The following is a 56,988-nucleotide window of genomic DNA, read 5'->3' as shown; positions in this document are numbered from 1 at the left end:
TGCCTATAGCAAATATCCAACGGGCAATCGATCGGGTAGCCGATAAAAGTGCCGCACAGCTCGAGGAAGTGGCTTATGAGGCATACGGCCCTGGAGGGGTGGCGTTTATTATTGAAACTGCAACCGACAACAAGAATCGTACGTATCCAGAAGTGCGTACCGCTGTGACGAAAAATGGTGGAACAATGGCCGACGCTGGAAGTGTCATGTTTCAGTTTACTCGTAAGGGTGTGATACGGGTGTCAGCAAGCGGAGAAGATGCGCTTCTGACTGTGCTTGACGCTGGTGCCGAGGATGCGAGTGAGTCAGATGGTGAGCTGCTGGTCTACACCGAGATGAAGGATCTGGCAAAGGTGCGAACGGCAATTGTCGAGGCTGGCTTATCGGTTGCTGAAGCTGAACTGCAATATGTAGCCAATAATGAGGTTCCGGTTGAGGATACTGAGACGGCACGCAAGGTGATGAAAGTGTATGACGCACTTGAAGATCTGGATGATGTAACGGGTGTGTATACGAACGCTGACATCAAAGTCGATATCGATCAGTAAGTTATAATTGATGTATTTTTTACAAAACTCCTGTGCTTATGTTTGCACAGGAGTTGTTTGGCGTGTATATCTGGGGGTAATCAACAGCTTGAAATAGGGTGATATAGACATGAGGCGGGCATGGAAGGGTGCTTTGTGGATTTTGGTAATTATGATATTTGTGCCACGGCACATGGAGGCGGTCGCACTCGCCGTGCCGTCGTCGAGGACGCCAAATTATCACTGGCAACAAGCACCAGATATCGAGATTTCTGCTTATAAAAACGTAAACGACCAAAGCTCGCTTGAGGTGATAGAAGTGTTTAACAGGGGGTCGACATTGGTTGATTTAACGCAGTGGCGTCTTGCGGTTTGTGATGCTAATTGTATAAATTCGGTAGAAAGTCAGTTGATCGGACGGGCAAGTGGTCTTACAGGCATGCTTGAGCCGTATCGTCATGCGTTGATATCGATCGGCGCGCAAGTAGCGATCGATGGGTATTCGTATCGAACTAATTGGTCGAAAGAACCTGATTTCACTCAGGTAAAAACGGTCCGACTAGTTCCGCCGAACAAATCAATCAGTACCGAAGCGTACATGTACAAAGATCTAAAGGCGCAAACGCTATCGGGTGGGTCGGTCTGGAGACGCAACACTGGGCGTGGGTCGGGTTATGTAGGGTCGACGTTTTATGAGACAAGGCTCAAAGAGCCTGGCGGATCGGTCAATCTGTATGATGATGGTCTATATACTCCTCCGGCTACTTATTCTGGTGCTCTTGAGATCGTAGAGGTTTATCCTTACGCGGTTGACTGCTCACCACAAGAGAAAATTTCCAATACGTACTGCCATGATTTTGTAAAGATTTATAACAATAGTAATCAGCCAATTCGTCTTTATGATTACGCTTTGAGAAATGATGGGTCGGGTGGGCGTCGTACAGAGGCTAGCACGTATTTGTTCGGCGAGCAGACGGTTATTCAACCGCGTAGCTATGAAATAGTTGACTTAAACGGGGCAGGTGAACCGCTCAATCTAGCTAATGGTGGTGGTTATGTCTGGTTTGAGCCAAGGTGGGGTGGTAATGGGTTTGGGGTTGTTCGGTATGAGGGTGCAGGCGCTACCAAGCAGGGGTATTCGTGGATGAAGCTGCCTCAAGGTGTATGGGATTGGACGACGACAGTTTCTGTTGCTGGCCCGAGTCCATACACGCCGATTTCTAAACCGCACGATACCGAAGATTGTCCAGCTGGCAAGTATAGAAACCCGGAGACGGGGCGGTGTCGAAACATCGGTGAGGCGATTAGCGCGCTTGCGGCCTGTGATGAGGGCTATGAACGTAATCCGCTAACCAATCGCTGTAGAAAGATCGTGACTAAATCAGTGCCCAGCTTGGCGCCGTGTAAGGAGGGGCAAGAACGTAACCCTCTAACTAATCGCTGTCGTAGTATTGCGAGCGCAGTGGCTGAGCTACTACCCTGCGACGAGGGCTATGAACGTAATCCCGTAACCCATCGTTGTCGCAAGGTGGCGTCGTCTAGTATGCCAAAGGCGTCGCACCCAGTAATTCCCTATAAGCAGTCGTCTCAGCAGTCCTTGATGAGTTGGTTGGTGGGCGGCGGAATTGGTCTGGCGGTAGTCGGATATGGTGTGTGGGAGTGGCGTCGCGAGATCGGCGGAGCGCTACGGCGTATTGTGACGTTTGGGCGTCGATAAACTATACTATAGGTATGAGTGAATTGCCTAGACAGACAGTATTTCAGCTAGTTGATCGAGCAGAGCAACACTACAGTAATGAGATGCCGTATCATAATTGGTCGCACGCTCTAGATGTCATCGGTCATGCGGACGAGATTGCGGATATGGCTGAAAGTGCGGGTAATGCGCTGGATAGGGACGCGCTTCTTTTGGGGGCTGCGTGGCATGATGCTGATTATCATCTACCGCTTGAGGTGGGGCGTTCGCGCGAGGAGCGGTCGGCTTTGTTGGCTAGGCTATGTATTCGGCAGTATGACACTTATTTAGCAGATCGTGTCGCGAGCGCTATCATTGACACGACGGTTGATAAACGTCCAAAGTCAAGCATGCTTGGGGCGGCTTTGCATTACGCGGATGTTGGATATTTAGCAAGCTCAGCTTATGGGCGGTTTTTTCGTCGACTTGATTATATGCGCATAGAAAAAGGGGTGAGCGATGACGAGTGGCGGGTGTTTGCGGATAAAACGCGTCGTTTTGGCCGGCTTGTAATCGATCATGCTCAGGAAGAGCTTTCGCAAATTATCGGTCAAGATGGGGTGCAGGTTTGGGCAGGCAGGATAACAGATAATCTCGATAAGCTTGATGACTGGGTAAGTCGCCAATGAGGATTATTGGGATTGATCCGGGGACGGGAATCCTCGGTTTTGGGGTGATCGACGTAGCTCATGGCAAAACGACACTTGTTACAGCGGGGGTGATTCGGACGCCTGCTCATACGCCGTTGCCAGAGAGGCTAGAGGAAATATATGAGGGCATCACAGATATTATTGCCGAAACAAAACCAACAGTTATGGCAATTGAGAAGCTGTTTTTTAGTCGTAATATCACAACAGCAATCAGTGTCGCGCAGGCGCGCGGTGTTGCGATGTTGACTGGTCGCCAGGCCAAGCTTCGGATCGAGGAATATACACCAAACGAGATAAAGCAAGCGGTGGCGGGCTACGGGGCGGCAAAAAAGGCGCAAGTACAGGAGATGGTGCGGATTCAGCTTGGACTATCGGAAGTGCCGAAGCCAGATGACTGCGCTGACGCGCTTGCGGCGGCGATTATGTGTGCGTTTGCTTTGCGCGGACAATAACAAAAATAGCGTTATAATGATAAACGTATGGTAAAAAAGAATACCCAGCCGGCTCGCATGGATCGTTATGCAAATATTGCTCGCATATCACGATCAACTCCGCGTAGCCGCCCTATGAAAACTGGTAAATTTGCTTGGTTTAGAAATCTATCAAGAAAGAAAAAGATCGCGATAATTGCTACACCGATTCTGGCGTTTTTGATTCTGACTCCGCTGATTACCTATTTTATGCTTGTTAACGATATTCGAGACCCCGAACGGTTGATGAACCGTAATAATACGGGTATTGCCCTAACGGACGTCAACGACAAACCTTATTATTCAATTGGTCGGGCCGAGCATCGCAAGCGCGTACCGCTTGATCAGATCTCTGACTATGCGAAAAAAGCTTTGATTGCTGGTGAGGATAAGGATTTTTATAAACACGGCGGATTTAATTTGATCAGTATCGCACGGGCGTTGGTGACCAGGACCGGCGGTGGGTCGACATTGACCCAGCAGTTGGTCAAAAATACGCTACTTACTGACGAACAGAGTTATTTGCGCAAATACCAAGAGTTATTTATGGCGATCGCGGTGGAGCAGAATTACTCAAAGGACGATATTCTGGGTATGTACCTAAACTCGGTTTATTTCGGCGAGAATGCTTTTGGGATAGAGGATGCGGCTAGGGCGTACTTCAACAAAGCGCCAAAGGATTTGACGCTGGCTGAAAGTGCAATGCTGATCGGTGTCCTGCCAGCTCCAAGCGCCTACTCGCCGATTAGTGGCAACATGGAGTATGCAAAGAAGCGTCAAAATACCGTGCTGACACGAATGGTCAATAATGGGTATATTACCGAAGCTGAAAAAACTGCTGCGTATAATGAAGCGCTTAAATATGGCACTGGAGCATCAAAAGAAAATAAGACTGCGCCACATTTTGTTGAGATGGTGATCAACGAGCTGAGCAAAAAATATGGCTACGAAAAAGTGATGCGATCTGGTTATCGTGTCAAAACTACACTTGATCTCGATATACAGAGCAAGCTCGAGGATAGTGTCACCAAGGGCATGAAGCACATCAACGCGATGGGCGGTAGTAATGCGAGCGGTATCGTACTTGACCCAAAGACGGGTGATGTTAAGGCCCTAGTTGGTAGTGCAGACTACAATAATGAGCAGTGGGGTAAGGTAAATATGGCCACGACGGCGCGTCAGCCTGGATCAAGTTTTAAGCCGATTTACTATTCATATGCGCTAGCCGATGGGGTGATCACCCCGGCAACTAGGCTCGATGATAAGGTGAAGGATTTTGGCGGTGGCTATATACCGCGTGACGCTGATCGTCGCGAAGCTAGTCGTGGAGGGCAAGTGACGGTACGTCAGTCGCTTAGCTGGTCACTTAACATCCCAAGTCTACATCTGATTCAAAAGTATGGAATCAAAAAGACGGTTACGGCTGCAAATAATCTCGGTATTGGTCTAGATTCTTCTAAAGATTACGACCTGACGTTAGCCCTTGGGTCGAGCGAGGTTCCGCTTCAGAAAATGGTTAATGCATATGCCGCATTTGCTAATGAAGGTCGGCAGTATGATGTTGGTTTGGTGAAGCAAATTAAAGATAAGTTTGACAAAAACATCTTCACAGCCACTCACAATAGCCGTCAAGCGATCAGCAAAGAGGGGGCGTACTTGATCTCTAATATCTTGAGTGATAATGCAACCCGAAGCCGAGTGTTTGGTTCGAGCCTAAATGTTTCAGGACGTACAGTTGCCGTGAAAACGGGTACGACAAATGACAGCCGAGATGCGTGGACGATCGGCTACAACCCAGAGTATGTTATTGGGGTTTGGGTTGGAAACAATGACAATACCGCCATGAAGAGTGGGGGTAGCGATATGGCGGGTCCAATTTGGCGCAATACGATGACGAAGCTTTTGCAGGGGCGAAAAAATGTTCAATTCTCGATGCCGAGTAGCATCGTGCAGAAGGCGGTCTGTACGACAAATGGTGGCCTCGCAAGTAAATCAGGTCCAAATACATATAACGAGTTCTTTATGACGGGCGCTTTCCCGACCAATAGTTGTGAGGCCGAGCCGACGATGATTAGTGTCTGTGATATTGAAAAGGGTGAGGTGATTTCGATAGACGAGGCGAAATTTGATAGTACAACTCAGAGCAAGGACACGGCAAACTGTAAACCACCAACCCAGCAGGTGTGTGAGCTGTCAACGGGTAAAATCATCACAATCAATAAGCCAGACTTCAATAGTACTAAGCATTCAACTGATACCGAAAACTGTCAGCCACCGTCAACAGGAAGTCAGGTGCAAGCTTGCGATACGACGACTGGGCAAATAGTGATGGTTGCGGCGTCGCAAATAGACGGGGTTCGATACACAAAAAATATTACAAACTGCGAAAAATCTGCGACAAATCCATAACCTGGGCTGATATATGAGATAATAGAGATATGATTGCACATATCTCTGGAACGGTGGCGGAAAAATTTGGCGGAGCAGTGATTGTCGACGTGATGGGTATTGGCTACGAAATCAATACGACAGCGGGTGATTTTGACGTAGTTAAATTGGGTGATGAGGTTAAGTTTTACACTTATCACCATATTCGTGAGCAGTCCCAGGAGCTGTTTGGTTTTTCTAGTTTGGCGGCAAAGAAACTATTTGAAATGTTGATAACTGTGCAGGGGGTGGGACCAAAAGCGGCGCTGGCGATCTTGAGTTTGGGTGAAGCAGAACATGTACGTAACGCAATTGCAAACTCTGACAGCGCGTACCTCGCAAAAGCTTCGGGAGTCGGCAAGAAGACAGCTGAGCGTGTAGTGGTTGATTTGTCAGACAAGGTTGGGATGCCAATTGTATATCGTCGTGAGAGTGACGGTGTACAGACCGAGCTTAATGTTAGTGATGAGGCGCTTGAAGCGCTGATTGCTCTCGGATATACCCTAAACGATGCAACAAAAGCCCTAGCGCATGTTGATCCAAGATTGTCAACGAGTGAGCGTGTACGTGAGGCCCTAAAAGCGAGGTAATGTGATAAATCCTGAGTGTAGTATCTGTAATATTATCAATCAACCCGATAACGATGACGTGACTCTGTTTGACAACGAGACGGTAGGCACGGGTTGGCGAATTGCATTGATGAATGATCAGGGGGCGTTCGACGCTAGAGCTTATTCAGGAGCGTCTCGAGGGATAGATAATTCATTCCTGATACAATATAGCTATGGCAATTGAACGGATCGTAGATACTAGTGCCCATGATGACGATAGCGAAGAGCAGCGAATTGAAGTTAGTTTGCGTCCGCAAAATTTCCAAGACTATGTTGGTCAGGAACGGCTCAAGAGGAATCTCAAGCTAAGTATCGATGCGGCAAAAAAACGCGGTGAGCCGATTGACCATGTTTTATTATATGGGCCACCAGGTCTAGGCAAGACGACTATGGCGAGTGTGATCGCTAATGAGATGGGGGCGGGGCTTCGGATTACGGCGGGGCCTGCGATTGAGCGAGCTGGTGATCTAGCTAGTATTCTCACAAACCTACAGGATGGGGATGTACTATTTATCGATGAGATTCATAGATTAAGCCGTGCTGTCGAGGAAGTACTTTATTCGGCGATGGAGGATTTCAAGCTAGACATCGTAATTGGTAAAGGTCCAGCGGCACGAAGTGTGCGACTTGATCTTCCGAAATTTACAGTGATTGGTGCGACGACTAGAACAGGTAGTTTAGCGGCGCCTTTGAGGGATCGCTTTGGGCATATCTATCGCCTAGAATTTTATACGCCCGAAGAAATTGCTCGTATCGTGACGCGCTCAGCTAATATCCTGGACAGCAAAATTGATGATAAGGCCGCCGAATTGCTCAGCACGCGAGCCCGACTGACGCCACGTATCGCTAATCGTTTACTAAAACGTGTGCGTGATTATGCGGATGTTAATGGAGACGGCATCATTGATTCGACAACGACAATCAGCGCGCTTAAAATGCTCGAGGTTGACGATTTGGGGCTTGATCCAGCTGACCGCCATCTGTTAAATCGCATAATCGAGTCTTATGGTGATAGGCCGGTTGGTCTTACGACGATTGCGGCGTTAACTGGTGATGAAACGGCTACTATCGAGGATTTCTACGAACCCTATCTGATGCAAATCGGCTTTATTGAGCGGACGCCAAGGGGTAGGGTCATTACGCCAAAAGCTTATAAGCACCTAGGCAAGTCGCAATCTAAATAGTTTCGTCGTATAATACAAGGTATGGTGCTGCCATTACTGAAAAAATGGGAACACAGAGTAAGGTCAATAATTGACGCACGCATGCGATATGCGAGCAAAAAGGAGAGCGAGCGACTCGCGGGCAATACGATGAACAATGATCAGCCAACGATAGAACCCCAACAGCCAGTAGCATATGATGCAAATGGTCGGCCGTTATATGCATCTCCGACAGATCAGGTTACACCAGCTGTTAACAATCCCGCTGGAGCAGGGGCACCCTCTCAGGTGGTCCATGTTGCTCGGGCGACTGAGCCAGTGCCGATAGAGGTGTCTGATGAGGCTCGGGCTCGACACGAAGACTCAAAGCGTCAGTTTCCTTGGCTCAACCTCAGTGAGCATGAATATGTTATTAGCGCGGTGCCACGACACGGTATCGGCATGATGCCGCCGCTCGTGATTACTACTCTTGCCGTTTCGCTTGTTTTGATTGGTATTTTTATGTATCCAGATGTCGCAACGATATTCAATTTGCCATCTGATTCGTTTAAGTGGATGGTGATTCTGGGTGTAGCACTTATTGTCGGGTTTGTTATTGCTGGCTACCTCGCAATTTGGGTGTATGTAAGCAACCGATTTTTCCTGACGAACGAAAGCGTTATTCAGGAGATCCAGATGAGCATCTTTTCTAAACGTGAGCAGACGGTCAGTCTAATGAATATTGAGGATGCTAGCTTTTCGCAACGAGGACCGCTGCAACATCTGTTAAACTATGGTTCTATTAGGCTAAGCACTGAGGGCGAGGAGACGACCTATCGGTTTGATTATGTCGCAAATCCTAGGAAAGAAATCGCGATACTGAATAACGCTGTTGAAGCGTTCAAAAATGGTCGTCCAGTTGAAGGGCCGTCAACAACAGTTCAAGATGACTAGCTAGTGACTACGGTTTGTTTTTGTGTAGTCAGCTTCACGCTCCATACTACTTCTTAAGGTATAGCCAGTACATTTGCCATCTGTTCCACATCCAGTTGGGTCATAGTGGTAGTTAGAGGATGATTCTCCGAGTTTGACGTTGTTTGGATCTGTAAACAAGGCTGGGTCCATTGCGCGTAATACTTTGCTGTCGATCGATGATGGATAGTAGTTATTTTTGGTATAAAATACCTCTTCGAGGTTGTAGTACATGGCGTTTATAGCGGTCTTGCGCTGACCGTCTCGTTGCATCGCGTCTATACGGGCTTTTTCACTGAAAAAAAGCCAGCCACCAACACCTAGAATAACGATTACAATCAGTAGCTCGACGACGGTAAATCCTTTATGCTTCATCTTGTTTATCATTATACCAAACTATAAAGGACTGAGGTATAATAAGGGTAATTAAACGAGAGAGGGAGCGATATGGCAAAAAAGTCTGACACTAAAGCATTGGCCGATAAACCGACTGTCGACGAAGGGAAGCTCAAGGCATTGGGTCTGGCTATGGACCAGATCACAAAGCAGTTTGGTGATGGGTCTATTATGAAACTCGGTGAAGCAAAAAAGGTGGACGTAGAGTTGCTTCCGTCGGGTAGTCTGAGTCTCGATATAGCTTTGGGTGGAGGTTATCCAAAAGGCCGAATTATAGAGATTTACGGGCCAGAGAGCTCTGGTAAAACAACTCTAACGCTTCATGCGATTGCTGAAATTCAGAAGCAAGGTGGCACGGCGGCGTTTATTGATGCAGAGCATGCTCTCGACCCTGCGTACGCCAAGAGGCTTGGTGTTGATACGGACAATCTGCTGGTTAGTCAGCCAGATAACGGCGAACAGGCACTAGAAATTTGTGAAACTTTAGTACGCTCAAACGCGGTTGATTTGATCGTGGTTGACTCAGTCGCCGCCCTCGTACCTCAGGCTGAGATTGATGGTGATATGGGCGACAGCCACATGGGGCTTCAGGCGCGCCTGATGAGTCAAGCGCTACGCAAGCTGACCGGTATTATCAATAAATCAAAAGCCACAGTTATATTTATCAATCAGATTCGTATGAAGATTGGGGTGATGTTCGGTAACCCAGAAACTACAACAGGCGGTAATGCCCTCAAGTTTTATGCTAGTGTTCGTGCCGATATTCGTCGGATTGGTCAGATAAAAGAAGGCGAAAACATCATCGGTAATCGTACCAAAGTAAAGATCGTCAAAAACAAGATCGCGCCACCGTTCCGTGTCGCTGAGTTTGATATTATGTATAACGAAGGAATCTCAAAGACCGGTGATGTACTTGATCTAGCAGTTCAGTATGGTGTTGTTGGTAAGTCTGGCGCTTGGTTTGACTATAACGACGCAAAGATCGGTCAGGGCCGAGAATCTACCAAGAAATATCTAAAGGATAATCCAGAGGTTCTTGCTGAAATTGATGCCAAGGTTCGTGCTAAGGTTAAGGGCGAAGAGGCGGGTGATCAAAAGGAGAAAGAGGCTTAGTGTCTGAGCGGGTAACGCTACGTGACGGCTGGGGAAATCTGGCCGTCACGCTTTCGTGTAAGGCGATTGTGCGCGATGGCGAAAAGATCTGGTTGCGAAAAAATGAGCGCGGAGATTGGGAACTGCCAGGCGGTCGACTTGATGAGGTGGAGCAGCCAGAACAGACAGTCGTGCGTGAGGTTGCCGAGGAGATCGGTATTGAGTTATTGTCACCGCGTCTTGTTGATGTATATATTTGGGAAAAGGATTTTGGGAAGACAACGCATATCGGTATCGTGACGTTTGTCGGTGATGCTGGTCAGGTGGTCGGTGGGTTTGAATCTGAAGGCGAGGTGGGTAGGGCTGAATTCAAAAAGTTCACTGTTGACGAGGCTTTGGCGCTTGATAATCTATCGGAGCCTTATAAACGGGCAATCCAAAAGATGCTTACTGTATGAAAAGAGCTGTTTTGCTTCATGGCACTGATGGTGAGCTAGGAGAGCACTGGTTTGGTTGGCTAAGTACTTGGCTAGAGGCGCGAGGTTACAAAATTTTTGAGCCACAGTTGCCAAACTGCCACACGCCAGATAGGCGAGAATATCATCATTTTTTGACGCATCAAGGTTGGGATTTTGCAGATAACCTTTTGGTCGGACATTCTTCTGGTGCGACGACAGTTTTGAATCTGCTCCAGTCGAATGATATACCAGTAGTTGAGACGGCAATTCTAGTTAGCGCGTTCTTGAATGAGCGTTTGACAATCGGTACGAATCAATATGAGCCAGGTCAGTTTGATAATTTGTGGCCTGAGGTTGGTTTTGATGCTGAGAAGATTCGTCGTGGCGCAAGACGGATACTATTTATCCATAGCGACAACGACCCATACTGCTCTTATGATGACGCTAGGGAGTTTGCCGATAAGGTAGGTGCAGAATTCGTAGCAGTCCATGACGGACAGCATTTTGGATTGGAGTCGGGACTGAGAGAGCTGCCCCAGATAACGGATTATCTTGATAGTATAGCGTTGGATGAAAATGGGAGGAGCCGTGACTCGTGTAATGAAAATAACTGATATTTCTCTCCAGACTCGTGATAAAAATCGCGTCAATGTGAGTGTTGATGGTAAATATCGGTTTAGTCTCGATGTATTTCAGGTAGGTGAGTTGGGGTTAAAGATTGGCCAAGAGTGTACAGACAAAGAACTAATGGCACTGGAGGCCGAGAGTCAGTTTGGTAAGCTCTACGCCCGGGCTATGGAGTATTGTTTGGCTAGACCGCGTTCTATCCGAGAGATGCGCGATTATCTGTGGCGTAAAACTCGGTCGACCAAGAAACGCTTGCCGGAGACGGGTAAAATTATTGAGCGTCCAGGTGTGAAAACAGAAATTGCCGAGCGAGTGCTGGCGCGTCTAATCGATAAAAAGTACCTCGATGATGAAAAATTTGCTCGTTTTTGGCTTGGTCACCGATTTTTGCAGAAAGGTACTAGCGTCAGACGTTTAAAACTAGAATTAGTGCAGAAAGGGATTGAAAACGATATAGTTGAACGGTTAATCGCGGAGAATATTCGCTCTGACGATGAGGAATTGCAAAAAATTATCGCTAAAAAACGGCGTAAGTACGCCGATGATGAGCAAAAGTTTATAGCCTATCTAGTGCGCCAAGGATTTACTTATGACGACGTCAAACGAGCGCTGAGTGCGGAATAGGTTTTTTGATTGCCATTTATTCTCTATTTTCGGTAGCTGGTTTTGACTTTCGGAATGGATTGACGTAACTTCCGACTACTTCATGGAGTTCGGGTTCTGGCGCTTTTGCTTCGCTATGTACGACTATTGCGTCGTTGTTTATTTCGATAATCTGTGACCGATGAATTAGTAGCTCAGTATCGTTTAGGCTGCGAAATAGCGGACGACGAATCGTGAGCTGTTGAACAACAAAACCAGCTGTTTCAATTGTAAAATCAATAACTTTGCCGAGTTTTTGGCGTCGTTCGTTGGTAACGGGCATGCCTAGTAGCTTGAAGTCTAGATCATAAAGCTCCTTGAGTTTGACGACGTCATCAGGTTCGACAAACTCGTCGCTTGAGTCGACAATCATACCGATGTCACTTAGTTCTCTGACATCTGCAATCCTGATAAGCTTGGCTTGCTTTCCAACGAGAGGTCCTTCTAGCTCGTAGGCGATAACGGTAAGTTTGGCAGGGTCGATAATTGCACGTTTTGTTCGGGCGAGTTCTCCGCCAGTTTGGATGCCCATAACTGGAGTGTTGATTAGTGACGATCCTAATAAAATCATAAAAAGCCAATGCTCCTACTGGAATGGGTTTGTCCTTCCGGTAGGTTTGGTGAGTGGTTTGCCGGCTTCTCCGCTGGCGCGAAGCTTATTTACCTTTTCGATTGTCTGTTTATCAAATCCTACGGGCTCGGTTTTTTGCTCAGACGTTGCTGGGGCGCTAGTGGAGGCTTGGTAGAGTTTATATGTTGCAAATGATAGGCTACCCATTACCACCAAAGCGAATATAACAACATGGTAGCGGTGAAGGGCGCGCGAGATCGACTTTGTGAATTGGCTTATGCTAAGATCTACTTTCATTATCGTACGTACACCTCTATGGTTAGAATATCACTTGATACTGTGCCGGCTTTGTCTGCGTCAGTATTGCGAGAAAGGCCGATCTGAGATACCTGCACTCTAAATAGGCTATCTTCGAGGAGGTGAACAAAGTTGAGCATGGCGTCGTAGTTAACAGGGTTTTTGAGAGAGACGGTTGCAGTCATTGATTTGACGCCTGTTGGCGCTGTACCTGTATTGGCTGTTTTGGCTTGAGTTTGCGTTGAAGATGAGGATGATTTGCCGACCTGGGTGGTTTTTGTGTCGGTAAACGTAATATTGCTGATCGATAACCCGGCCTCAGAAGCGTGTCGGTTGATATCATTGATTATTTGATCTTGATACACATAGCTTTTGCTCTCGGATACGAGATGGTCTGCACGCGATACGGTTGATTTGTTCTCTTCTAGGATTTTCTTGGTTGCTCGAAGATTTTCTAGGCTTGATTGACTAGCCTGAGCTTTTGCTGCTACCTCTTGGGCGGACGCAATGTGTGTTTTGATCTGGCTATACCCAAACATAAATATACCTATCGCACCAGCAAATATCAAAATTAGAAGTATCGCAAGAATAATTCGAAGGTGTACGGGGGTTAGGCGTTTATTTTTCATGCGCAAGGACCTTTTTTGAGTAGGTTACGTTATAGACCGCGGTGTATGGATGTGCGGAGGTGTCTTTCTCGCCGGCAGAGACTGACTGGAAGCTTACTGAGCTAAACAAGGGGACACCGTTAACTTTCGCGTTTTGTAGAGCGTTTTTGATCTGGACGGCGCGGTCGTATGAGACGGTTTTGACGCCGAGCGTGGTCGGTGTATCAAAAGTTGCTGGGTCAATTGATAGCTTATCCAGAATAGCCCCTTCTGGAAGGTTGTTCGCAAGTGCAAGCATCAGTGTTGTATACGGCACTTGTTTATCGAGTATGTACTTAGCTGTGGCTAGGTTTGAGCGAAATAGGGTAGCTTGTTGCTTGACATCATTATATTGGGCGGTTTTTGTCTCGTTCTCGCGGATGGTCTGCTCATTATTGGCTCTACCTATGCTGACGATGAAGTAAACGGCGACAAGTTCCATCACCAAAAGAGCGGCAAATACTCCCATGAGGATGACGTACCTAAGGAGCAGGGTGTTTGTGCGAGCCGCGGTTAGCTGACGACGGTCGTTGCTAGGCATGAGGTTGATCATTTCCATACCTCCTCTGGTGTAACGCATGCAAGACCCGCCACGGTTATGTAACGAGGCCGAAATTGCTTGTTTGGTTCTGGCAGGTTGCCGAAATCAAGTTTCTGCCACGGGCTAGCAACTCGAGCTGGCATAACTAGCTCATTTGTAAAGAACTCACCGATACCTGGGACGTTTGCACCACCACCGACAATTAGGATCTGCTCAATTTTGCGATTATCGACTAGCCGCTCGTTGTAGTATCGGATAACCTTACGAATTTCCGTGACAATACGCTCAAGGCTTGGTCGCATTGCTGCCGATATTTTTGCTTGTCGTGGTCCAGAGTTGAGTCCGTTTAGGACTTTGTACTGATGAGCATTTTCAAGAGCAATGTTGAGCTTCTTTGCAATGTCAATTGTGAATGTGTTGCCACCGATGCCGACACTACTTGTAATTCGGATAGCTCCTTTATCGAGTACGGCAATATCGGTATTGGCAGCGCCAATATCGACGATAACTGTTGATAGGTGCCCCTCTTCGGTTGCTTCTATGACGCGAGCGACCGCATTGATGCTCGGTTCAGCGATGATTGGCGTGAGACCTGCGCTTCTGACCGCCTGGAGACAGGTGTCAACTAGAGTCTGTGGCACGGCTGACATGATAACAGTCAGCTCCTCCTTTGTCCGTTCGATAATTTCGTGATCAACGTAAAGAGATCCGAGAGGGATAGGGATGTACTGATCAACCTCAATCTCAACGGCATTGTCGATGTGTTTTTCCTCAGTTACCGGGACTGTAAATGTTCGGGAGAATGTCTTGCCTGTTGGCAGTCCAACGATAACGTGATCTGATCTCAGTGTGCCGACGATATTTTTTTGGAGGAGTGAGGTGAGACTCTCTGTAAGGTAAGTGTCCTCGGGGTTATCAAGTGACACCTGGACTTTAGCGGGGTCGAGGTCGAGTGAACCATACCCAATAACCAGCCATCGCTTCGGGTCGATTGACATCACTTTTATACCAGTCTGACTGATGTCAAGGCCAATAAACGGTTTGTCTTTATAGAATAATTTTGACATAGATGCCCACGATCATTTTTCTCTACTAACAGTATAGCATGAGCGTATTAGATACTGCCATAGAAAATTTAACCTTTGATGCTTTGCGCTAGGTTTGCGATTGGTCCCATCACGCTTGCTGCAATAAGACCTACCATACTACCCATAACTAGAATCATGACTGGTTCGATAATTGAGCTGATACCATCGATTGCAACATTGACCTCTTCTTCGTAAAAGTCAGCGACCTTGACGAGGACGGTATCGGTCTGACCGGTTTCTTCTCCAACTGACAGCATTTGTGCGACAATTGGTGGAAATAAGTCATTTTTTTCGATGACTCCTGAAAGAGTTTTTCCGTTTTTGACTTGCTCAGCGGCGTCAACGAGCGTCTGTTCGTAGACTACGTTACCAACGGCGCGTGCAGTGACGTTTAAAGCTTCAAGGACGGCGACTCCTGCTCCCATTAGTGCCGAGAAAGTGCGAGCAAATCGAGCGATAGCTACTTTTTGAACGATTGGCTGGATCATTGGGATTTTGAGTACTACGGTATGAAATATCTTCTTTCCAGCAGGAGTTTTGAGCCAGCGCACGAAGAACACGATGCCGGCGATAACTACTGGGAGGATAAATAAGCCGTATTTTAGCATAAAGTCACTAATACCAAGCATTGCCTGGGTTAGTATTGGAAGCTCGGCATCAGGACCGCCAAGATCTTTGAGTATCTTTCCAATCTGAGGAATAACAAAAATCATCAGCCCAAAAAAGGCAAGAACTGTAATGACCAGTAGGACAGTTGGGTACGTCATGGCGCTTTTGATTTTTTTGCGCATGGAGGCGTTTTTTTCTTGTTGCATCGCTAATCGTTTGAGGATATCGTCAAGAATACCAGCGGCTTCTCCGGCGCGTACCATGTTTATATATACGTCGTTAAAGGCATTGGGATATTTACTCAGAGCGTCGGCTAGTTGAGAGCCGCCTTCAACATCTTTGATTGCGCCGGCCAGGACTTTTTTGAGGGCTGGACTATCGGTGTGATCGTGCTGCGAGCTTAATGCGCGGAGCAGGGGGACACCGGCTGATACCATAGCGCTTAGTTGGCGAGTAAACATCACGAGGTCATCGTTCTTTATCCGGCTTCCGCCCAGCAGGTTGAACGAAGCGAGGGATTTTTTATCTGAGCCCTCCTTGATATTGATGGGGTTGAGATTTTGTTTTTTGAGTGATGCAATTGCGCCACTACGGTCATTGGCCTCAAGTGAACCCGTGACAGTTTTTCCTTGTGCATTGGTTGCGGTGTATAAAAAGTTTGGCATAAAATTACTCGCGTGTTACCCTTAATACTTCTTCAAGTGTTGTGTTGCCCCGTAGTGTTTTAACGAGTCCGTCAGTTTGCATTGTTGTCATGCCCTCGGAGACAGCTTGATCTTGGATTTGGTTGCTGGTCGCATTTGCAGTGATCATTTTCTGTATAGGTACGCTGATACCCAACACCTCATATATACCAACTCGCCCTTTGTAGCCGGTATGATTGCACTCGCCGCAACCTTCAGGATTAGCACGCCACAGGGAGACGATAGTTGCCTCGTTTGTACCGGGAGGGGTGTCGCCACCGACGCGTTGTTCCATCGCCTGCTGCTCTAGCATATGGATATGGTCAAATCCTTTGCCCTCGGGAAGATTGAATAGCTTAACTATTTCGTTGATTTCAGTTTGGTCTGGTGCATATTGCTGGCGACATGTCATGCAGAGTCGCCGGACGAGACGCTGACCAACTACGGCTTTGACGGTACTAGCGATCAGAAATGGTTCGATTCCCATGTCCAAAAGACGTGGAAGACAGGTCGCAGCATTATTGGTGTGGAGAGTGCTAAAAACAAGGTGTCCGGTTAGGGCGGCCTGAACACCGAGGTTTGCGGTCTCGCCATCACGGATCTCTCCCACCATAATGATATTTGGGTCTTGACGGAGTAGGGCGCGCAGACCATTCGCAAAGGTCATGCCTGCTTTTGCATTTGTCTGAGTTTGATTGACTCCAGGGATCTTATACTCAACTGGGTCTTCAATTGTTGAGATATTTACATCAGGAGTATTGAGCATTGTTAGGATCGAAAATAGAGAGGTTGACTTACCGCTACCAGTTGGTCCTGTGACAAGGATCATGCCGTTTGGCTCCGCGATTGCATTGTTGATTATAGACAGGGAGTGGCCCCAGTAGCCGAGCTCTTGCAGAGTGACTGCTTGGTTTGACTCGTCGAGAACACGCATGACAACTTTTTCTCCGTCTGCGATTGGCAAAGTGGATACACGAAGAGCGTATTGTTTACCAGCGACTTTGATTTTGAAGCGTCCGTCCTGTGGTACGCGTCGTTCGTCAATCTTGAGGTTGGATAGAATCTTGATACGCGACACAAGTGCTCCTAGGACATTGCGTGGTAGCTGATTCACTTCTTTGAGGACGCCGTCTACACGGTAGCGAATTTGGACAAACGTTTCTCTTGGCTCGATATGAATGTCAGATGCGTGAGAGCGAATTGCATATTCGAGGAGAAGATTAACGGTTTGAGCAATTGGCGAATCTTCGGCAACGTCTGCTTCTGATACCTGCTGAGAGGCACCGTCGTCTTCACGCTGAATGTCGATAACTTGGTTGAGTTCTTCGTTGACGTCTCCACGGTAATTTTCAAGACACTGCAGGATGTTCTCATGAGGGGCTATATATATTTTAGTGTTATCGCCGACCTCTTTCTCGATAAAACTAGTTGCCTGCACATCGTCAGGGTCATCCATCGCGAGATGAACCAGGCCATCTTCGTCAATCTGAAATATCACGGCGTTGTACTGGCGAGCAATGCGCTCAGGAATACGATTGAGCACTTCGGTCGGGATGTCTCTCGGATCAATTTCTATATAGGGTATATTGGCGTATTCGGCAAACTGTTTCGTTAGCTCAACCTCTGTAAGTAGCTTTTCTCCGAGAACGACATCTTTTAGCGATCGTGACGAACGAGCCGCCTCTTCTCTGAGAGGGGCAAGTTGCTCTTCTGTGGCCACCCCGTTGCGTTCTAGTAACTTGGCCAACGTGTCATCTAAAATACGCATACTGCTTACGTCTATTGTAACCGATAGAGTATCTAAACGCTAGGGATAAATATGGTATAGTTATAGAGAAATGGAGCAAGAAGTAGCTGACGCACAAGCAATGATCACGCTAGGTACTCACATTGGCGCATTATGCGCTGGGGGTGAGGTTATCGAGCTTATTGGTGATATCGGTGCTGGTAAGACGACACTAACCAAGGGGTTAGCTATGGGGATGGGGATTGATGAAGATATCCAGAGTCCGACGTTTACGATCAGTCGAGTTTATACTTCCGAGAGTGGGCTTGTGCTTGCACATTATGACTTTTATAGGTTGCAAGATCCAGGAATTATGAGCGCTGAGCTGCGTGAGTCGGTTAATGACCCAAAGACCGTGACTGTTATCGAGTGGGGTGGAGTAGTTGCTGGAGTTTTGCCTAGCGATACATTGCGGCTACGGATCAATTCGCTACTCGATGACGTTCGATCGGTCACGATGACGGCAGGAGGTCCTCGTAGTCGTCGCATTCTAGAGGAGATGTCGTGATTCTACTGTGGAATAGTTCGGAAATGACCGTGTCACTTACTTTAATTGATGGTGATGAGCGATGGGCCTACGAATGGAAGGCGGAGCGAAATTTGGCGCGCGACATGCTTGGCTATCTTCGTGATCGTTTGGCGGAGCACAGTAGATCATTTCAGGATTTAACTGGTATCGGTGTATTTCGAGGTCCAGGAAGCTACACGGGACTCCGCATTGGTCTGACGGTTCTCAATACGATAGCTAGTGCGTGCGAAATCCCGATCGTGGGTGAGACTGGTAAAAATTGGGAAGCAGTAGCGCTTGAGCGGCTAAATGCTGGACAGACTGATAAGATTGTGTTGCCAGAATATGGCGGAGAGGCGCATGTGACTGCGCCACGTAAGTAGCTTTCTTAAATTACTTGCAGGTGTAGCTATAAGGGCATACAATATATGATAGTCCGTTATATACATTAGTTATTGCTGGACATTTTGATATAAACTGAACGATATTTCAAAGATACTTTTGATCATAAATTACAGGGCGAAGAACACGTTCTGGGGTGTCTTGAGAAAGGAATAAATATGGTGTTAGAGATTATCGCCGCTGGTGCTGGTATTGTTCTTGGCGTGGGTGGAAAGCTGATTTACGACAAGCAACGTACGACTAAAAGTAAGCACGATGCCGAGAGGATAGTTGCTCGAGCCGAGACAAAAGCAAGTGATATTATCTTAAAGGCTAAAGATGAGGCGCTAAAACTCGAGCAAGAGAGGCGCCGCGAGATGCAAAAAGTCGAGAATCGTCTAGCCGATCGTGAGAATACGCTGGATCGAAAACTCGACGAGCTCGATAAACGCTCGGAAAAACTGCGTAAAGAAGAGGATGAAGTCGAGTCCCTCAAGGGTGAGATTCGTGAGATCCGTGCAAAGCAACAAGAGAAATTAGAAAAAATAGCTGGTCTCAAGAAGAAAGATGCAGCCGAGAAGCTCATGAAGATGACTGAGCGTGATATCAAGAACGACTTGACCGGTCTAGTCGCAAAACTTCAGAAAGAGGCGGTGGATGACGCGGAGGAGCGAGCTCAGCTTATTATCCTCGGGGCGATGGAGCGTATGTCTAGCGAGGTGACCGCGGAGCGGACTGTAACGGCGGTCAAGCTAACTGATGATGAGATGAAAGGTCGCATCATCGGTAAAGAGGGTAGAAATATCCAAGCGATGCAGCGCGCTACAGGTGTTGACTTTCTCGTTGACGATACACCGGGTATGGTGGTGCTGAGTTCGTTTGATCCTATTCGTCGCCAGGTCGCACGGCTTGGGCTTGAAATGTTGATGAAAGACGGACGAATCCATCCTGGGCGCATCGAGGAGGTGTTTGCAAAAGCTGAAAAGCAGATTGAGAAAGAAGTTGTTCGAGCCGGTGAGGATGCGGCGCGCGAAGTTGGTGTAACGGGTATTCCAAAAGAGCTTTTGAAGCTACTGGGAGAGTTAAAGTATCGTACTAGCTATGGTCAGAACGTTCTCATGCATAGCACTGAAATGGCGCATATGGCAGGGATGATTGCCGAGGAAATTGGCGCTAACGTTCGCGTGACAAAGATTGCCACTCTGCTCCATGACATGGGTAAGGCAGTAACTCATAAGGTAGAAGGAAAACACCACCATATTGGAGCTGAGCTAGCTAGAAAAGCTGGTATGAGTGATGAGATTGTCCACGCGATTGAAGCACACCATGACGACATCGAGGCAACGACCCCAGAGGCATTGATCGTGCGTGTATGTGATGCGATTTCGGCGGCTCGTCCAGGTGCGCGCAATATATCAGCAGAAAACTTTGCAGAGAGAATGCGTGATCTTGAGAATATCGCGACAAGCTTCAAGGGTATCGATAAGGCTTATGCTATCAGTGCGGGTCGTGAAGTGCGTGTAATTGTACGACCCGAGAATGTTGATGATCTTTCAGCGATTAAGCTGGCCCGCGATATTGCGACAAAGATCGAAAGCACGATGCAGTATCCAGGTACGATTAAGGTAAATGTAATCCGTGAAACGCGTGCGATTGAATTTGCTAAATAAAGAAGCGATTCGTCAGCGTCGTTTTAAGAGACTTCTCAAGAAACTGGACTTGAGAGCCTCGAGTGCGGGTGTTGTCCTAGAGGACGTAGAGGGTAATGTTCTAGTCGTCAAGGCTACCTACAAAGACTATTGGTCATTTCCTGGCGGAATAGTTGATGTCGGGGAAACGCCACTCATGGCGGCGGTGAGAGAGTGTAGCGAGGAGGTTGGCGTTGTACTGAATCCTGATAATCTGATATTTCGATTTGTCGTCAACCGTGTGAGTGAAATAGCAATTACCTACCAATTTATCTTTGCGGGGAGCATCAGTCCAGATCAGAAACTGCTACTAAAACTAGATGGCAAGGAAATAGAAGCTTATGATTTTGTTTCTAAGTCTCAAATCTTGGAGAAGGATCGGCGATACTCGCAGTCGGTTGCGCTTTGGGCAAAAGATTTTTTGGGAGGCTACAACGAACAGCGATTTGGTGACAGCTACTAGATCGTAACCTGGGTCTAGAGAGCGACTTTTCCGAGTGGTTTTGCGGTGAGAACAGCTCGTTTCCCTTGAGCGCCACTTAGCTCGCAGGTATATAGTGTCAGTTTTGCGGTATCGCTGGATTCTTCAACCTCGGTTTGCGTAGGCTCTACTTCAAATATACGGTCAATTTCGTACCCGTAGCGCACTCCCAGGTAGTCAATGATCACTTTATCTCCTAGGGCTAACTTGTCGATATGATAAAATGGCGATTTCTCGATAGTGCTAGTGGGAGTTGGTTGAATGCTGAAGCGATGTGCTGCGATGATAAAGTTGCCTCCGACGGCGGGATTTCCTCTTTCTGGGTAGCGCCACTGGGCGCCGCGGTCAAGCGACTCTTCGCCTGGTGCGTAATCAATATTGACGCCAATTTTTGGGATAACTAGTCGATTATTCTTTTCGACGGGCGCAGGCAGTGTTTTTACTTCAATTGGTTTTGTGGCGATAATGGGAGCGATGGCTGGAGCAGAGATGATCGAAAGTAAATACAGCCCTCCACCGACCAAAAGAATTGCGACCGATACAATAATTCGCGATAGCGCCGTATGTCTTGATCGTTTTTGTTTGATAACTAGCACACGTATACCCCACTTAATTTCCTAACATTATAGCACAGACAAAAGCGTATTGTTTTGCCTGTGCCGATTGCCTAAGTAGCTAGAGAAACAGTTTCTCTAGCTTGTGAACGGAGTCGCTAGAGTGAGGGGCGTATCCTCTGAGATGCGTAGTAGCTCATTATACTTGGCAACGCGATCAGTGCGTGAGAGTGAGCCAGTTTTGATCTGTCCGCAGCCAAGACCAACGGCGAGGTGGCTAATTGTGACATCTTCGGTTTCTCCTGATCGATGACTCATGACCGTGTTCCAGCCTGCTGATTGCGCCATTTTAACGGCTTGGATTGTCTCGGTGAGTGAGCCAATTTGATTTGGCTTAATAAGAATTGCGTTAGCTGCTTTCTCATCGATGCCTCGCTGAAGGAGCCTCGTATTTGTGACAAGCAAGTCATCGCCTACGAGCTGGACACGCTCGCCGATACGCTCCTGGAGCAACTTCCAGCCGTCCCAGTCGTCTTCGGCTAGTCCATCCTCGATGCTAACGATCGGGAACTCGTTGACGAGGTTTTCGAGCCAGTCAACCATTTCAGCGCTTGTTAGTTCGCGGTTTTCGCACTTGAGTCGATATTTGCCGTTCTCGTAGAACTCACTTGATGCAGCGTCAAGGGCAAATACGATATCGACGCCAGGCTTATAGCCAGCTGCAGTAATTGCTTCGGTTAGCAGTTCAAGCGGTTCGCGGTTACCGTTATGAACTCGCGGTGCAAATCCACCTTCATCGCCAACCGTTGTTGGGTAATCTTTGCTTTTTAGAACTTTTGCAAGAGCGTGAAATACTTCTGTACCCATTTGAAGCGCTTTTTCGATTGTGTCAGCACCCTTACAGATGATCATAAACTCCTGTATGTCAGTGGCAAATCCTGCGTGCGCGCCACCATTCATGACGTTCATCATAGGTAGTGGCAGGGTAGCGTGGCTTTCTGTCATTTCAGCGATATATTTCCAGAGCGGTTGCTTCTTGGACACGGCAACGGCTTTTGCTACGGCGAGACTAACACTGAGGATCGCATTTGCGCCTAAATTAGATTTATTGTCAGTTCCGTCTAGCGCAAACATCGCCTCATCGACTTCACGTTGGCTGCTGGCATCTTTGCCAATGAGTGTAGGGGCGATGATGGTGTTGACGTTTTTTACGGCGGTGTAAACAGATTTGCCGCCCCATGAATTATCGCCATCGCGTAGCTCAAGCGCCTCGCCTGAGCCCGTACTTGCGCCACTAGGAACAGCGGCTCGTCCGAGGGTTCCGTCAGCGAGAATGACGTCAGCTTCAACCGTTGGGTTGCCGCGTGAGTCTAAGATTTGTCGTGCTTTGATAGATGATATAGAAAAATTTTGCATACCTTTATATTGTAACCCTGATTTGAACTTGTATGCAAATCGGTGCATACTAGAACTATGACAGAAAAGAAATCACACAGAGGATTATTGGTTATTAGCCGACACGCTGAGAGTGAATGGAACTTGCTTGGGAAGTGGACGGGACTTACGGATGTTAATCTGACTGAAAAAGGTGCACATGAGTCGACTATGCTTGGAGAATTGCTTCGTGATATTGATTTTGATGGCGCTTATACCTCAGATCTAAAACGCACTAAGCAAACACTTGCTGGGATTATCAAAGGTAAGTTGGCTGATGTAACCGTTAATGATAAATCGATCAAGCATCATCCAGCGCTGAACGAGCGAGATTATGGTGATCTGACAGGTAAAAATAAATGGGAAGTCAAAGATGAGATTGGCGAAGAGGCGTTTAATGGCATCCGTCGAGGGTGGGATTACCCAGTGCCAGGTGGCGAAACTCTCAAGGCGGTTCATGGGCGTGTTGTGCCGTATTTTGAAGCTGAGATTTTGCCGAGGCTTCAGGCCGGAGAGAACATGTTGTTGGTCGCTCACGGAAACTCAATCCGTGCTTTGATGAAGCATCTTGAGGGTATTGATGAGTGTGATATGGCCGAGGTTGAGATGCCATTTGGTACGCTTCTAATGTATTATTTCGAGCCAAATAGTTCGCTGCCACGCACTAAGCAGACTCGAAAGATTGATATCACCCCTCCTCACGCATAAAGTCTTTTACCAGATGGCGTCGCGTTTTATGCCACGAATACGGGCTATAAGTTGCTGGATTATAAAGTAGATTATCGAACAGCTGGCGCAAAATAGACCAACTGCCCAAATAATATCGAGAGTGAGAGTTGAAATAGGCGCTGCGAAACCGAGCATGAGTAGCGGTGCGATAACCAATGCTAATTTAATGGTAAGTGTTAGTCGGTAGGAGATGATCCGTCGCTGTTTTTTACTGAGTGGCTGATGACGGGTGATTGTTGGAACTAGTTTATGGGCGGTAGCGTGAGTTACCCTTGCACCTTGTCGACCAATCTTTTTTGGCAGTCGAGCGACCAGTATGATGGTTGTTGCCATGACAAACAAAGTAACGGCGATTGCTATAACCGTCACAGCTGGTGTAAACATGCCTAGCTCGGTTGGCTCTGGTGTCGAGGCGGTTTTTTGAGATATCCATGATGCTAATTCGTCGGACGTCAGAAACGGATAGGCAATGATAAGTATTGACCATGCCCACTGGACGATAATCGACATATACCCAAGGGCGCCAAAGATATTTGCAACCTTAGCACTGCGAGAGACGGTTTTTTGATAACTCATACTTATATCATATCACTTATGTTAACTTAAAGAGTTATACTGGTAAAAGGTAAAAGCGGGTTGATGTTTTATCGATCAAGCCAAAGTAAAAGACTGGCGCTAGAGCCAGTCTTTTACTTTGGTCGGGGTGAAAGGACTCAAACCTTCGACCTCACGGTCCCAAACCGCGCGCGCTATCAACTGCGCCACACCCCGATAGGTGCATGACTATTATATAGCATTTTGCGTGATTTTCCTAGTCGTAATACAATCAAATGCATGAAAATGTTATTTTGGAAGTATAAGAATGACTACGATAGGGTCTATAGGTGGTTGATAGTCGCCGTGCCTATAGCTGCGATGGCTATTAGTTTGTGGATTGGCCTCAGGCAGAGCGTTTGGTTTGATGAAGCATATTCGATAATGGTAGCTAAGCAGTCGGTGGGTGAGGCAATTAGGTTGACGGCTCTTGACACCCATCCACCACTTTACTATCTGTTTCTAAAAGCCTGGGCGTGTCTTTTTGGTTGGGGAGAGCTGGCGCTACGTTCGCTAAGCGTGATTTTTTATGGAGCTTCAATCGCCGTAGCGGGTGGTTTTATTAAGAAGTACTTTAACGCGCGGACAGCAGTTTATGTACTGTTGACGCTACTTTTGACGCCGCTTCTGATGCGCTATGGTTTTGAAATTCGTATGTATGCCATGGCGTCGCTGATCGGCGTGGTAGCGACGGCGATGTTGGTGCGGGCACACTCTAGCAAACGGTGGACTGACTGGCTTATCTACGGAGCGTTAGTGGCTCTCGGTATGTATACGCTATACTACCTGGCACTTTTGTGGCTGGCTCATCTGGTCTGGCTAGTCGCGATGGATGCTGGTAGGTTGCGTAAGTCTTCATGGAAAGAGTGCCGCTGGATAGGGGCCTATGCGTTTAGTCTGTTACTGTTTCTCCCTTGGCTGTCGTCATTTTTGAAGCAGGTTGGCAATGGCGCACTCGCACCAATTGGACAGCCAATGAATCTCGAGCAGCTAGTTGGTGTTATTTCGTTTAATACGATCTATCAGCCACTTTGGCAATTGGGCGTAATTGCTTCAGTGCTGGTTGTTGGGGTAATTTTCTTGGCTACGCGTGCGATTAACAAATCTCTTCATATAAAGAAAATAAATCGTGGTATTTTGTTATTGTTAGTCTGCTACATTGTTGTACCGATAGCAGTGTTGATGCTGATATCTTTGGTGAAATCAATGTATGTTGAGCGTTACTTGGCGCACGTTGCGATTGGCTTAGCTATGCTTGCGGGAGCTAGTCTCGCGCTGTCGACCGAACGTGAGAGTCGTGAGGTTTGGCGAATAGCCTCACCGTTAGTTCTGCTGGTAGTTCTGGCGGTCGGGTCAACTAACCTCAGTCAGGTTGGCAATTATAACTTTCAGCGTATGCAAAAGCCAAACGTTAACCCTGTTGCTTCTATGGTTAAATGTAGTGAAAATGATGTGGTATTGGCTGCTGATCCTTATGTGGCAATTGAGCTAGACTACTATCTACCGAATTGCCAAATATACTTTGTTAGCAGTGATGAACATCTTGGCGGCGGCTATGCTCCGCTAGATGGCAGTAGCAGAAAAATTGCCGACACGAAAAAAGCATTTACCCACGCAAAAAATATTTATAACGTCTACTATAGCGACATGAAAGCTAGTCTGTCAGGTCGCTATCGCGAGGCTGAAACGATCGATTTATCGCCGCTAAAAATCACCAAGTTTAGCGCGGAATAATTTTCATCAAAAATTTGGTTCGTACCGCTAAATAAATAATTGCAATTACCAAAATCGATAGCGCGAGGTTTTGAGGAATCTCTACCAGACGTTCAAATGAATTGAAATAGTTAGCGGGCGTGCCATACTGAGGGTTGATTATTAGGTGCATACCCATGATGACGAAAGCATGGATTGAGTAAACATAAAGTGAGTTAGTGCCAAATGGTATAAGTAGCCAGCCGAAGTATTGCTTGATTTTTTTCTCAAAGCGGCGAAATATCATGAAAAAGCCACTGAACCAAATTAGTGACATCGCGAGACGGGCTGGGGTTAGGGCTAGTTTGTCAAAGAATACTGATAGTTCAGGGCGAAGGTTGTTGACGATAGTAGAAAGCTCGTCATTTAGGGCTGGCGCGAAGAACTCAGCGTAAACATTGGCGGTGAAGGTGATTAGAAATAGGCCAAAAATTGTTGATTTTGTGTAGCGCTGGGTCTTTGGTGATAAATTGTTCCACCACAATTTTATTTGCGGTAAATGAAAGCCGAATATAAATGCGATAAAGAAGATAAACTGCCAGGTAAATGGCTGAGTTAGTTCAAGTTCAGTAACGGGCGTTGGCGTTAGTATCCAAACAGCAGCACTAGTAGCTAGGGCGATGTACCATTTTCCATGACGTAGTAGCCAGAGCACGCTTGGTGATAGGGCTAGAAATATTGCATATAACCTCAGGTAGTCAGCCCAGCCATAGAACTCGCGCAGGGTGATTATGTCCCAAAATAAGTTGAATACATTGCCCTCAGGTAGAGGTAGCGGTGATTTGACACCGTCGTTGCCGATGAACTGCCAGCCGATCATGATTGATAGCATGGTGATGATAACACTAGTTACATAAAGCATAAAACTGCGCTTCCAGATCAATCTGGACGCATACTTAAACGGGCGGTCTATGAGTTTTGCGCCACGTACAATACCAAGTACAAGTCCAGAAATTATAAAAAATCCTTCCGCAGCAGTGACGTATAGTCGGCTGTCACCACTGATAAATACTAGACCGTTTGGGAAATAACATAAATGATCAAGTATGATTATCACCAAAAACCAGCCTCTCATTAGGTCTAGGCTGATGATGCGGTCTATTTTTGGTTTATTTTCGGCAGGGATCGAACTGGTCACTTTTATTAGCATACCAGGTTTAGGTCTTGGAATAGTATTTAAACTGGCTAACGTGGGCGTTTTGATGCGATACTGCGAGCTTGGTCCACGTACTGGTCTTTTAATGGTTCGAGAGAGGCTTCGCCGTATTTACGATTTATTGCTTGCGCGAGTATCCAGTCGGCAATGCGCGGATTTTTTGGCAAGAGCGGACCATGTAAGTACGTGCCGATCACGTTATGATAACGAGCGCCTTCGTTGCTGTCGGTGTTGTTATTACCTACACCTTTGACCACTTCTCCGAGCGATACCAAATTAGGATCAAGAGTTGTCAGTCCAGAATGATTTTCGTAGCCAATAATTTCGCCAAACTCTGAGCTATTGAGGATGATGTTGCCAACGATCCGTTTATCGTCGCCAACTGTTTCTAGGTCAAAAATCCCGGCGCCAGGCACGACATTGCCGTCTTTGGTGGTAAAAGAGCGTCCGAATAACTGATATAGTCCGCAGATAACTAACATTGGCGTACCGTTATCGGCAAGTTTTTTGAGCTTAGGGGAGATTCGTTGTAGGTCGTCACGGATGCGAAGCTGCCCAGAGTCTTGTCCGCCACCGCCAATTACTATATCCACGTTATTCGGGAAAGCGTCGCCCACATTATGCTCGGTTAAATTGACATCAAAACCTCGCCACTCTAGGCGTTTTTTGAGTGTCAGTACGTTGCCCCAGTCGCCGTAAATATTCATGTCACGTGGATAGAGTTGTAAAATAGTGATAGATTTTGATGGTTTTTTCATCGGACCTCCTCCACTTCAGTGTAGCGAGAAAGTAATTTTCGGAGGGCAAGCATAGCAGTGTAGGTGCAGTAGATTCGTTTTGGGATGTTGGGATGTTGGTCGATAAGCCGCTTTAAGGCGGTTGCTATATCTGTATCAACAAGATCGATGGAGACTTCGTCATACTCTAGCCTAATTGCCATGTCATAAGCGCGGACGCCAGATACAGCAAAAACCCCTGATTTTTGTAAACTTTCAAAATCGACATCCCAGAGCCAGCTCATATCGCGACCATCGGCATAGGCGTCGTTTATGGCTATCATGGTGGCGTGTCCTGTTGGATTAAACGAGGCGAGGGCTAGGCGGAAGCCGGCTGGATTTTTGACTAGAACTAACTCTAACGGCTGGCCACCTACAATCAGTTGTTCACCACGCCCAAAGGCTGGTTTAATGTTTGATAGGCTTTTTAGCATGATATCTACATTGAGACGCTTACCTAAAATTGCTCGTACTAGTGCGATAGCACCAGTAGCATTTTGTAGGTTGTATATACCGCGCAGGTTTATATCTATAGAGTATTTTTTGTCGGCAAAGGCTATTGTGGCGTTTTGGTTATCAAACTCTTCAAGGCTCGTGTCATCTTTGTAAAAATTAGTCCCAACGTGGGTGCTGCTATGCAATGAATCGTCCGACGGAAAGGTTTTTAAGTATTTTGGATTGATGCCAAAACTGCGTTGCGATACCTTAATATTTTTTATGAAATTGGGGTGACTCAGGCGCGGATCGTCGCGATTCAGCACGACACACTCAGTGGTATTTTTTGCGATCGTTAGGAGCATATTGGCGGTGTTGTCAATCTCACCAAAACGATCAAGTTGATCGCGCATAACATTGAGGAGTAGGCTGTATCGAGGTTTAACGGCGCGGACAAAATGAACAGCATGTGCTTCGTCAAGTTCGAGCACGGCAATATCGGCGCTGAGTCTGCCTCGATAGTTGATAGCTCCCAGTAGCGCTGCTGCAACACCTCGCGTGAAATTACTTCCCGTACGGTTTGTAAAAACGCGTAGTCCTTGGCTTTCGAGGAGCTCAACAACCATTTTGGTTGTCGTGGTCTTGCCATTTGTGCCACTAATAACAACGACGCCATACGGCAAAGACGCAAGAGTCCGTGATATAAAATTCTTGTCAATTTTTTCGACAAAGAGTCCAGGCAGGGCTGATCCTCCGCCACGTGCCTGGGCGATGGCGCGCACAGTCTTGCCGGTGATTGTAGTAAATGTTTGTCGCATTACGGTATATTATACGTCTGAATGTCGGGATCGGGAAACTTTTTTTTGTCATATATCTGAGGTACAATATAAGTTATGTTTATCGTGGGCATGCTTTCTTGGTGGTATAGTGCTGGCTGGAAACGGTGCCTTTTGAATGTCGTCGATAATCTCGCGGGGCTATATGATTATTTTTCGTTTGAGCTGTTAATCAAAACACTGTTTTCGCCATTTCGACAGATTTCAGCGGGTCGCGTTAGGGGTTCGCTTGAAGTTCAGTTTCGAGCATGGCTTGATAGACTAATTTCTCGGTTAATAGGTGCATTTATTCGGCTAATTGTAATTATCGTTGGTACGCTGACGTTGGTCGTGGCATCGGTGATTGGTCTAGTACGTATTGTTCTATGGCCAATTGTACCGTGGCTTCCGATAGTTGGGCTGGCTGTTGCACTGACGGGGTGGGTGCCGTGGAAGATTTAAAATTTGAGTACTACAGTCGACGATCAATTGCCGCGCGGTTTGGCGTACATATTAGCGATGTTGCCGTCTCGATGATGAAGTGGTCGACGTGGTTACTGATCTTGCTTGGTGCTGTTATTGTGTTTGTTGCTGGATGGTCAATGGGATGGGCGGTTATGGGCGTAGCAGTTATTCCGTTTATGATTAGCCAATATGTTGCTCATTATGTTCGAGATCTGCCTCCGAAAATGACTGTAGCAGTAACTGATCGAATTGAAGGATCTGTTCTCGGACATCTTCCTGCTAGGCCAACGCCCGCTGATGTCGCATCAGCAGTTGGTAGAGTGTCGAGTGGACAATTTATGGGCGCAAGACTTGGCATCAGTCCATCACTACTGTCAACGATGGCGAGTACGGATGCAAATGCGACACCAGCATTATGGCGAACGGCTGAAGATATACGTATTGCTAATAATATGTCAGAGATAACTGGAGCGGTTCTAGCTGTCGCAATTGTTCGGTCTTTTCCTCAGTACGAGTCAGTGATTGCCCAAATTCACCTCGATGATAGTGACTTAGATAAGGGGATTATTTGGCAACAGCACCTTATCCAGCTAATAAAGGCTTATAAAAAACCGCGCAGAACTGGTGGGGTGGGTCGCGACTGGTCATTTGGGTGGATCCCGACCCTCCAGCGGTTTGGTCAAAATATTAGCGAGCAGATAGGCGCTGGATCTGGTCTGTTGACGGTTGGTGTTGCCTCGCATGTACAGGCAATTGATCAGCTGGTTGATACGTTTGGGTCGGGCGGACGACAAAATGCCTTGTTAGTTGGGCGACCTGGCGTCGGTAAGACGACGATTATTCACGCTTTTGCTGAGAAACTACTTGATGCGTCAGCCAAAGTGCCAGATAATCTCAAGTTTCGTCAGGTATTCTTGCTTGATTCGTCAGCGTTAATTTCGGCTGCACCAGGTCGTGGTGAGTTGGAGAATCTAATTACGCAAGTGCTAAATGAGGCGTATCGAGCAAAAAATATCATTGTTTGTCTAGATAATGCCCAGTTATTTTTTGAGGAGGGCGTGGGTTCGGTCGACCTCTCTAATGTCCTCCAGCCGATTCTTGAGGCTGGTAATTTGCGTATGATTCTCGCGATGGATGAGCAGCGATTTCTAGAAATTGGTCAGCGTAATCCTACTCTACTTAGTTCAATCAACCGAATCAATATTCCAGAAACAGACCGAGACGAAACTATAACAGTACTTCAGGAGCAACTTATTGTAACTGAAGTCCAGCGTCACGTCACTTATATGCTTCAGGCGATCAAAGAGGCATATCGATTGAGCGAGCGATATGTCCACGATCTGGCTCAGCCAGGAAAGGCGCTAAAGTTGCTCGAGTCGTCTGCTGGCTACAGTGAATCTGGACTCGTAACCATAAATTCAGTGCAACAAGCTATCGAGAAAACATTAGATGTAAAAATCAGTGTTGCGAGCGACACCGAGGATCGTGAGAGACTGCTGAATATGGAAGAGCTGATTCATAAGCGAATGGTGAACCAAACTCGCGCTGTCAGCGTGGTGAGCGACGCTTTACGCAGAGCTAGGGCGGGTGTGAGAAACGAGAATCGACCGATAGGAACCTTTTTGTTCCTGGGTCCGACTGGTGTTGGCAAGACGGAGTTATCCAAGGCCCTGGCTGATGTCTATTTCGGGGGTGAGGGCAGGATGATTCGGATTGACTTAAACGAGTATGTTCGTGCTGAGGATGTCACGAGGCTTATTGCAGATGGCGCTGAGGATCCGACAAGCCTGACTGCCCAGGTGATGAAACAGCCGTTTAGTGTTGTTTTGCTCGATGAGATAGAAAAAGCAGCTCCCGAAGTGCTCGCTACCCTTCTTCAGCTTCTTGATGAGGGTATTCTGAGAGATATTAGAAATCGCGAAGTTAGCTTTCGTGATGCGATTGTGATCGCAACAAGTAATGCTGGAGCTGATAGAATTCGCGAATACATTGAGCGAGGATATGAGGTTCAGCAATTTGAGCATCAGTTTGTCGACGAACTGATTAACTCAGGTCAGTTTCGTCCTGAGTTTTTGAACCGTTTTGATGAAATAGTCGTATTTAGACCGTTTACAAAAGATGAGTTGATCCAGGTGTGTGATCTAATCCTTGCGGGTGTTAATAAAACTCTCGAACCACAGAAGGTGTCGGTTATCGTCGAGGATGAGGCAAAGCTGATACTTGTTGACCAGGGCTACGACCCGCGACTTGGCGCTCGTCCGATGCGGCGTGTCATTCAAAAGGCGGTAGAGAATACAGTCGCAAAACAAATGCTGAGTGGTACGGTGAATCCTGGTGATATGATTACAATTACCGCCGAACAGGTGAGGGCCGTGTTTGATGGCGAGTCGCCACGCGAAATTAGCGCTCAGTAACGATATGATATACTGATATAGAATCAAAAAGGAGTAAGATAATGGCAAAACACCGATCATGGCACGGCGCAGATATCAAGCGCGCACGTAAAAAGAAGCTCAAAGCAGAGAAGAAAAAGAAGCAAATTCTCTAGCTAGAAAAATCGAAACAGCCCATCAAATTTGTTGGGCTGATTTTTGTAACTTTGATACAAAAACAACGAGATATACTCGTCATTTTAACTGGTACCCCGCACAGGAGTCGAACCTGCAACCTTTGGTACCGGAAACCAATGCTCTATCCAGTTGAGCTAACGGGGCATAGTAGAAGGGCATGGCCCACCATTTCTTTATAAAATGGTACCCCGAGCTGGGTTCGAACCAGCGACCTTAGGCTTAGAAGTCCTCTGCTCTATCCAGCTGAGCTATCGGGGCGCACAATTGTATTATATCAAAATATCCTAGAGTCGGTCTGGTATAATACTATGTATCATGGTTATGTTTTATGGAATTGCACGCGACGGTACCATTCATAATATAGAAGAGCCGATGGGTAGCATGACGCTTGCCTATGACACAAACCTCGACCGTGCGAATGCCGAGATGTTAGCAGATAAGCTTAATCTACCGCTGCATATCATAACGGATGTTTTTGACGCAAATGAATTACCCCGCATAGAAGTTCGCGATGGTGTAAGGTATGTTTTTCTGCGTCATCCTGAGTATGTTCGGGGCAAAATTCGCTCACAGCCAGTTTTGTTGGTGGTGGGCAAGAAGCTTTTTGCTAGTCTGATGGCGCGTGGTACGCTTGTCGATGAGTTAAAAGAGCCTAAAGCTAGTGGCGAACGCGTATCACCAGAGTCGCTGTTGGTGCAGAGTGCGATGGCGATCGTGAAACAATATGAGAATTATATCGATAAAGTTGGTAGTCATATCGGCCACATTGAGCAACGCATGAGGAGTCACGAAGCGACCAACGATGATTTCTTTGATTTCGTGACGATTGAGAGCAACCTAAATCGTGCCAAAATGAGTCTGACGGGTATTTCTGCGGTTGTTGAGCGATTGATTGAGCTCGAGACAGACGCTAACTTACGCGACACGCTTGACGACGTTCGTCTATTTACCCAGCAATTATTAGTCGAGATTGCAAGTCATGCTCAGGCAATTGCTAGTATCCAAAATACATTTAGCACGGTCTCTAACAACACACTAAACCAACGTATGAAGTGGCTAACTTTTTTGACATTACTGGTTGCACTACCAAACGTATTTTATGGAATGTATGGTATGAATATAAAATTGCCGTTCATGCATGAGGAGTGGGCTTATCTAGCGATTGTCGGCTTTACGGCGCTACTACTTTTGGTCGTTTCAATTGTCGCCAAAAGATTGAAGTTCTTTTAATCTAGCCCTCTGCTAGAGCTATATAGACTGTTGTTATATTTTTTCGATACTCACCAGATAAAGATTTTCTATATTTCCATCGCCGTCATCGAACTCATCAACTACGCCATGATCGACGAACTTATAGCCTCGACGATAAAGTATATGTTTGGCCCATTCGCTATTTTTTAGGGCGGAATAAGAAGTCGTCTCGCGGGCGTGCATTTCGATTTTGTCTACCCCTCGCTCACTAGTTCGTTTTAGTAGCTCATCAAACATTTTGGCCCCAATATGAAATCCTTGCGCCTCGGGCAAGATAGCCATATCGGCGGCATAAACTACCGGGTCATGGCGACCAGGTTCTGTCTCGGACTGATCAAGATAGGCCATACAGTAACCGATATAGTCTTTGGACGAGTCGGCCTGGCCAGCGACTAGAAAACTATATGTTTCCATGCTGTTCATTTTTAGCTCATCTTGGAGCATCTCTTTGTCGTCGTATTGACGAATATGCTCTGGATAGATCTGCTCCTCTAATTCTTTGATGATCGCAAAATCGTTAGGAGTTATCGATCGCGTAACTATATTAGGTAGGTGATTGGGGGTGTTTTCTATATTTTCTTGAGCTGGTATCCACTGTTTCCGTGACTCGGCAATCTCGTGTTGTGATAGATGCAGCAGTAATCTCTGGTCACTTGCGTCTGAATATATGTCGTAGCCCAAGTTATTAGGGATAGCGTTTGTTGCAGGTAGGCGGAGCACGCTAGATTTAACGGCATCGCCGTATCCAGTGCCTAAATTGACGGTATCGATATTCCATGTACGATCTGTCGCAAATCTCTCTAGTAGGTACTTAGATAGAGCTTGCTTGTATATTTCTACTATCTTGTTAGTGTCTCGACCCTGATTTGCCTCAATATTATCGAGTACAAGTACGTTAGGGTGTTCAGGGTTAACGTAAAAATATGACTGAGCGGCTAAACGCCCCTGTGGCGTGTATAGTGCAAAGAATCCAGCGTTTTTATGCTTATATCCCGATTCTATACAACTGGCAGAAGCGCCATCTAGTGTCATGCAGCACCCTGTATCGATACCAATCGTCATCCCCCTCGGGTCATCTTTAGCCAATACCTCTGCTTTGTATACACCAGAAGAAGTTTGCATTTCCATCACCTGTGCTGGCAATAATGCCTCTGTTGTACGTACTGATTTATATTCACTAATTGCACGGATAATTCTGTCGCTGTCATAACACCGTGATAGTTCCCATACCCAACCACTAAATTCTCCTGTAACTTCAGCAGCTGTCAAGTTGTGTGGCATGCTGCCTTGGCGCGTCATCTCACGCAACTGCAACCGTAGCGCATTATCATTTTGCCAGATCTCGATATCTCTTGCAGAATCATTAGCACCTTCTATTAGCGCCACCGCCCTGTCTCCCCATACTTTAGTCAAACGTGCACTTGGAGAGGTCACGTGCCGTAATAGCCAGGAAGTTGCATCATCTATATACCGCTTACGATTGTTGCCGTATTTACTTAACCGCTGGATAACTCCAGTAATATTTTCATCATCAGATAAAACAGAATTGTTAACATTTTCTATGGCTACAAGCAATTTTTCCCTAAGATCATCTTTGGAAATGCGATAAGTTGTCTCCTTGCCGCGGGCATTAATCAGCCACTCATTATAAAATGCATCAAGCCTATCAAAAGCATGGTCACGCACAGTGTTTATGTCTATATCACTATCTCGATAGACATCAGCCAATGTAAGATATAGCAGCTGGTGTTCAGGCGCAAAAAATATCTGTTGAATCTTTTGCGTCTTACGCGGAAGTAAAAGTCTGTCACGTAAATCCTGAGGTGCTTTCAGTATACCCGCCAAAAGGCCAGACTCTAAGCCAACATCATAGAATGTTGTTTTTTCTATATTGTGCAGCTGAATTTGTTCGCCACTTTGGATACGTGCTTTAAGTACAGGTATGTCGTAGCCTTCTTCGGGTATTTGGAACGTCTCGAGCCATTGAGATGCATCATGGATTGACCTCTCAAGACCCGACTCGAGCCTTGAGAGGATAATCTTACCTACCGACGTCTTAATCCAGCCACCATTTAGATATGCATAACCATTCTCTGTACACCATCGTTGCTTCTGAGCATCATTTCCACGAGCAGGAAAATCAATAGTCTTACGTGTATCAAGATGGCATAACCATCCATTCTCAATAATTTCACGAGCAGAATACCCCTGCTCCATGAGATCGATAACGTCACTAGAGTCATATGTCACTGCCACCTTACCTAAGCGAACTTCGTCTATTGGGTCAATCGCTAACCCAGTCTCCTTACTATATGCATGGAGAGCTCTCGTTTTATCAAGATTCTCCTTCGTAATACTACGACAAGCCTCTACAAGCTCTCGCGTTATCGCCTCACCTGGAAAACTATATTCTGCTACCGCATACGCAAAAGCCGTATCTTTACTAACTCCTCTATTGAGCGCCTTATGAGTGCGATTAATAAGTCCAAAGGGAGCGGTATTAATCCAATCAATCGGGGTTGCGTCATCATCTACTCCATCCTTAAAATGAAGATCTAGTGCCTTTTGTGCCAAGCTCATATGCTCGTTACGTTTTTGATCCAGCTTCTCCCTTTCCGTCTGGAAACGTGCTAAGACCTCATCATCAGTTAAGCTGTCGATGCTTGCAAGTTTTGCAGCGCCTTCCGTGATAATCCTATGCGCCACATCATTACCATATCGTCGATGCTGACGCTGTATATCATCATGTGCTTTCTTTAACAGATATTCTCTGGCAGGATCAACATGATCTGGTGTTACTGTATCTGCCAGCTTCTCAATCCTCCGCCACTCTACATCATAAGGGTTATCACCTGATTTTCCGATAAAACGCCCAATATTATGTAGATCAATACCTCTAATTTTCTGGCGCATGCCACGAAACTGCCTTTGCACCTGATCGCCCAGCCTGGCCCAAGCCATTTGTTCAGCGAAATGTGAACGATATGGCGATCTCTCGCTTCGATAAGGATCGTTATATTCAGTAGATTTGGCAATAATTCTTGCTAGCTCTAGGGTGGTAGTGTGTTCTATCGTGTCATCGGTATCATCTGGGTGCTTCCGTTCTTCTCTTTCTCTAATTTGTTCGTAGGTTTTTGCCAGTTCTGGAAAAGCGTTGCCGACCGTACCTGGTTTATGGCGAGGTTTGTCAGATGCTATCTCGCTATTTTTTTGAGGCAATTTTTTAGGAGGGAAAATATAAGAATAATAACCGCGTGTTTTAGGCAAATTTTCAATATTTTCATTCAGTTTTTTGTCATCGTCGCCTGGCTGTAGCCATCTACGCGCCCGTGATAACGCCTTCATCTCCGGGGTGTCAATCATACTAGCAAATACTACATCACGCCAAAGGCCAGTTATTATATCGTCTGGATTAGCTGATTTGCGACGCTCAATCGGTTCGTAATTATCATCATAGCTTTCGTACGGAATTCCATCAGTGATAAAGCTACTATATTTTTTGAGAGCTTCTGATAGGTAGCCTCTTTGTTTTGATGAGCCTGATTCTAGGATGGCGTTGATTGCGCTACGAGTAGAGCAAGACCCAAGCGCAGAGATGATTGCGCGTGTTTTTTGACCCTCACTCGTGAGAGCCTCCTCCAGCTCTGGACTATCTAAATAGGGCGGGTCGTATTCTTCTATATAGTCAAATACCTGACGGTATCCATCTATATACTTGTTAGGTGAGGTGTCTGCTAAGTCGCCAATTTGTAAAATACTTCGTCCTAGTCTAATATCCTTATCAAGTCCATGATCGATAAGTTCTTGTCTGAGGCTGATCTCAAATTTTGCCATTTTTGTATTTATTTTAAAAATCCTAGCATTATTGTAGCTATTTGGTAACGCTTTTTCAATACAGAGCAACAGTGAGCTTAGGATAGGGTAGACTGCTTGGTGTATGTTGTGGCGTAAAAATAAAAATAAAATAATCGTCCATCTGAACGATTATGGTTGACGCTAAACTGGTGCGGGTGCGGAGAATCGAACTCCGATCTCAAGTTTGGAAAACTTGCATACTAACCGCTGTACTACACCCGCAGATAGACTTATGTAATTTTATCATTTTGGCGACACAAAATAAAGTAGGCCTAACGCCTGCCGAGTGCTCGTTATTTTTTGTTTTGGTATAATGCTGGTATGGGGTTTTCGAGTTCACGCTTTACATATAACTCGGTGAATGGGCAGTTTCATTCGAGCGGCATGACAAAAGGGGACTCGGTGACGGGGTCGGAGCGAGTTCAGTCATTTGAACAGCGACGACAGATAGACAAAAATCGAAAAGTAATCGGTGCTTATAAGGATGCGGCAATCACTCGGACGTATCGAAACAATGCTCTTTCGCCGAACCGAGGTCGTTTGCCCTATGGTTTGGACAGCGATTCTGATGAGGAGGATAAGAAAAAGTTGCGACGAAGGCGCACTTCTATGATTAGTACAGACGATCAGCTGTCTCGCCAGCGTTTTACTAGTCGGATTGATGTCGCAAAGAGTACTCGTCAGGGTTTTAATTCTGGTCATTCAGTCCTCGAAGAGACACATTCTAAGCCGATAAGATTTGGGATTGAGAAGCCAAAATTTGGTGGGACACAATCTCATAACCATGGCTCTCATCGATAAGAGTTGAGTTTTGAATAAGTAAAAACCCTACGTTTTGTAGGGTTTTTGCTATGGGGCGAATGATGGGGGTCGAACCCACGGCCTCCGGAGCCACAATCCAGCGCTCTAACCAACTGAGCTACATCCGCCATGTTTAATTTTTTGCAGGTCTCTAGTTCGATATAACTACGCTACCAGATAAGTGCAAAAGTACTTGGTAATTATAGCAGAGGTGGCGTGATTTGTCGACTATTCCCAGGTGGTTTCTATCTCTGCGCCGAGTCTATTTAGGCGATTGGCGATATCTTCATAGCCGCGGTTGATGCTGTATACGTCACGCAGGACAGACTTACCGGGCGCTGCTATCATCGCCAGGAGTATAACGACGCTTGGTCGCAGAGCAGAGGGAGCGGTGATGTCTGCTGGGCGCCAACGGGTTGGTCCCGTTATGTAGACGCGGTGTGGGTCGACCATCTCGATTGTGGCGTTGAGCTTAGATAGCTCAGTAAAGTAGATAGCTCGGTTTTCATAGCTCCAGTCATGAATTAGAGTGCGACCCTCGGCAACGGTTGCACACAGACCAAGGAATGGTAAGTTGTCCATATTGATTCCAGGAAACGGTAGGGCATGGATCTTATCTTTTGGCGCATGGAGCTTGGACTTCTTGAGAGAAATATCGACCAATCGAGTTTTGCCATTTCGGGCTGGGTATTCATCGGTCATGTCATACCGAAGCCCCATACCAGCGAGTGTCGCCATCTCAAGTTCCATAAATTCTATTGGTACACGTTTCACCGTAATTTCGGATTCTGTTACCACGCCAGCTGCAACAAAACTCATTGCCTCTATCGGGTCCTCGCTCGGATAATATTCAATCGTCTTGTTGATCGACTTAAGTCCGTGAATTTTGAGCGTTGTTGTGCCTATACCTTCGATTTTAACGCCCAGTTTTTCGAGGAAGAAGCAAACATCTTGGACCATATAATTTGGGCTGGCGTTTCGGATCGTTACTTCGCCGTCATATAAAGCCGCTGCCATGATGACGTTTTCGGTAACAGTATCACCGCGCTCAGTCAGGACGATAGCTTTTTTTACCGGTTTGGCGGTGGTTTTTGCTTGATAGCGGTCAGCAGTAGCGACAACGTTGAGGCCAAATGGCGCTAGTCCGGTCATATGTGGCTCGACTGTTCGTGTGCCTAGGCTGCAGCCACCAGCAAACGGCAAGCTGAACTCTCTATATTGGTGAAGTAGAGGGCCAAGGAACATGATAACAGTGCGAGTTTTTTTGGCCGCTTCGATATCCATCTCGTCAAGTTTCAATTTCTTTGGCGGGAGAATCTCGAGGTCGTTGTTGTCGAGCCAACGACATTTAACGCCGATGCTTTCTAGAACTTCGACGATTCGATTTACTTCTTCGATACGTGCTACGCGTCTCAGGGTTGTTTTACCCTTATTTAAAAGAGAAGCACAAAGTAGCCCGACAGCAGCGTTTTTGCTGGTTTTTACTTCAATTTCACCGTGTAGTTTTTTGCCGCCATTGATTAGGAAATTAGTTTTTCCAGATTTGTTGATTCGGACGATTTCGCTCGACAATACTTCACTGATCCGTGCAATCATCTCTAGACTGATATTTTGACCACCTTTTTCAATACGATTGATGGCACTCTGACTAGTGCCTAGTGCGGTAGCTAGCTCAGCCTGGGTCATGCCTCGAGATTGACGTGTTTCTTGGATAAGATTTCCGATGTTTCGAAGGTATTTTGTCGTGCTCATGAGTACAGATTATACCTATCATGATATATTGTCAAATAATTTTTTATGATATAATGCCACTATGATCTAGCGACGACATATCCACCTGAAAAGTATTGAAAACCTTGATAATTACAAGAGGAGAAATTGGATATGAACGATACGATTGTCGCGCAACTTATAGCTGGTGAACAGCAACGACAGCTCGAGGGCTTAGAACTAATACCTAGTGAGAATTATGTCAGCCAAGATGTATTGACGGCGCTTGGGAGCGTGTTTACAAACAAGTATAGCGAAGGATATCCAGGCAGGCGTTACTATGGCGGACAAGAGTTTACCGACAAGATAGAGCAGCTGGCGATTGATCGAGCAAAAAAGCTCTTTCATGCTGACCATGCAAATGTTCAGCCTCATAGCGGGGCACCAGCTAATGAGGCGGTATATAGTGCATGGTGCGAGCCGGGTGATACGATTCTGGCGATGGATTTATCTCATGGCGGACATCTGACACATGGCTCGCCGGTAACTCGTAGTGCCAGGCTCTATAATTTCATCCGCTACAAGATGAAAGATAGTTCGACGGGTGAGATTGACTATGATGAGCTTCGTCAGCTGGCGCTAGAGCATAAGCCAAAGATTATCTTGGCTGGATTTAGCGCTTATCCTCGTGAGCTTGATTATGATAAGTTTGCTGAGATTGGTCGAGAGGTCGGTGCGTTGTTGATGGCTGACATGTCACACATCGCCGGCCTCATCGCAGGTGGTGTTGCCAAAAATCCTCTCGACCATGGATTCCATGTCATGACCACGACGACTCACAAGACCTTGCGTGGTCCACGAGGTGGTTTGATTTTGTCTATGGGGTGGTTGGTAATCCGCTCAAAAAACCAGAAAAGACTATCGAGAATATTCCAACTCTAATCGACCGCGCGGTATTTCCAGGTATGCAGGGTGGGCCACATATGCATGTGATTGCGGCAAAAGCGGTAGCTTTTGGCGAGGCATTGCGGCCTGAGTTTCGTGAATACGCTACGCAAATTGTCAAAAACGCCAAAGTGCTTGCTGAGGAGATGCAAAAACGTGGTTTCCTGCTGGTCACTGGTGGGACAAGCAATCATTTGATCTTGGCTGATGTCTACAAGAGCTTTGGTGTCGACGGCAAGGTGGTCGAGCGGGCTCTTGATAAAATTGGGCTGACGCTTAATGCCAATGCAGTGCCGGATGATCCACTGCCGATGTTTACACCAAGTGGCATCCGTCTCGGTACGCCAGCCCTGACGACACGCGGTTTGTCTGAAGGTCATATGGCGAAAATTGCTGAATGGATGAAGCAAGCCATAGACAATCGAGATGACGATACAGTGCTAAACTCGCTGCGTGCTGAGGTGCGAGACTTTTTGGCTGGCTTGTCTATATACTAGTTTTAAGCGAGATAAACTAAATACGCCCTGTTGGGCGTATTTAGTTTATGGATCGCTAGATTAGGCTTTAGCATTTTCCTAGCTCAAATTTTTCAGTTCCACCGGTCTTCCAGTAGGTGACAGTACCGCCAGTAGTACCTGAAGTACATGCTGCCCAGTGGACAGGCTTTTCTTTGGTGACTGCTGCGGTGTCAGAAACCTTATCTTCAACACCTTTATCAAGCTTTGATTCAGCCTCGGTGGCAAGATCCGTAACAAGATCAGATGCAGAGGTCGTAGTAGCTGGATACTTTGACTTGATGGTGTTGTATGCCTCAATTTTTGTGCGGAACTGGCTAGCTGTTTCTTTGGCAGCTGTGTCATTGGCACGGTTCTGGATACCGTTATAAGCGACGATAGTGATAGCTGCGAGGATCGCAATAACCACGATAACGATGAGAAGCTCAACGATCGTGAATCCGCTTGATTTGGTTTGTTTTGTCATATTAGAGATGCCCCCTAATTAAAGTTAACTTGTATACCCGTATGATATCAAACCGTTTATGGCTATGCAAGAGCTTTTTTGTCGATACATTTACTACTGTTCAGCAACGAAATTAATGCCCGCGAGCGATAGCCAACCGTTGTTTGGTGTATTCCAAACCTGGACTTCGCCAGTCGGGAATACGTCGATACGAGCGGGTGCTACCGTGTTGCTTGCGGTTAGAAATAGTAGCCGGTGTTTTGGACGGTAGCCTGAGGGCAGTCTAAATAGTGTTGTACCGTTTGAGTTGGCGCCGAACCGGATGAGGCCGCGAACTAGGACAACTCCATCAGAAGCCCTCGTAAACGAAGCGGGCGAGTAGTTTGTGCCAGGAGCGCTATAGTTTGACCAGCTATTCTCTAGCGAGGCGTTCGTCCATGATGGCGTTGGCGAGGTTCCGTAGTATATAGAATGCATGCTGTAGAATGATCCTGTGCCATAGCGATACATGAGGTATGTGCCATATATTGAGTAGTCGGAGAAAGAGTAGTTAGATGATGTTGGGTATATATCGTCCGCACCGCGACCATTGGCTGAGTAAAAGCTTGATGATGGGATGGTAAACATAGATGAATAAGGCGGGATTGAGTTTGGCGACGGGGGAAGGATTAGTCCTTCGAGGTGGATGCGCCCCATTGCATCCTTTGCAAAACCAGTGTTCATGAAGCCGCCACCGCCGCCACTGGTCGTATAGTCGCGCCATGGGAGGGAACATCCAGACGGGCAGGTAAAATTGCCACTTGGGACAGGGTTCCAGGTCCCTCTACCGTCTGCTAGAAAGCTAACATTATCTAGTGACACCCAGGTCTGGGTGGTGTTATTCGTCATAGCTATTGCACCGTCTGGATCGACAGTCACCCAGGCTGCGTTATTTGATGTCCCCATGACGGTGACCATGACGCGTTTTGATGGGCGAAAGCCCTCTGGTAGGGTCGCGATCTTGCCTGATGCGCCCCCTATGAGGCCACGAAGCTTGACGAAGCCGGCACTAGTTATCGAGAAAGAGGCTGGCGCATAGGCATTATTGTGGGGTGTGCTGTTGTAGGATATCCAGCCGTTTTCCAGGTTGAGATTTGCAAAGAAGTCTGATTGAGTATCGAACTGAGCCGTGGCAGAGTTGGCTGTATCATTATGGGCGGTTACGCGTATCGAGACGGTTTGGCTAGGGCCAGTAGTGACGCCGAGGGTGGTTTTTGTCGTGACAGTTGGTGTAGACCATGCGCCACCATTTACACGAGTGGAAACTGTGTAGGCTTGGGCATTGGCTGACGACCACTGGAATGTTACTTTTGTAGGGTTGTTGTCGATCGCTACCCCTTGGTTAAATATACTAATTGTAGGTGTTGCTGGTGGTGGTGTTGGTGGGATGTCGTTGATGCGCGACACCCTTACGCTGCCGGATTGGTTGATGTCTTTTCCGGCAGTTTTTTCACTTGTCGAGATTGTGATACCTATCGATGTGGCTAGTACGGGGTTGGTTGTTTCTGTGCCGTCTTTGGTGTAGTATGCGGTTCTAAAGTTGGTGATATGCTCTAAAAGAAGCTCATCGTTGGCGCGACAGCGTGGATATGTGGTGGAATTTGTTCCAACTGGGCAGGTGTTTCGTTGCCACGGAAGGTCGCAGACTGTATCGACGGTTGGTGGGTTATTTTTGTTGGTATCACGGACGATAACGCGACGCCAGAGTTGTTTTTTACCGTCGCTACCAGCTTTTGTAAAGTAGATTACGCGGCTTAGGAGAACGCGGTTACCAGTTTTTCTACCGCTACAGGAGTGTGGCTGGTTGGCGTAATAAACGAGGTCGCGTGTGTTGTTGTATGGATTGTCAGTGGTCGCCTGTTGGGTCATGATCAGGTCGTCGTTCCCAGAGTTAAATGCACCTGTGCCGCCGTCTTTTCCTTGAGGTACACTGATTAGTGAGAAGGTTGACATAAAATTGATGCTGATACGGGCGTCTTCTTCGATTCGGTTGAGCGCATCACGGGTATTGTAGGCGACAACGGTACGTGCGTTTGCCACTAGCGCGTCACCGATCATAGAAACCATTGCACTGATAAGTACGCCGATGACGATTAGGACTATTGGGGCGACAGCAAGCATCTCGACAAGTGTAAATCCAGCGTGTCGATGGTTGCGTTTTATCTGGTGTTTATGGACGAATAGCGATTGCACGGGTGACCTTTTGCTCTGTTATTGTGTGATAGGTGATAGTAACCGACATAAGACTGATATTTGAGGTTGTTTTGACGGAGCCGTCTGAATTATAGGTGTTGTATGGGCAGGCAATTTTTAATTCAGCAGACGCATTGGTGCCAAGCCCTGACTCGGCGGGTATGGCTGGGTTTCTCGTTGAGCTTGTGCAGGGAGAGGTCAGTAAATTCTGGTTTTGACGGAGGATCTGGTACGCCGCGCCGCTGGCCTGAGAGCGTTTTAAGTTGTCGTTCGAGTCGCGTATAACTGCCGTATAAAGTTGATATCCCGACCCCAGTAGTAGCGCACCAATTACGAGGGCAACGAGAAGTTCTACAGCGGTAAACCCTTCGGAGTATCTCATTGGTGCTTACTCTTTATCATCTTATATTCGTTGTCTATCTCTGACCAATAATATAGGTTGAATCGGACGCATGGATTATCGAGGCAATGTTGACCCGAGGCGTCAATGGGTTCGTAGAGATACTTTTCACGGTTGTTTCCAGTGGAGAAAGCACTGTTGATCGTAGATTGAGCCTCAGGTTGACCAGTGCATGGCGCAGACGAACAGATGACGCCTACACCAACATATGGTTCGGTGAATGCAGGAGGTGTAAACGACTGCTCTGAGGTACCAGATAGGTTTTTTGGTCCGTAGCCACCTGGTACTTGCTGGGGCGTCCAGCCAGCTTGGCTCTGACCAAACGTGTGAAATAACTCGGCTACACTAGGGTATGTTCCAGGCCCTATGTATGAGTTGACATCTGGGTATGCCGAAACTGCCGTAACGACAGGGTTGCCTTCTTTGTAGCGCGTTTCGAGTCCGCGGGCGATATTTTCTACGTCGGTTTTGCGCTTGTTGTCACGGGCGTTTGCTTGCGTGGAGGATATATTTAGTACCGCAAGTCCGATAAGAATTGCCATAATCACCATGACAATTACAATCTCCACTATAGTGAACCCACGCCGAGCGTTCATGTATTTAGAATAAGCGGTTTGGAGCGGAAAGGCAAGGGTAGGGAGGCTACATTTCGAGCGGTTCTTGCTCGATCATGATGCGAAACTTATCACGGACGCCACCGATAATTTCATCTCTTGCTCTGGCGAGATCGGCATATCCTGAGGCGGATTCATTTATAAGCACTAAGGCATTTTTGTCGTGAACGCGGATACCGTGGAGAAGTTGACCCTTAAAGCCGGCTCGTTCGATTAGCCAGCCGGTGGGTATTTTGTATGATCCATCGGTCATGTCGTAGGCGGGGATGTCAGGGAAACGTGTTTTTAGGTCCTTGAGTTGCCAGGTTTCAATAATAGCATTTTTGAAGAATGATCCAGAATTAGGTCGCTCTTTTGGGTCGGGAAGCTTGTCCGTGCGGATGGCAATAACCGCCTCACGTAATGCTTGTGGCGTATAAATTGAAATATCATTTTTGTCTAGGTAGTCTTGGACGGCCTTGTAAAACGGTGGGTGAGGAGCAGATTTATAGAGTCGAAGAGTGATTGAGGTGATGATATATCGTCCCATCTCTTCGCCACGAAAAATACTGTGGCGATACGAGAATCGACACTGCTCATTTGTGAGGGTAACGATACTGTCAGACTGTTTGTCGTATGCCTCTAGCGACAACAATGTATCAGCGACCTCTTGGCCGTATGCGCCAATATTTTGAACTGGTGCCGCCCCAGCGGTGCCTGGAATCATCGAGAGACATTCTATCCCAGTAAGATTCATATCAACCACTCTTTTGACGACGTCGTCCCAAATTTCTCCTGCACCAATTTTGATCGTAGTATCGGTTGCTGTCTCGTCGATAACCTCAAAACCAGGTATACGATTACGCACAACTAGACCATCGTAGCCTTCGTCTTTGACGAGTGTATTACTGCCACCACCTAATATATAAATCGGTAGATGTTGGGCGGTTGCGCGTTTGACGGCTTCGGCCGCCTCTTCTGGGGAGTGGATATCGGTCATGAAGCGTGCGACACCACCTAGGCGCATGGTCAAATGGTTTTTCAAAGGGATATCTATATGAATGTCCATGATAATATCAATTATATCACTGTAAAATATGATATAATGATCATTGTTAGCACCCGTAGCTCAGTGGATTAGAGTACTTGGCTTCGAACCAAGTGGTCGCACGTTCGAATCGTGCCGGGTGTACCATATGAAAATCAAAGGACTCCTCGGAGTCCTTTTTATTAATATTTTAATCTGTAAAAACCTATTACCATGTGGCAAATAAAATTAGGCCTAGAATAGTTTTTATAGAGGGAGTTATTTACAATATCGAGGTAAACTGCTATAATTCCTGAAGTTATGGGCCAGTAGCTCAGCTGGTTAGAGCACCTGCCTCTTAAGCAGGGTGTCGTGGGTTCAAGCCCCACCTGGCCCTCCAGATAAATAGCCTACTATTATGGTAGGTTTTTTGCTTATTTTCGGGTATAATACTCTCTACAATGCCATCACTTAACTCAATCGGTCAGCGCCTCGTGGCGGGACTTACGCATGCAAAATATGTCGACGATGAGACTCGTCGACGTGTTGCTCGTGCCGAAAAGGTTAATATTGTTGGTGCAGGTGGTGTCTTGACTGCTGCGTACGAACAGTTGCGCAACGCGGCAGAGAATACTGAGGAGCACTTGTTATTGCAAAATGCGATACGACGCTTCTATAAGCGACTGTTTATCATGCGCGACGAAGCACTGGTCAGAAGGAGTGGCGGCGAGCTGGTAGTGGAATTAACGTTGGCGGGTTATATACCAAACGATAGCCTCTTGGATGGTGATCTGGATGGTATATCGAAACTTGCTATCGATCACTATCAGATGTACGAAAAGCTACAAAAGCGCCGATCAATCTCTCTGGACACGTCAACTAAATGGATACTTGATACGCTTTCGGTCGGTGTCGCTCGCTTAATCAGCCCACATGCTACTGACGATGTGTTTGTTGATTTTGCCTATCAGTACCTCGATAAATTGAGCCAGTCTTCATCAAAGAAAAAAGAAAATACCGATACGCATAGTGCCGCACTTTTTGCGGCGATTCATAAGGCGCTATTAAAATCTGATACGGCGACAATCCGAACTGATTTGCTAGCTCGCTATGGCATTGCGGTAAACATGAACGATCAGTACGTGACATACAACAAGCTAATTGATAAAATGCTCGAATCAGCCGAGGCAGATCGTCTATATCATCTCGCCAACCGACAAGGAGCGCCACTGCGTATAGTGCGACGTATGATCGAGAGTCGGGCTGATGTCATCGATTTACTACCACGCCGAGAGGCATTTCTCGAGGCGTTTGAACAGCAGGTAGCGCAAGAATATTCGTACATAATGCATAGAGTAAATCGAGCGATTGTCAGAAGTGTAATTTTTCTGGTCATAACAAAGTTTCTGATTGGTGTAGCGATCGAGGTGCCTTATGATTTGTGGGTTCACAAAGAAATCCTCTGGTGGCCGCTCATAATCAACTTACTATTTCCGCCGCTCTATATGGTGGCGCTTCGTTTGACGCTGAATTTGCCAGGCTACGCCAACACCACCGCACTGGTTGGTCGGATTGATAGTATACTCTACGGATCAAGCAGCGTCTTGTGTAAACAGCAATCTACTCAACGTCGGTATGGTCCTGTATTTTCGATTATGTATATTATCTTTGGGCTCGCTGTATTTAGCGGTGTAACATGGCTTCTATTGATGATGGGATTTGCGCTGGTACATATAGGTATATTCTTTATGTTTATTTCGGCGGCTAGTTTCCTCGGGTTTAGACTTAGCCGGCTTATTCGCGAGCTCGAAGTGGTACGTGGAGCAAGCAACGGCTTCACGGTTTTGCGTGATTTTATATATCTTCCATTTGTGGTGGTCGGTCGCTGGATGAGCGATAAGTACGCTCAGGTAAACATCGTGAGCCTTGTTCTTGATATGCTGATTGAGCTGCCGCTAAAGACAGTGCTGAGGTTGATCCGCCAGTGGAGCGCATTTATCGATGACCGAAAGGATAATATCTCATGACAAAGCTACTAAACGGTCTAGAGCTGCAAAGCTATATAAAAGCACGTCAACTCAGGCAGGTGAGAAATCTGCGCCAGGAGCATCACATTGTCCCTAGGCTACTTATTTTGAAAAGCCTTGGCGCGAGTCCAGTGATCGATACATATGTGCGCATGAAGACTAAGTTTGCTGAGGATATTGAGGTCGAGGTTATTGTTGAGTCGTTTTCGGAGGCTGACATGATAAATAGGATAGCTGAGGCTAATATTGACTCAAAGATTCAAGGAATAATTGTCCAGCTACCTCTAGATGATATTAGTCAAACCGATACACTGTGTAATAAAATCACACCCGAAAAAGATGTAGACGGGCTAGGCGTTGGCAGCCTGTTTCCAAGCGCTACGGCGCAGGCGATTGATTGGCTTTTGGCGGGCTACGGGATTGACCTGACTAAAAAGCACATTGCGATAGTCGGTAATGGCAGACTTGTCGGTAACCCGCTTTCGCAGATGTGGAAATCTCGTGGCTATATGGTAACGATTCTAGACGATTCATCGGATAATATACCAGAGGTATTGCGTGCGAGTGATGTAATTGTTTCAGCGACAGGTAGTCCGCGAATTGTTAAAAGTTGTGATGTGAAACCTGGGGCGATTGTTGTAGATGCAGGTACGGCGAGCGAAAAAGGTAAGATTGTGGGCGATGTAGCCGAAGATGTGCGTGAACGAAAAGACCTAACTATCACTCCAAAAAAAGGTGGCGTTGGTCCGCTAACCTATACTGTCTTATTTGATCACCTCATTGAGGCGTGTCTCAAAAAAGCGGGCATGCTTTAACGCCGGGTCTGACTATCAGACTGGATTAGTCTGTAATCCCGAGGGCGTCTTTGACGCGAACTACAACCTGGCTTGGTGTGAGATCTGCTTTGACGATGTAGCTATGGATACCGAGTGAACGGAGTGATTTTGGTGCTTCTTCTTCGCCAAGGTTGGTGAGGATGATGACGGGTATTTTCGCGCCCCAAGTTGATTTACGGATAATCTCAAGTGCTTCAGCGCCACCCATATTTGGCATTTGAAGGTCGAGGAGGATAATTTCTGGTTTGAATTTTTCAGCCATTTTTATACCAGCCTGCCCGTCGCTCGCTGTCGCAACATCAAAGCCGGCCGCTTCAAACTTCATACGATACATCTGGTTGATAACTTGGTCATCTTCAATGATAACGATTTTTGTCATGTTTTTAGTATAATGGCAGCAGGTAGAAATAAGCAATATGAGAGAATCACTTTATACACTTGAGAAGCGCAAAAATGAGGTACTACTTGGGCTCGATCTTGAGGCTGACGATTGCCTAATCCAAGAAGTTGATCAGGCTAGAGAACGCGGCCATGACGCAACAATTGGAATGACTGAGGATGAGGCTTATGATCATCCAGAGAAAATCAGAAGTGTATATGAGTTTTTGGACGGTCTTGACGATCAGCTAGCGGTTGAGCGTCATCGTGCTATCGAGAGGGGGCTTGGTAGACTGGGTATAAATCCGATTGGCAGACAAATACGTCGAGCTCAGGCCATCGATCGTGCGATTGATCCTCATCGTGTTGAATTATTGTTTGGCCCACAGAGGGCGGTTGATTGGCATAATCAGCGTGGTAGCGCGTCGGCGCTTTTATCGATTGTCAGTGCGCACGACCTGATGGTCGACCGAGATCCCGAGACTGGATTTTACGAAACAATGAGTGGGCCACTTGACGATAGAATATTTGACTATCGGTTTGGCGAAAATGCTGGATCTTTGTCTGGCCTCTCTCTAAACGAGGCGTTGATTCAGGGAGAGATGAGGTTTAAACGGAGCGACTGGATAACTGCAAAAGAGAGAAGCTCGGCTCGCTTAACTCAGCTAAAAAGTTTTATTGACGCGCCGGTCTCGCCAGTATTCAAAGACGTGACTCAGTATTGTACAGATGCGCTTGGAATTAGAGCCAGACGAGAAGAAGTTCGCGATGCGATTCGGGATCACCTCTTGGACAAATCAGAAGAGGAGCGAAAACGTGAGTTTCTCATGATGAGTTTTGGTTGCGGTACTGCCCTGCCGATGCTTGATATAGTAAAAGACCTAAAAGATACGCTAGACATAAATAGTCGTTTGATTCTACTCGACCAAGACCCTCTAGCACTTGCATCTGCATCATTATTGGCCGAGGATATGGGTCTGGCTGATAATATCGAGATCCACTGCGAAAGATTGTTCAATAGTTTTGGTCAGCCTATCAAGCTTGACACCGTTCTAAAGGGTCGTCAGCTCGATGTCGCCGAAGATTCTGGTTTGCGTGAGTACTTGCCAGATATGATATACCGTTGGCTGACGCGAGAGTCCTGGAATGCGCTCAAGCCGGGCGGTATCATGACGACCGGTAACATGAACCGCAATCGCCCTCAAGCGCGATTTATCCACGGCATGATGGGCTGGTGGCCACAGGTGAGAATGCGTACAATTCGAGAGGGGTTAGAGCTTCATCGTCGCGCAGGTGTGCCAACTGAAAATACACGAGTACGTGTGACGCGAGATGGAGTTTATAGCATGTACTTTACAGAAAAACCGTCGTAAAATAGAACACAAATGATAGAGTTTATGCTTGTCGCGACACTGGTGGGCTCGTCGATCCTGGCAATTGTAATTTTGATGAGCGACGGTAAACGACGTTCAAATCAGTTATTTGCTGGAGTAGCGGCGTGTTTTGCGCTTTGGTCTTTGAGCATACTACTGTTCTCGGCGACGATGGAATCTCGCTATGCGCTCGCTTATTCCAAATTGTTTTATGGTGGATCTGTGCTATTTGCGCCTCTTATTGCGATATTTGCCTTGTATTATCCTCGAGAAAAATCCATACCAAAACCATTGTGGCACGCTACAGTCTGGAGCGCAGTACTTTTTTTGGCGGTTATACTGACCCAGGATCATGTCATAATAAGCGAGTTGAGCCGTGAGGCTGGTGGTTGGCGAGCGGTTATCAACCAGCCAGGATACCTGGCGTTTAGTTTGTATTTCATCGTCTATTTTGCGATTGCGATCGGTGTCGCTTTTCGGAAATATTTCTTATATAGAGGTAGTGAGCAGAAGCGCGCCTCATACTATGCGTTTGGTATTTTGTTTACGAGTATCCCAGGATTTGTTGCAGACTTAATTTTGCCGTATTTTGGTGATTATCGATACATCTGGATTGGTCCCGTTGCTTCGGTTTTGTTTCTCATGATGACGGGTTATAGTATCGGTCGACATCGCATGCTTGACGTGAAGCTTTTTTTGGCAAAAACTGCCCTATACGTCACCGTCATACTTGCTATATCTGGTGTCTATGCTGCAACGATTTATGTATTGACGACGGTGCTTCTCGGAAACAATGTCAGTCCGAGTGTGCAGTTTTCGGCGAATGTGGTCGCATCTTTGATAGTTGCTGTTAGCTTTGGTCCGATTCGGGCTGGTGTTGACAGGTTTCTTAATCGTTATTTTCGGTACCAGCGGTATGATAGTCGAGTTTTGATTGACGAAATTACGACGATGTGCGTGGAAATTACCGATCTTCGGATACTAGTCGAGAGTGTAATCGATAAGACGGACGATGCATTTAACCCGCGGATGATAGCGGTATTGTTTCGAGATTCGGCACACGCAGATATCGTGAGGGGCAAGCTTGCGGATCGATATCGTTCATTTGATTATCTAGAAAAACTTGTATCTCGCGAAGTAATCACACCCCCAACAATTGGTAAAGTCTTGGAACTGAGGACACCCGCTCAGAGAATCGGTTATTTTATAATTGGTAGCGAGGCGGATGGTCGCCTGTATCGACATGATGACGAACGAGCAATGGGCGTGATCGCCGATGAGTTGTCGGTGGCGCTCCAAAATATCTTTCGTCTCGAGGAGATTCGGGCATTTGCACGCACGCTTGAGCGCGAGGTGAATGACGCGACAAAAGAACTAAGAGAGAGTAACAACAAATTGCTGGAGCTAGACGCGACAAAAGACGAATTCGTCAGTATGGCGAGCCATCAGCTTCGCACGCCATTGACAAGCGTCAAGGGCTATTTGAGCATGGTACTAGAGGGTGACGCGGGCGATTTAGCGCCTGCCCAACGTGAGCTACTCAAGGAGGCTTATACGAGCAGTGAAAGGATGGTTCATTTGATCGGCGATTTTCTAAACATGAGTCGCCTCCAGACCGGGCGATTCGTGATCGAACGTCACCCAGTCGATATAGCGCGGATTATCGAGCAAGAGGTTGATAGCATGAAGCCGATCGCACTGTCTCATGATATCAAGCTGACACTAAAAAAACCGACTCGATCTCCGATACTTTATCTCGATGAAAACAAGATCCGTCAGGTCGTTATGAATTTTATTGACAATGCAATTTACTATTCACCTGAGGGTACGCCAGTGGATGTAGTGATGGAGATTGAGGATGGTGATGTTGTTTTGAGGGTTGTCGATCAAGGAATGGGTGTGCCGGCTAACGTCCAAAAAAAGCTATTTACAAAGTTTTTCCGCGCCTCAAATGCGCGCAAACAGCGCCCAGACGGTACAGGTATTGGCTTGTACTTAGCGAAGCGGATCATCGACGGACATCAAGGGAAATTAGTGTTTGAATCGGCGGTAGGCAAGGGCAGTACGTTTGGCTTTCGTCTGCCAATTAAACAATTAGCTAGCCCGCCCGAATCTACAGGCGGTGCATCCAAAAAAAACACCCCATGATAACGGGGTGTTTTTTAAATAAAGTGCTGAAACTGATGCTTCAGACTTGTTGCTATCGGAGCGGTCAGTCTCGTTTGGTTTCGATAGGTGAATTATCGATCAGGCTATACCTTGTCGTACTAGGTGTGCTATGGGTTTTTACCAGGAGGCACCGTGCGTACGAGAGGAGATGACCCCTCGATCGTTACGCACGGAGCGCCTCCTGGTTTTGGTATCACAATCAACTACCTAGCCGTTCCGTGAGGAGCGGCCAGATCGATATACCAAGGTCGGCGTGACCCGACCTTGGTATTAAAAAACTAGCGCACCTGGTTTATGAGCGACGCTTTTAGCGTCAACTCATCCCAGTTGACGCCAGTGTAGCCGGTGTACGCTCCTATTAAGAGCGTCACCGCTGCGAGAAGTGCTACCCAGCGCCTCCTCGTACGTTTGTCGGAGTAGGCGAGTAGGCATACGATGCCTACCCATACCCACGTTAATGACCAGGCGCCCTCTATGGACAGTAGTCCGTGGACGTACCACGCCACGAACCCTACCCCAGCAGGGTTAGCCGACGTGCACCGGCTAGTCCTCCGCTGAGGAGAGCAATGGCTACGAGGCCGACCAGAAACTCGCCTAGACCCATAGACAGCGCGACGCCGGTGCCTTTTATCAGGCACCAGGTGGCGAGACCTAGAAGCGACAGGCTCACTCCCAGGTATAGGACGATGTCGCCCACCCTTCCTTGCCTGGTGGCCTGGTACATGGCGATTAATGTCGCCAGTCCCAGGCTGATCATTGACGCTATGGCGAACGCAGCCGCAAGCATTATATCTCCTTTCTTGCGGTCGCCTTAGTTACTCTCGGTGAGCCACTTAATAATTCTTCGTATCAGTGGCTTTATCATCTTGGGCTTAGCTGGCCCTTGGGGTTTTATCTCCCCCTGGGCCGTTTCAGCCTCGGCCCCAGCTACGTCGAAGGCAACGAAGGCCAGGTTTCGTAGACCTATATCATGGCACTTGACTGTATCAAGTGCTAGATTAAGTGCATCCTTTATCGTGGCGCCGAGCCTGAGCGCGTCAAAGAATGCATCAAATGCCTTATGCCAGCTTTTATCTCCAGGGTGAACCCCCGGGACATCCAACGCATCGGTTATCCTCTCCTTCAACGTACGAATTTTCTTTGCCATTTTATTTCCTCTCTCTAGGATTAGTCGGACCCTTCCTGGACCGACTGATTCCAGTGCCTGATTGCACCAGAATACTAGTAGGCGAGTCTGTTTATCGTCCATTAGTATTCCGGTGCAACCAAAAGAATAGGAAATAGTTGATTGTAATATACCTCACTGCTACAAGAGCAGCGACAGATGCCGCGAATCTCGTGAACTCTGTCGCTGCCCTCGTAGTAGGTTAGTACAATAAGGTATAGCCTGATTGTTAATGTTCTCATCTCTTGACGAGAGGTATTCACCTCGCCTATCGTGACCTTAAGATTTTATCACAAAAAGCTAGAAATGTCAATACGAAACTAAGGGGTCAACTCAGCAAAGGACGAGTTGCACACGCTAGGATAGGGTGTTGCATAAATCTGGATTTGATGATAATACATATATTAACGGTAAATTGCCGGGCACCTACTAGAAAGAGGTTTTGATGAGTGTATCAGGCATTGAGCCGACGCAAGAGCAAGCGGTGCGGATAATGGGAGGTAGACTCTCCCTCGCTGAGATAATAAATGAGGGATGCCTGCCCCGCCTGAGGGGCGAGGCAAAGTCCAGGGTGGCGGACGCATTTAGCCTGGTGACGCTTTGCCTGTCAGTTGGTGGGCGCTGTCGTCAAGCACCAGAGAATATTATTCCTGGTGACGAGGACCTTGAGTCTCTCGTTGGGTATATTGTTACCCATATAAAAAGACCAGGGAAATTCGTGCGGGTGAGCGACCTGCGTGATAACTATAGAGGTCTGTCATGTAGCTGGCGCGAGTCGGTGCGATCACAGGCTCGCTATTCGCTGGTCAAAGAGGCTGTCGAAGAACTGCTTGATAGCATGGTTCAGCTGTGGTATCACACAGGACCTGGCTTCTCTAGATGGCAGTCGGCCCAGTCTCTGATTGACAAGTATAGCTCGGGGCGTAGGCCGAGTCGTCGCGGGCGTCGTAGGCGTCGTAAGAAGTACGACCGACGACCCTATCACGGTCGACCGGATCGCGACCGAAACAATGGTACGGTCGAGGGGGTCTCGGTCGGCGGTTGCTGGCACTAGATAGAAAACCTCATCTGGGGGGTGAGCGTGGGTAAATCCATACTCACCCCTTATTCATAACTTGAAATAATCCTAGTTTTTGATAAAATAGTACAAGCATAACGCTAAGCGGTCCCATCGTCTAACGGTTAGGACACCAGGTTTTCATCCTGGCAATTCGGGTTCGATTCCCGGTGGGATCACCATCAAATCATTTATCATCCATCCGGATACCAAAAACGCTCACTCAGACTAGCAATATAATAAGAATTGTTTGATGCAGTGTTTGATAAAAATCTCACCAAAAATAGGCGAGACTTTTATTAGTAAAGGTTATCTGTTGGTTAGATATTATTATCAAAAGAGAACTGAACGCTAGAGAATTTGCTTTTTAGAGATTCAACTTTTTCTTTAACATCTTTACCATCTAGCGCCTGTTTAATTAGATTAGCGATAATTGCCATCTCCTCTTCCTTCATACCTCTTCGGGTTATCTCCTGTGTACCTAGCCGTATGAAATTACCGTTATTCTGTATTCTAGGGCTGTCAAATGAGGAAGCGATAGAGTTTTGATAAAGAGTATCGTAGATGGATCTTCTTTCACCTAATCTATCCGTTAAAAGATGCACCTGGTGCGTACGAGAGAAGGATCCGTCGGGATTTTTTCTTACCTCAAACCCTAGGGTTTGCAGCGCTTCACCCAAAGCTTGTGAGTTATTTTGTACCTGCTTTGCATAAGCTTTGCCGTAGGATTCCATTTCTAGAATTGTTATCGCTAAGGCAATTAAAGATCCGGTATGCGTACTAGAAAATAGACAGCTATTGATCAGCTTATTGATTTTCTGTCCATAACTGGCATCCTTAAAGGCAATTAATCCTTTTTGTGGCCCCGGAAGAGTCTTGTGGGTATTCGCGCACATAATGTCTACGCCATTAGCTAACGGGGAAGGAAGTGCCTCCCCCATAATAAGCCCAATTGTGTGGCTGGCATCGTAAGCGATTAAAGCCTCTTCTCCTAGATGGCTTCTGAGTTTGGATATGTCGTAGTATCTGTAATATAGGATATATCTATATAAAACAGTTTTGCATTGGAGTTTTTAAATACTTTAGTAGTTGCTTTGATGTCAAGCTCGCGATTAGTAGAATCAAATACTGCATCTATGCTTTTTCGCCCCGCCCTTTCTATGATACCTTTAGTGGCAAAATGCCCTCCATGATTGTGATGTAGAGTCATGACCGTGTCTCCGGCATTAGTCGTGGATAGCAAAACACACATCATGGCGTGAATTCCAGACAGGCAATTTAGGTTTACTACCCCAGCGCCAACCATCTTCTTTAGAGCCTCCTCTGCTTTATAAGTGATATCTCCGACACCAGCAAGACCAAGTGCTGTAAAAGTTCCGTTGTCCATCACTCCGCTTTCCCCTGGGCCAAAGTAGTAGCGATCACTTAGTCTGGTGGATTGAAATTTTCTTGCCGTGTTAGACAAAACCGATTCGTTTGGCGTTAAATGTAGGAACCTTTCATTTCGATCTATATCTTGAGCGACCAACTTTAAAGTTTTTTTGTATTTATCCATGATTAAGACCCAAGTGGTATTAGTACTTCGCCCTGGGAGTGACCATTCTTAGAATATTCCTCCGCAATTAATCTATAATTTTCCCGGATTCCACTCGCATGAGATAGCTGAGCAGTTAGGTTGCACTCAGATCTCTATCAATGAGCGAGTGGCCTATAGTGAGGCCTTTGGTGCTGCTGTAGCGGGTGCTAGATCCGTAGTTACCATGAAAACAGTAGGGCTAAATATTGCCCTTGACGCGTTTTTACATTCACTAATTGCTGGAGTCAATGCTGGTTTAGTCCTGGTTGTTACTGACGACACTCATGTTGTTGGCTCTCAGGAGTACCAGGATTCTAGGCATTT

General features: G+C 46.7%; 55 protein-coding genes, 8 tRNA genes and 1 pseudogene (2 of these 64 running past the window's edge). 33 read left to right on the top strand and 31 right to left on the bottom strand.

The window, feature by feature from the left end:
- The 9 genes from GWK75_04005 to GWK75_03965 form a co-directional block, all read left to right on the top strand.
- On the top strand, positions 1-548 hold the 3' portion of the coding sequence (locus GWK75_04005; protein QHU91575.1) for a YebC/PmpR family DNA-binding transcriptional regulator. The gene continues 178 nt to the left of window position 1, outside the view; 548 of the gene's 726 nt are visible here — the last part of the coding sequence; its start codon lies off the left edge, out of view; its stop codon occupies positions 546-548.
- Between the two features lie 109 nt (positions 549-657).
- Positions 658-2,244 (top strand): hypothetical protein, encoded by a 1,587-nt coding sequence (locus GWK75_04000; protein QHU91574.1) that lies wholly within the window; start codon positions 658-660, stop codon positions 2,242-2,244.
- 14 nt (positions 2,245-2,258) lie between these two features.
- The gene (locus GWK75_03995) at positions 2,259-2,891 is read left to right on the top strand and encodes a hypothetical protein (GenBank protein QHU91573.1); all 633 of its coding nucleotides are present in this window, start codon (positions 2,259-2,261) and stop codon (positions 2,889-2,891) included.
- Positions 2,888-3,364: a crossover junction endodeoxyribonuclease RuvC gene (ruvC, locus tag GWK75_03990; GenBank protein ID QHU91572.1), complete on the top strand. Its 477-nt coding sequence runs from the start codon at positions 2,888-2,890 to the stop codon at positions 3,362-3,364. Before GWK75_03995 ends, ruvC begins: the two co-directional genes overlap by 4 nt.
- 27 nt (positions 3,365-3,391) lie before the next feature.
- Positions 3,392-5,791, top strand: a complete 2,400-nt coding sequence (locus GWK75_03985; protein QHU91571.1) for a PBP1A family penicillin-binding protein — start codon at positions 3,392-3,394, stop codon at positions 5,789-5,791.
- A gap of 29 nt (positions 5,792-5,820) precedes the next feature.
- The gene (gene ruvA, locus GWK75_03980) at positions 5,821-6,399 is read left to right on the top strand and encodes a Holliday junction branch migration protein RuvA (protein QHU91570.1); all 579 of its coding nucleotides are present in this window, start codon (positions 5,821-5,823) and stop codon (positions 6,397-6,399) included.
- Between the two features lies 1 nt (position 6,400).
- Positions 6,401-6,604, top strand: coding sequence for a hypothetical protein (locus tag GWK75_03975; protein ID QHU91569.1), 204 nt, complete (start codon positions 6,401-6,403; stop codon positions 6,602-6,604).
- Positions 6,594-7,604: a Holliday junction branch migration DNA helicase RuvB gene (gene ruvB, locus GWK75_03970; protein QHU91568.1), complete on the top strand. Its 1,011-nt coding sequence runs from the start codon at positions 6,594-6,596 to the stop codon at positions 7,602-7,604. The genes GWK75_03975 and ruvB overlap by 11 nt, the downstream gene beginning before the upstream one ends.
- Positions 7,605-7,625: 21 nt before the next feature.
- The gene (locus tag GWK75_03965; GenBank protein QHU91567.1) at positions 7,626-8,516 is read left to right on the top strand and encodes a PH domain-containing protein; all 891 of its coding nucleotides are present in this window, start codon (positions 7,626-7,628) and stop codon (positions 8,514-8,516) included.
- Here the strand turns inward: GWK75_03965 and GWK75_03960 are convergent, their stop codons facing one another.
- The gene (locus tag GWK75_03960; protein QHU91566.1) at positions 8,517-8,909 is read right to left on the bottom strand and encodes a prepilin-type N-terminal cleavage/methylation domain-containing protein; all 393 of its coding nucleotides are present in this window, start codon (positions 8,907-8,909) and stop codon (positions 8,517-8,519) included.
- 72 nt (positions 8,910-8,981) lie between these two features.
- Between GWK75_03960 and recA the strand changes: the two genes are divergently transcribed.
- The 4 genes from recA to GWK75_03940 are packed head-to-tail and all read left to right on the top strand — an operon-like array spanning position 8,982 to position 11,731.
- A complete protein-coding gene (gene recA, locus GWK75_03955; protein QHU91565.1) occupies positions 8,982-10,043 on the top strand; it encodes a recombinase RecA in 1,062 nt (353 codons plus the stop codon).
- Positions 10,043-10,480, top strand: coding sequence for an NUDIX domain-containing protein (locus GWK75_03950; protein ID QHU91564.1), 438 nt, complete (start codon positions 10,043-10,045; stop codon positions 10,478-10,480). The genes recA and GWK75_03950 overlap by 1 nt, the downstream gene beginning before the upstream one ends.
- A complete protein-coding gene (locus tag GWK75_03945; protein QHU91563.1) occupies positions 10,477-11,094 on the top strand; it encodes an alpha/beta fold hydrolase in 618 nt (205 codons plus the stop codon). Before GWK75_03950 ends, GWK75_03945 begins: the two co-directional genes overlap by 4 nt.
- The gene (locus GWK75_03940; protein ID QHU91562.1) at positions 11,081-11,731 is read left to right on the top strand and encodes a hypothetical protein; all 651 of its coding nucleotides are present in this window, start codon (positions 11,081-11,083) and stop codon (positions 11,729-11,731) included. Before GWK75_03945 ends, GWK75_03940 begins: the two co-directional genes overlap by 14 nt.
- A gap of 16 nt (positions 11,732-11,747) precedes the next feature.
- On the opposite strand, the gene GWK75_03935 is transcribed toward GWK75_03940, so the two are convergent.
- The 7 genes from GWK75_03935 to GWK75_03905 all read right to left on the bottom strand — a co-directional run bounded on the left by GWK75_03935 (position 11,748) and on the right by GWK75_03905 (position 17,953).
- On the bottom strand, positions 11,748-12,320 hold the full coding sequence (locus GWK75_03935) for a hypothetical protein (GenBank protein QHU91561.1): 573 nt from the start codon (positions 12,318-12,320) through the stop codon (positions 11,748-11,750).
- Positions 12,321-12,335: 15 nt separating this feature from the next.
- Positions 12,336-12,617: a hypothetical protein gene (locus GWK75_03930; protein QHU91560.1), complete on the bottom strand. Its 282-nt coding sequence runs from the start codon at positions 12,615-12,617 to the stop codon at positions 12,336-12,338.
- Entirely contained in the window at positions 12,617-13,246 is a 630-nt protein-coding gene (locus tag GWK75_03925) for a hypothetical protein (protein ID QHU91559.1), read from the bottom strand. The genes GWK75_03930 and GWK75_03925 overlap by 1 nt, the downstream gene beginning before the upstream one ends.
- Positions 13,236-13,823, bottom strand: a complete 588-nt coding sequence (locus GWK75_03920) for a hypothetical protein (GenBank protein ID QHU91558.1) — start codon at positions 13,821-13,823, stop codon at positions 13,236-13,238. Before GWK75_03920 ends, GWK75_03925 begins: the two co-directional genes overlap by 11 nt.
- Positions 13,814-14,872, bottom strand: coding sequence for a type IV pilus assembly protein PilM (pilM, locus tag GWK75_03915; protein ID QHU91557.1), 1,059 nt, complete (start codon positions 14,870-14,872; stop codon positions 13,814-13,816). The genes GWK75_03920 and pilM overlap by 10 nt, the downstream gene beginning before the upstream one ends.
- A 68-nt stretch (positions 14,873-14,940) precedes the next feature.
- On the bottom strand, positions 14,941-16,167 hold the full coding sequence (locus GWK75_03910) for a type II secretion system F family protein (GenBank protein QHU91556.1): 1,227 nt from the start codon (positions 16,165-16,167) through the stop codon (positions 14,941-14,943).
- A gap of 4 nt (positions 16,168-16,171) precedes the next feature.
- Positions 16,172-17,953, bottom strand: coding sequence for a type II/IV secretion system protein (locus GWK75_03905; GenBank protein ID QHU91555.1), 1,782 nt, complete (start codon positions 17,951-17,953; stop codon positions 16,172-16,174).
- A 70-nt stretch (positions 17,954-18,023) separates the two neighbouring features.
- On the opposite strand from GWK75_03905, the gene tsaE reads away from it, so the two are divergent.
- The 4 genes from tsaE to GWK75_03885 all read left to right on the top strand — a co-directional run bounded on the left by tsaE (position 18,024) and on the right by GWK75_03885 (position 21,011).
- Positions 18,024-18,479 (top strand): tRNA (adenosine(37)-N6)-threonylcarbamoyltransferase complex ATPase subunit type 1 TsaE, encoded by a 456-nt coding sequence (gene tsaE / locus GWK75_03900; protein QHU91554.1) that lies wholly within the window; start codon positions 18,024-18,026, stop codon positions 18,477-18,479.
- The gene (locus GWK75_03895) at positions 18,476-18,862 is read left to right on the top strand and encodes a hypothetical protein (protein QHU91553.1); all 387 of its coding nucleotides are present in this window, start codon (positions 18,476-18,478) and stop codon (positions 18,860-18,862) included. The genes tsaE and GWK75_03895 overlap by 4 nt, the downstream gene beginning before the upstream one ends.
- Positions 18,863-19,039: 177 nt before the next feature.
- Positions 19,040-20,530 (top strand): ribonuclease Y, encoded by a 1,491-nt coding sequence (gene rny, locus GWK75_03890; protein QHU91552.1) that lies wholly within the window; start codon positions 19,040-19,042, stop codon positions 20,528-20,530.
- Complete coding sequence (locus GWK75_03885; protein ID QHU91551.1) at positions 20,499-21,011, top strand: NUDIX domain-containing protein; 513 nt, start codon at positions 20,499-20,501, stop codon at positions 21,009-21,011. The genes rny and GWK75_03885 overlap by 32 nt, the downstream gene beginning before the upstream one ends.
- A gap of 14 nt (positions 21,012-21,025) precedes the next feature.
- Here the strand turns inward: GWK75_03885 and GWK75_03880 are convergent, their stop codons facing one another.
- Entirely contained in the window at positions 21,026-21,625 is a 600-nt protein-coding gene (locus GWK75_03880; GenBank protein QHU91550.1) for a sortase, read from the bottom strand.
- 96 nt (positions 21,626-21,721) lie between these two features.
- Positions 21,722-23,047, bottom strand: coding sequence for a phosphopyruvate hydratase (locus GWK75_03875; protein ID QHU91549.1), 1,326 nt, complete (start codon positions 23,045-23,047; stop codon positions 21,722-21,724).
- A 9-nt stretch (positions 23,048-23,056) separates the two neighbouring features.
- On the opposite strand from GWK75_03875, the gene GWK75_03870 reads away from it, so the two are divergent.
- The gene (locus GWK75_03870; GenBank protein QHU91548.1) at positions 23,057-23,725 is read left to right on the top strand and encodes a 2,3-bisphosphoglycerate-dependent phosphoglycerate mutase; all 669 of its coding nucleotides are present in this window, start codon (positions 23,057-23,059) and stop codon (positions 23,723-23,725) included.
- A gap of 6 nt (positions 23,726-23,731) precedes the next feature.
- Here GWK75_03870 and GWK75_03865 read toward each other — a convergent pair whose 3' ends face one another.
- Together GWK75_03865 and GWK75_03860 are read right to left on the bottom strand one after the other, a co-directional pair.
- On the bottom strand, positions 23,732-24,322 hold the full coding sequence (locus GWK75_03865) for a hypothetical protein (GenBank protein QHU91547.1): 591 nt from the start codon (positions 24,320-24,322) through the stop codon (positions 23,732-23,734).
- Between the two features lie 119 nt (positions 24,323-24,441).
- A tRNA-Pro gene (locus tag GWK75_03860) sits at positions 24,442-24,517 on the bottom strand.
- A 63-nt stretch (positions 24,518-24,580) separates the two neighbouring features.
- Here GWK75_03860 and GWK75_03855 point away from each other — a divergent pair.
- Positions 24,581-26,074 (top strand): hypothetical protein, encoded by a 1,494-nt coding sequence (locus tag GWK75_03855; protein ID QHU91546.1) that lies wholly within the window; start codon positions 24,581-24,583, stop codon positions 26,072-26,074.
- Here GWK75_03855 and GWK75_03850 read toward each other — a convergent pair.
- Genes GWK75_03850 through GWK75_03840 form a run of 3 tightly spaced genes read right to left on the bottom strand, consistent with a single transcriptional unit; the run spans position 26,061 to position 29,277 of the window.
- The gene (locus GWK75_03850; protein ID QHU91545.1) at positions 26,061-27,230 is read right to left on the bottom strand and encodes an acyltransferase family protein; all 1,170 of its coding nucleotides are present in this window, start codon (positions 27,228-27,230) and stop codon (positions 26,061-26,063) included. The two genes, GWK75_03855 and GWK75_03850, sit on opposite strands and share 14 nt — an antisense overlap.
- Before the next feature lie 47 nt (positions 27,231-27,277).
- A complete protein-coding gene (locus GWK75_03845) occupies positions 27,278-28,006 on the bottom strand; it encodes a glutamine amidotransferase (protein QHU91544.1) in 729 nt (242 codons plus the stop codon).
- On the bottom strand, positions 28,003-29,277 hold the full coding sequence (locus tag GWK75_03840) for a DUF1727 domain-containing protein (protein ID QHU91543.1): 1,275 nt from the start codon (positions 29,275-29,277) through the stop codon (positions 28,003-28,005). The genes GWK75_03845 and GWK75_03840 overlap by 4 nt, the downstream gene beginning before the upstream one ends.
- A gap of 75 nt (positions 29,278-29,352) precedes the next feature.
- Here GWK75_03840 and GWK75_03835 point away from each other — a divergent pair, with 75 nt between their 5' ends.
- Complete coding sequence (locus tag GWK75_03835; GenBank protein ID QHU91542.1) at positions 29,353-29,736, top strand: hypothetical protein; 384 nt, start codon at positions 29,353-29,355, stop codon at positions 29,734-29,736.
- The gene (locus GWK75_03830) at positions 29,724-32,153 is read left to right on the top strand and encodes an AAA domain-containing protein (protein QHU91541.1); all 2,430 of its coding nucleotides are present in this window, start codon (positions 29,724-29,726) and stop codon (positions 32,151-32,153) included. Before GWK75_03835 ends, GWK75_03830 begins: the two co-directional genes overlap by 13 nt.
- Positions 32,154-32,376: 223 nt before the next feature.
- Here GWK75_03830 and GWK75_03825 read toward each other — a convergent pair.
- Both GWK75_03825 and GWK75_03820 read right to left on the bottom strand, forming a co-directional pair.
- Positions 32,377-32,453: transfer RNA gene (locus GWK75_03825), tRNA-Arg, on the bottom strand.
- A 37-nt stretch (positions 32,454-32,490) separates the two neighbouring features.
- Positions 32,491-32,567: transfer RNA gene (locus GWK75_03820), tRNA-Arg, on the bottom strand.
- Positions 32,568-32,624: 57 nt separating this feature from the next.
- Between GWK75_03820 and GWK75_03815 the strand changes: the two genes are divergently transcribed.
- On the top strand, positions 32,625-33,539 hold the full coding sequence (locus GWK75_03815) for a hypothetical protein (protein QHU91540.1): 915 nt from the start codon (positions 32,625-32,627) through the stop codon (positions 33,537-33,539).
- A gap of 33 nt (positions 33,540-33,572) precedes the next feature.
- On the opposite strand, the gene GWK75_03810 is transcribed toward GWK75_03815, so the two are convergent.
- Positions 33,573-37,394 (bottom strand): GNAT family N-acetyltransferase, encoded by a 3,822-nt coding sequence (locus GWK75_03810; GenBank protein ID QHU91539.1) that lies wholly within the window; start codon positions 37,392-37,394, stop codon positions 33,573-33,575.
- A 168-nt stretch (positions 37,395-37,562) separates the two neighbouring features.
- Positions 37,563-37,637: transfer RNA gene (locus tag GWK75_03805), tRNA-Gly, on the bottom strand.
- Positions 37,638-37,736: 99 nt separating this feature from the next.
- On the opposite strand from GWK75_03805, the gene GWK75_03800 reads away from it, so the two are divergent.
- Positions 37,737-38,216, top strand: a complete 480-nt coding sequence (locus GWK75_03800) for a hypothetical protein (GenBank protein QHU91538.1) — start codon at positions 37,737-37,739, stop codon at positions 38,214-38,216.
- A gap of 51 nt (positions 38,217-38,267) precedes the next feature.
- Here the strand turns inward: GWK75_03800 and GWK75_03795 are convergent.
- Positions 38,268-38,344: transfer RNA gene (locus tag GWK75_03795), tRNA-His, on the bottom strand.
- Positions 38,345-38,444: 100 nt separating this feature from the next.
- Complete coding sequence (locus GWK75_03790; GenBank protein ID QHU91537.1) at positions 38,445-39,968, bottom strand: UDP-N-acetylglucosamine 1-carboxyvinyltransferase; 1,524 nt, start codon at positions 39,966-39,968, stop codon at positions 38,445-38,447.
- Positions 39,969-40,100: 132 nt separating this feature from the next.
- Between GWK75_03790 and GWK75_03785 the strand changes: the two are divergent.
- Positions 40,101-41,368: pseudogene (locus tag GWK75_03785) on the top strand (aminotransferase class I/II-fold pyridoxal phosphate-dependent enzyme).
- 67 nt (positions 41,369-41,435) lie between these two features.
- Here the strand turns inward: GWK75_03785 and GWK75_03780 are convergent.
- The 5 genes from GWK75_03780 to murB form a co-directional block, all read right to left on the bottom strand.
- The gene (locus GWK75_03780; protein QHU91536.1) at positions 41,436-41,852 is read right to left on the bottom strand and encodes a prepilin-type N-terminal cleavage/methylation domain-containing protein; all 417 of its coding nucleotides are present in this window, start codon (positions 41,850-41,852) and stop codon (positions 41,436-41,438) included.
- Positions 41,853-41,945: 93 nt separating this feature from the next.
- Positions 41,946-44,063, bottom strand: coding sequence for a hypothetical protein (locus tag GWK75_03775; protein QHU91535.1), 2,118 nt, complete (start codon positions 44,061-44,063; stop codon positions 41,946-41,948).
- Positions 44,041-44,445: a prepilin-type N-terminal cleavage/methylation domain-containing protein gene (locus tag GWK75_03770; protein QHU91534.1), complete on the bottom strand. Its 405-nt coding sequence runs from the start codon at positions 44,443-44,445 to the stop codon at positions 44,041-44,043. The genes GWK75_03775 and GWK75_03770 overlap by 23 nt, the downstream gene beginning before the upstream one ends.
- The gene (locus GWK75_03765; GenBank protein ID QHU91533.1) at positions 44,442-45,059 is read right to left on the bottom strand and encodes a prepilin-type N-terminal cleavage/methylation domain-containing protein; all 618 of its coding nucleotides are present in this window, start codon (positions 45,057-45,059) and stop codon (positions 44,442-44,444) included. The genes GWK75_03770 and GWK75_03765 overlap by 4 nt, the downstream gene beginning before the upstream one ends.
- A 46-nt stretch (positions 45,060-45,105) precedes the next feature.
- A complete protein-coding gene (gene murB, locus GWK75_03760) occupies positions 45,106-46,125 on the bottom strand; it encodes a UDP-N-acetylmuramate dehydrogenase (protein ID QHU91532.1) in 1,020 nt (339 codons plus the stop codon).
- A 49-nt stretch (positions 46,126-46,174) separates the two neighbouring features.
- Between murB and GWK75_03755 the strand changes: the two genes are divergently transcribed.
- The 4 genes from GWK75_03755 to GWK75_03740 all read left to right on the top strand — a co-directional run bounded on the left by GWK75_03755 (position 46,175) and on the right by GWK75_03740 (position 48,925).
- Positions 46,175-46,251: transfer RNA gene (locus tag GWK75_03755), tRNA-Arg, on the top strand.
- Positions 46,252-46,406: 155 nt separating this feature from the next.
- Positions 46,407-46,483 (top strand) — tRNA-Lys (locus GWK75_03750).
- 61 nt (positions 46,484-46,544) lie between these two features.
- Positions 46,545-48,110, top strand: a complete 1,566-nt coding sequence (locus GWK75_03745) for a hypothetical protein (protein QHU91531.1) — start codon at positions 46,545-46,547, stop codon at positions 48,108-48,110.
- Positions 48,107-48,925, top strand: coding sequence for a hypothetical protein (locus GWK75_03740; protein QHU91530.1), 819 nt, complete (start codon positions 48,107-48,109; stop codon positions 48,923-48,925). The genes GWK75_03745 and GWK75_03740 overlap by 4 nt, the downstream gene beginning before the upstream one ends.
- A 25-nt stretch (positions 48,926-48,950) precedes the next feature.
- Here the strand turns inward: GWK75_03740 and GWK75_03735 are convergent, their stop codons facing one another.
- Entirely contained in the window at positions 48,951-49,325 is a 375-nt protein-coding gene (locus GWK75_03735) for a response regulator (GenBank protein QHU91529.1), read from the bottom strand.
- A gap of 37 nt (positions 49,326-49,362) precedes the next feature.
- Here GWK75_03735 and GWK75_03730 point away from each other — a divergent pair, with 37 nt between their 5' ends.
- Positions 49,363-50,697 (top strand): hypothetical protein, encoded by a 1,335-nt coding sequence (locus tag GWK75_03730; GenBank protein ID QHU91528.1) that lies wholly within the window; start codon positions 49,363-49,365, stop codon positions 50,695-50,697.
- Between the two features lie 12 nt (positions 50,698-50,709).
- Positions 50,710-52,845 (top strand): hypothetical protein, encoded by a 2,136-nt coding sequence (locus GWK75_03725; protein ID QHU91527.1) that lies wholly within the window; start codon positions 50,710-50,712, stop codon positions 52,843-52,845.
- A gap of 532 nt (positions 52,846-53,377) precedes the next feature.
- Here GWK75_03725 and GWK75_03720 read toward each other — a convergent pair.
- Entirely contained in the window at positions 53,378-53,653 is a 276-nt protein-coding gene (locus tag GWK75_03720; GenBank protein ID QHU91526.1) for a hypothetical protein, read from the bottom strand.
- A gap of 24 nt (positions 53,654-53,677) precedes the next feature.
- Positions 53,678-54,013, bottom strand: coding sequence for a hypothetical protein (locus GWK75_03715; protein QHU91525.1), 336 nt, complete (start codon positions 54,011-54,013; stop codon positions 53,678-53,680).
- Positions 54,014-54,476: 463 nt separating this feature from the next.
- Between GWK75_03715 and GWK75_03710 the strand changes: the two genes are divergently transcribed.
- Entirely contained in the window at positions 54,477-55,085 is a 609-nt protein-coding gene (locus GWK75_03710) for a hypothetical protein (protein ID QHU91524.1), read from the top strand.
- A gap of 110 nt (positions 55,086-55,195) precedes the next feature.
- Positions 55,196-55,270: transfer RNA gene (locus GWK75_03705), tRNA-Glu, on the top strand.
- Between the two features lie 138 nt (positions 55,271-55,408).
- Here GWK75_03705 and GWK75_03700 read toward each other — a convergent pair.
- Together GWK75_03700 and GWK75_03695 are read right to left on the bottom strand one after the other, a co-directional pair.
- Positions 55,409-56,128 carry a hypothetical protein gene (locus GWK75_03700; protein QHU91723.1) on the bottom strand — a complete coding sequence of 240 codons (720 nt, stop codon included), beginning with the start codon at positions 56,126-56,128 and terminating at the stop codon, positions 55,409-55,411.
- Complete coding sequence (locus GWK75_03695; GenBank protein QHU91523.1) at positions 56,080-56,643, bottom strand: hypothetical protein; 564 nt, start codon at positions 56,641-56,643, stop codon at positions 56,080-56,082. The genes GWK75_03700 and GWK75_03695 overlap by 49 nt, the downstream gene beginning before the upstream one ends.
- Positions 56,644-56,791: 148 nt before the next feature.
- Here GWK75_03695 and GWK75_03690 point away from each other — a divergent pair, with 148 nt between their 5' ends.
- Positions 56,792-56,988 carry the 5' end (the start) of a hypothetical protein gene (locus tag GWK75_03690; GenBank protein QHU91522.1) on the top strand. Its footprint extends 826 nt past the window's final position, so 197 of the gene's 1,023 nt are visible here — the first part of the coding sequence; it begins with the start codon at positions 56,792-56,794; the stop codon falls past the right edge of the window.

This window comes from Candidatus Saccharibacteria bacterium oral taxon 955, assembly GCA_010202265.1.
Taxonomy (GTDB): Bacteria; Patescibacteriota; Saccharimonadia; order Saccharimonadales; family Saccharimonadaceae; genus Saccharimonas.
This window is presented reverse-complemented; position numbering and strand designations above follow the sequence as displayed.

Excerpts from the sequence above, each read along its gene's own strand:
- GWK75_04000 (QHU91574.1), top strand. The coding sequence starts at position 658 with ATGAGGCGGGCATGGAAGGGTGCTTTGTGGATTTTGGTAATTATGATA.
- GWK75_03995 (QHU91573.1), top strand. The coding sequence starts at position 2,259 with ATGAGTGAATTGCCTAGACAGACAGTATTTCAGCTAGTTGATCGAGCA.
- ruvC (QHU91572.1), top strand. The coding sequence starts at position 2,888 with ATGAGGATTATTGGGATTGATCCGGGGACGGGAATCCTCGGTTTTGGG.
- GWK75_03985 (QHU91571.1), top strand. The coding sequence starts at position 3,392 with ATGGTAAAAAAGAATACCCAGCCGGCTCGCATGGATCGTTATGCAAAT.
- ruvA (QHU91570.1), top strand. The coding sequence starts at position 5,821 with ATGATTGCACATATCTCTGGAACGGTGGCGGAAAAATTTGGCGGAGCA.
- ruvB (QHU91568.1), top strand. The coding sequence starts at position 6,594 with ATGGCAATTGAACGGATCGTAGATACTAGTGCCCATGATGACGATAGC.
- GWK75_03965 (QHU91567.1), top strand. The coding sequence starts at position 7,626 with ATGGTGCTGCCATTACTGAAAAAATGGGAACACAGAGTAAGGTCAATA.
- GWK75_03960 (QHU91566.1), bottom strand. The coding sequence starts at position 8,909 with ATGAAGCATAAAGGATTTACCGTCGTCGAGCTACTGATTGTAATCGTT.
- recA (QHU91565.1), top strand. The coding sequence starts at position 8,982 with ATGGCAAAAAAGTCTGACACTAAAGCATTGGCCGATAAACCGACTGTC.
- GWK75_03945 (QHU91563.1), top strand. The coding sequence starts at position 10,477 with ATGAAAAGAGCTGTTTTGCTTCATGGCACTGATGGTGAGCTAGGAGAG.
- GWK75_03940 (QHU91562.1), top strand. The coding sequence starts at position 11,081 with ATGAAAATAACTGATATTTCTCTCCAGACTCGTGATAAAAATCGCGTC.
- GWK75_03935 (QHU91561.1), bottom strand. The coding sequence starts at position 12,320 with ATGATTTTATTAGGATCGTCACTAATCAACACTCCAGTTATGGGCATC.
- GWK75_03930 (QHU91560.1), bottom strand. The coding sequence starts at position 12,617 with ATGAAAGTAGATCTTAGCATAAGCCAATTCACAAAGTCGATCTCGCGC.
- GWK75_03925 (QHU91559.1), bottom strand. The coding sequence starts at position 13,246 with ATGAAAAATAAACGCCTAACCCCCGTACACCTTCGAATTATTCTTGCG.
- GWK75_03920 (QHU91558.1), bottom strand. The coding sequence starts at position 13,823 with ATGGAAATGATCAACCTCATGCCTAGCAACGACCGTCGTCAGCTAACC.
- pilM (QHU91557.1), bottom strand. The coding sequence starts at position 14,872 with ATGTCAAAATTATTCTATAAAGACAAACCGTTTATTGGCCTTGACATC.
- GWK75_03910 (QHU91556.1), bottom strand. The coding sequence starts at position 16,167 with ATGCCAAACTTTTTATACACCGCAACCAATGCACAAGGAAAAACTGTC.
- GWK75_03905 (QHU91555.1), bottom strand. The coding sequence starts at position 17,953 with ATGCGTATTTTAGATGACACGTTGGCCAAGTTACTAGAACGCAACGGG.
- tsaE (QHU91554.1), top strand. The coding sequence starts at position 18,024 with ATGGAGCAAGAAGTAGCTGACGCACAAGCAATGATCACGCTAGGTACT.
- rny (QHU91552.1), top strand. The coding sequence starts at position 19,040 with ATGGTGTTAGAGATTATCGCCGCTGGTGCTGGTATTGTTCTTGGCGTG.
- GWK75_03875 (QHU91549.1), bottom strand. The coding sequence starts at position 23,047 with ATGCACCGATTTGCATACAAGTTCAAATCAGGGTTACAATATAAAGGT.
- GWK75_03870 (QHU91548.1), top strand. The coding sequence starts at position 23,057 with ATGACAGAAAAGAAATCACACAGAGGATTATTGGTTATTAGCCGACAC.
- GWK75_03865 (QHU91547.1), bottom strand. The coding sequence starts at position 24,322 with ATGAGTTATCAAAAAACCGTCTCTCGCAGTGCTAAGGTTGCAAATATC.
- GWK75_03855 (QHU91546.1), top strand. The coding sequence starts at position 24,581 with ATGAAAATGTTATTTTGGAAGTATAAGAATGACTACGATAGGGTCTAT.
- GWK75_03845 (QHU91544.1), bottom strand. The coding sequence starts at position 28,006 with ATGAAAAAACCATCAAAATCTATCACTATTTTACAACTCTATCCACGT.
- GWK75_03840 (QHU91543.1), bottom strand. The coding sequence starts at position 29,277 with ATGCGACAAACATTTACTACAATCACCGGCAAGACTGTGCGCGCCATC.
- GWK75_03835 (QHU91542.1), top strand. The coding sequence starts at position 29,353 with ATGTTTATCGTGGGCATGCTTTCTTGGTGGTATAGTGCTGGCTGGAAA.
- GWK75_03815 (QHU91540.1), top strand. The coding sequence starts at position 32,625 with ATGGTTATGTTTTATGGAATTGCACGCGACGGTACCATTCATAATATA.
- GWK75_03810 (QHU91539.1), bottom strand. The coding sequence starts at position 37,394 with ATGGCAAAATTTGAGATCAGCCTCAGACAAGAACTTATCGATCATGGA.
- GWK75_03800 (QHU91538.1), top strand. The coding sequence starts at position 37,737 with ATGGGGTTTTCGAGTTCACGCTTTACATATAACTCGGTGAATGGGCAG.
- GWK75_03790 (QHU91537.1), bottom strand. The coding sequence starts at position 39,968 with ATGAGCACGACAAAATACCTTCGAAACATCGGAAATCTTATCCAAGAA.
- GWK75_03780 (QHU91536.1), bottom strand. The coding sequence starts at position 41,852 with ATGACAAAACAAACCAAATCAAGCGGATTCACGATCGTTGAGCTTCTC.
- GWK75_03770 (QHU91534.1), bottom strand. The coding sequence starts at position 44,445 with ATGAGATACTCCGAAGGGTTTACCGCTGTAGAACTTCTCGTTGCCCTC.
- GWK75_03765 (QHU91533.1), bottom strand. The coding sequence starts at position 45,059 with ATGAACGCTCGGCGTGGGTTCACTATAGTGGAGATTGTAATTGTCATG.
- murB (QHU91532.1), bottom strand. The coding sequence starts at position 46,125 with ATGGACATTCATATAGATATCCCTTTGAAAAACCATTTGACCATGCGC.
- GWK75_03745 (QHU91531.1), top strand. The coding sequence starts at position 46,545 with ATGCCATCACTTAACTCAATCGGTCAGCGCCTCGTGGCGGGACTTACG.
- GWK75_03740 (QHU91530.1), top strand. The coding sequence starts at position 48,107 with ATGACAAAGCTACTAAACGGTCTAGAGCTGCAAAGCTATATAAAAGCA.
- GWK75_03735 (QHU91529.1), bottom strand. The coding sequence starts at position 49,325 with ATGACAAAAATCGTTATCATTGAAGATGACCAAGTTATCAACCAGATG.
- GWK75_03730 (QHU91528.1), top strand. The coding sequence starts at position 49,363 with ATGAGAGAATCACTTTATACACTTGAGAAGCGCAAAAATGAGGTACTA.
- GWK75_03725 (QHU91527.1), top strand. The coding sequence starts at position 50,710 with ATGATAGAGTTTATGCTTGTCGCGACACTGGTGGGCTCGTCGATCCTG.
- GWK75_03720 (QHU91526.1), bottom strand. The coding sequence starts at position 53,653 with ATGCTTGCGGCTGCGTTCGCCATAGCGTCAATGATCAGCCTGGGACTG.
- GWK75_03715 (QHU91525.1), bottom strand. The coding sequence starts at position 54,013 with ATGGCAAAGAAAATTCGTACGTTGAAGGAGAGGATAACCGATGCGTTG.
- GWK75_03710 (QHU91524.1), top strand. The coding sequence starts at position 54,477 with ATGAGTGTATCAGGCATTGAGCCGACGCAAGAGCAAGCGGTGCGGATA.
- GWK75_03695 (QHU91523.1), bottom strand. The coding sequence starts at position 56,643 with ATGGATAAATACAAAAAAACTTTAAAGTTGGTCGCTCAAGATATAGAT.